The following is a 56009-nucleotide window of genomic DNA, read 5'->3' as shown; positions in this document are numbered from 1 at the left end:
TGGGTCCCCTTTCGTGTTTCCTGAGCAAGGTTCTGCGCGTCCTATTGTCTTCCGGTTGTCTTCCGGGTATGGCGTGCCGCTGCCGGCTTCCCGGGGATCACGACCTCGTAACGAACACGCTCTGTTCCAGGTCGTGCCTCCTTATGTCGGTAACGTCCGCTCATGCACGATCGCACGGTTCGTGCGGGTTCGGCGTGTGAGCGCCTGTCGGGGGCGTTCTCGTCGACGACGAGGAGGGGCGAGACGATGACGAATCGATCGACTACGGGTACCGCCGGCAGGTTCACGGCGGTGATCGCGGGACTGGGACTCGTCGGCGCGGCCGTCACAGGATGCACGAGCGTCGATACCGGCAGCGAGGGATCGACTCTCGACCGGCTCCGGGAGGAAGGCACCGTCACCGTCGGTTTCGCGGGCGAGGCACCCTACAGCTTCATGCTGGACGGCAAGCTCACCGGTGCCACCGTCGCACTCCACCGCGAAATCTTCGAGAATCTCGGTATCGACAATGTCGAAGGGGTGGCGACGGACTTCGGCGCGCTCATCCCGGGCCTGCAGGCAGGACGGTTCGACGTCGTCAGCGCCGGTATGTCGATCCTGCCGCAGCGGTGTGAACAGGCGCTGTTCAGCGAGCCGGAGTTCAACTACACGACCGCCCTCATGGTCCCGCAGGGCAATCCGGAACAGCTCGACGACATGCAGTCGATCGCCGAGAGCGGCGTCCGGATGGCGGTCATGACCGGCGCCATCGAAGCCGACTATGCCTCCTCGCTCGGAATCGACGCGATGCAGGTGGCGTCTCCCCAGGACGGGATGGACGCGGTCGTCAACGGACGTGCGGACGTCTTCGCGCTGACCGGCATCTCGCTCAATTGGATGAAGCAGAACAACGAGGACGCGCCCGTCGAGGTCACCGAGTCGTTCGTCGCGGAGATCGACGGCGTACCCCAGGTGGGTGCCGGCGGAACGGTGTTCCGTAAGGAGGACACCGAACTGCGCGATGCCTACAACGAGGAACTGGCCAAGATCACGTCCGACCCGCAGAAGTATCTGTCCATCGTCGGCGAGTTCGGTTTCACGGAAGCGGAGATGCCCGATCCGGAACTGACGACCGAGATGCTCTGCGAGGGCATTTCCTGACCTCGGCTGCGTAGTCATGGATTTCGGTTCCAAGATCGATCTGCTGTGGAACTCCCTGCCGCAACTGTTCGACGGTCTGCTCGTCACCGTCGAATTGACTGTGGGGAGCGCGATCTTCGCGTTCCTGCTCGCCGTCGCGCTCGGACTGGCGGCAGGCGCGAAGAACGTCGCCCTGCGTGGGAGCGCGCGGGTGTTCATCGAGTTCTTCCGCGGCACATCGCTTCTCGTGCAGCTGTTCTGGCTCTTCTACGTCCTGCCGTTGTTCGGATTCCGGCTCGAATCGATCGTGTGCGGGATCCTCGCGCTGTCGCTCAACTACGGTGCCTACGGTGCCGAGGTGGTGCGTGGTGCGATCGCGTCGGTGCCCACGCCGCAACTGGAGGCGGCGACCGCGCTGAATTTCGGTTACTGGCAACGCATGCGACGAGTGATCTTCCCCCAGGCATGGGCCGAGATGATTCCGCCGCTGACGAATCTGCTCATCCAGTTGCTCAAGGGAACGGCGTTGGCGAGCTATATCCTGCTGCAGGACCTCACGTTCCAGATCGAGCAGCTCCGTCGGGGAAGCGGCGACACCATCTTCGCGTTCGGTGTGGGGTTGGTGCTGTACTTCGTGCTCGGCTACGTGCTGACCCTGTTGATGAACGCGCTCGAGGTACGCGCCAAGAGTCGCCTGGGGAGCGGTCCGACACTACGTGAGATCTTCGGACTCGCCCCGGTCTTCGACCAGCCGGTGGGGGCACGATCATGAACGTCGACTGGAGTTGGGAACGGGCGGCCGAGGCGCTACCGGTACTGCTCGAAGGATTCCGGATCACCTTGCTCGCCACGGTCCTCGGGTTCGTGGTGGCAGCGGTGCTCGGGCTGATCGTTGCAGTCGCGCGCCGTTCGCTGCCGAAGGTTCTCGCCACCGCGTTGTCCGCCGTCGTCCAGTTCATCCGGCTCACGCCGCTCGTGGTGCAGTTGCTGTTCGTGTACTACCTGCTTCCACAATTCAGCGCGCTGCAGATCGGCATCGCGGTGCTGGGTATCCACTACGCGACCTATATGGCCGAGGTGTACCGGGCGGGTATCGAGGCGGTGCCGAAGGGGCAGTGGGAGGCGTGCCGGGCGTTGTCGCTGTCGCCGCTGCGCACCTGGCGAGCGGTGATCCTCCCGCAGGCCGTACGTCGTGTCGTGCCCGCATTGGGCAACTACGCGGTGTCGCTGTTCAAGGACACCCCGTTCCTGTTCACCATTTCCGTCGTGGAAATGGTGACGGCCGCCCAGCAGTTCGGTGCGCGCAACTTCCAGTATCTGGAGCCGCTCACCCTGGCCGGTCTCATCTTCCTCATCGCCAGCTATCCGACGTCGTTGCTCGTCCGCCGATTGGAGCGTCGCCTTGCCTATTGAGATGAACAAGGAAGCCGGCGCGGACGGCAACTTGCTGCCTGCCGCCACCTCCGACGGATCCATGATCCGATTCGATTCCGTCGTCAAGAGATTCGGCGATCACGTGGTCCTCGACCACCTCGACTTCACCGTCTCTCCGGGAGAGCGGGTGACGTTGATCGGTCCGAGCGGCTCGGGCAAGACGACCATACTGCGCCTGCTCATGACCCTCGAGAAGATCGACGACGGTGTGGTGTGGGTCAAGGGGGAGCCGCTCAGCCACGAACGCAAGGGGTCACGTCTCGTTCCGGCCTCCGAACGCTACCTCCGATCGATGCGTCGCAGCATCGGGATGGTGTTCCAGCAGTTCAACCTGTTCCCCAACATGAACGTCATGGAGAACCTCACCGAGGCTCCGGTCCACGTGCTCGGCCGCAGCAAGGCCGACGCGCGCGACCGTGCGCGGGAACTGCTCGCCATGGTCGGCATGTCCGACAAGGAGAACGCGCACCCGACGCAATTGTCGGGTGGTCAGCAGCAGCGGGTCGCCATCGCTCGTGCGCTCGCCATGGATCCGGAGATCCTGCTGCTCGACGAGGTCACCTCGGCCCTCGACCCCGAACTCGTCGCGGACGTGCTGGACGTGCTGCGGACGATTGCCGAGACGACCGACATCACGATGCTGATCGTGACGCACGAGATGCACTTCGCCCGCGACGTCTCCGATCGCGTGCTGATGTTCGATCGGGGCCGCATCGTGGAGGAGGGACCACCCGAGCGCATCTTCACCGGTCCGCGGGAGGAACGCACGCGCAAGTTCCTCGACGCGGTACTGGCGGGGGAGTGAGACCGGCCGTCAATCCGGGCGCGGAACGACCAGCCGGGTCGGCTCGGAACGGCCGCGCAGGGTGATCTCCTCGCCCTCCTCCCACCGGGAACGTTCGTCGTCGGGTGCGAGGAGCACGGTGCGTGCCGACGCCGCGACACAGCCGGGAACGGTTTTCGCGAGATCCGACAGTCGCGCTGCTTCGTTGACCGGATCGCCGATCACGGTGTACTCGAAGCGTTCCTGCGCGCCGATGTTCCCCGCGACCGCGCGACCTGCCGTGACCCCGATTCCCGCACGGCACTCGGGCACTTCGTCCGCGAGGCGTCGCGCCATCCGTCTCGCGGCGCCGAGAGCGGCTCCGGCCGCATTGCCGAGGGCGACCGGCGCACCGAAGATGGCCAGCGCCGCATCGCCCTCGAACTTGTTGACGAATCCTTCGGCGGCATGAACCTCTTCGACGACGACCGCGAAGAACCGGTTGAGGAGGGCCACCACCTCGGTCGGTGGGCGGCCGGCGGCCAGCGCGGTGGATCCGACGATGTCGACGAACAGCACTGCGACATCCCGTTCCTCCCCGCCGAGCACACTCGGATTGGTGAGCGCGGCGGCCGCGACCTCCCGTCCGACATGTCTGCCGAACACGTCGCGCAGTTTCTCGCGTTCGCGCAGGCCTTCGGCCATCCGGTTGAATCCGGTCTGCAGTTGCCCGAGTTCGGTTCCGTCGTAGACGACGACGGCGGTGTCGAAGTCGCCCGACGCGATGCGTTGCATCCCGGCCCGTACCGATTCGATCGGCGCGATGGTCGACCGGATGGTGAGGAACATCAGCAGCGAACCGGTGAACAGACCGAGCCCGCCGATGGCGAGGATGGTGATCGCCAGTCGGGTGGGGGTGACGGGACGGATGAAGCTGAACACCGCGATGAACAGCAGGCCCACGACGGGTACCGCGCTGCCCAGGGTCCATGCGAGCATCACCCGTCCGGTGGTGCCGGCCAGGCGCGGACGGCGCGGCGTTCCGGCCTCGAGTGCGCGCGCGGCGATAGGGCGTAGCGCGAAATCGGTGAACATGTACGCGAATCCGCACACCGTGATGCCGGCCAGGGTGATGGTCAGCGCGACCTTCGGGATGGTCTGCGGATCGATGATCCCGAAGCCGACGGTGAACAGGATCAGCCCGATGAACCACAGTGCTCCCTGCTGGAGGGTGGTGCGCCAGGGCATTCGCAGCGCGATCCGTTGCTCCTGCGATGTGGGAGGGCGGTTCTCGAGCGCCCAGCGCAGCCGGCGAAGCGTCGCCCGGGTGCCGAGGACCGAGCCGATCACGACGGCCGAGACCACGTAGACCGGGGCGAGGATCGCGGTGATCACGAGGAAGTCGGAGGTCAGCACGGACGGGCCCGGGATGACGACGTTGATCAGTGCGGCCACGATGAGAGCGCCGACGAGATGCGTGCCGATCAGGGAGAACGTCAGCAGGGTCTGGATTCTGATGCGTTGCCGTCGGATCGGTTCGGCAGGCTCTCCCAGGATCGCCGATCCGAGCGGGGCCGTGCGGTGACTGCGTGCGGGCATGGTCGTTCGAGACTAGTCGAGTCGATCCTCTAGGGTGGCTGTGTGCGTCTTGTGATTGCCCGTTGCCGTGTGGACTACATCGGACGCCTGACGGCTCATCTGCCGACGGCCCGACGTCTCCTTCTCGTCAAATCCGACGGTTCGGTGAGTGTCCACGCCGACGACCGTGCCTACAAGCCTCTGAACTGGATGAGCCCACCCTGCTGGCTCGAAGAGGAATCGGCCGAGGACGCCGAGGCCCTGTGGGTGGTCACGAACAAGGCAGGCGAACAGCTCCGGATCACTCTCGAAGAGATCGACCACGATTCGAGCCACGAACTCGGTGTCGATCCCGGTCTGATCAAGGACGGCGTCGAGGCACACCTACAGGAACTGCTCGCCGAGCACGTCGAGACCCTCGGGACGGGTTTCACTCTCATCCGGCGCGAATACCCCACGGCGATCGGGCCCGTGGATCTGCTGTGCCGCGACGCCGACGGTGCGACCGTCGCTGTGGAGGTGAAGCGTCGCGGCGAGATCGACGGTGTGGAGCAGCTCACCCGTTACCTCGAACTGCTCAACAGGGATCCGCTGCTCGCTCCGGTCAGCGGCGTGTTCGCGGCGCAGCAGATCAAGCCGCAGGCACGGACATTGGCCACCGACCGCGGCATCCGCTGCCTCGTGCTCGACTACGAGGCGATGCGGGGCACCGAGAGCACCGAGTTCAGATTGTTCTGATCGTGCCGCGCCGCAACAGATCCCGCACCGACCGCAAGCGCGGCGGGGCGTCCGGCGAGGCCCCGACCTATTTCGGGGCGACGGTGCGCACCGAGAACGGACCCGCGGGGGCCGAGGGGGAGCGCTTCACCGTGCGCACCGTGCCGGGCTCGCGCGCCACGAAGCCGTACCGGTGCCCGGGATGCGATCACGAGATCGCGCCGGGAACGCCCCACGTCGTCGCGTGGCCGACCGATGCGCTCGGCGGGACGGAGGACCGGCGGCACTGGCACAGCGGATGCTGGGCGGGACGCGGCACCCGCCGACCCACCCGACGCTGGTCCTAGCCACGACGGATCGCTGAGGTCCGGTCGTAGCGGATCCGTCAGCGGGCGGTACCGGGTGCGGACGCTCGCGGCGCGGTGTCGCGGTCGGTGATCGCCTGCCGCACCTCGTGCAGGGCTGTGCGGATGGTGTCGCCGTAGGGATCGTCGGGGAGCGCGGACATGTGGTCCTGCGCGCGGTCGAGATGTTCCGCGGCCGCCCGGAACGACCCGAGACGGCGGAAGTCGTCGGCCAGGTTCAGGTGCAGGCTCGGATGGAAGCCCGCGACGCGGAGGGTGTCGTGGTGTTTTCGGGCGCGCTCGTCGGTGAGGACATCGGCAGCGTCGAGGGGGAAGTGGACATGGCGGGGCTCCTGTCGAGGTCTTCGCCGGATCCGGGTGTCGCTGTTCCGGAGGGCACTGCTGAGGGGGAGTGCTTCAGGGGGCGCTGCGCGGCATGACGAGTGTGGTGAGATCCCCGTCGTCGGCCGACCGGACGGTGACGGGCAGATCGGTGCCGCGAATGTCGAGCAGCAGGTCGTCGCCGGCGAGTGTGCCGGCCCAGGACGGGCAGGTCGGATCGGTGGGCACGAGCGTCCGGGTGGCGAGCCGGTACCGGTCGGTGGCAGTCAGCCTCACGCAGCCGGATCCGGTTTCCATGTGCACGCCGTTCAGCACCGGGATGTCGGGGTCGTGACCGGTGGAGGCGGAGACCTGATCGACGGCGCCGGCGAGGACGGGTCCCGGCACCGTGCAGATCACGCGGCGGGATTCGGCACGCAAGGACGCCCCGAGTGTCTCGGCGGCCCGTCGGAGCCTCTCGGCCTCCGTGGTCATCCCGGCGACGTGGTCGTCGAGCAGCCGTGCGGCCTCGTCCGCGTCGGTGGCGAAGAACTCGCCGATGGCGAGCAGCGGCATCCCGATCTCCCGCAACTGCCGCAGCCGGCAGGCGCGCGGGACCTGGGAGCGACTGTAGAACCGGTATCCCGTCGACGGATCGACCTGCTCGGGACGCAGCAGGCCGGCGTCGTCGTAGAACCGCAATGCGCTCGCGGTCGATCCGACGGTCGCCGGCCGTCGGGCTTGACCTTCGAGTCGGTCGAAGCTTCATGATGGGCCTGTGACCGACCCGGAGATGATGTCGATCGGCGTGTTCGCCGAACTCGTCAGTTGCGGACCTTGCTGGCCACGGCAGGGGAGCGACCCTGCGCACCGGCACCGACCGAGGGCGAGCGATGCGGCGCCGAGGCGTTCGGCGTACGCGGAGTGGACTGGGATCCCTGTGCGCCGCTGTTCGGCTGCGCGGCCGAGTTCGGGCCGGAGGCGTCGCTCTTCGGGATCCGCACCGTCCGGTCGGCCTGCGGCATGGGCGTGGTTTTGTCGGTCTGCGGCAGCGGCGCGGTCTTGTCCGCCTTCGCGTCGGCCTCGGGGGATGCCGGCTCCTTCGGACTCTCGTCGTCCGAACCCTGCTTGTCGCCACCCTGCTTGTTGTCGCGCGCCGTGCCGAGGACGGTCGTGCGGGGCTCGTCGAGGGAGATCTCCCGGTCGAGCAGTTCGCCTTCGCGGGTGATCGCTGCGAGCAGGGTGGGGACGTCGTCGAGCTGTTCGCGAACGGCGTCGAGCTGGCCGAGGATGCGCCCGCGCAGCACACGGAGTTCCTCGGTGAGGTCGCGCGCGTTCGACACCTTCCGCTCGGACTGTTCGGTGGCCTGGGTGAGTCGCCGTTCGGCTTCCTGCGTGGCTTCCTCGAGACGGCGCTCGGCTTCGGCCTTGCTCGTCCGTTCGAGTTCGTCGAGGGAGCCGAGCACCTTGGTGCGGCGTTCGGCCATCGTGATCTCGAAATCCTGCTGCACCTGCTCGCGCTTGGCCTCGGCCTCGGCGGCAAGTCGCTCGGCTTCCGCGCGGGCCGCAGCGACGATCCGTTCGGCCTCCGCGCGGGCCGCGGTCATCGTCCGCTCGTGCTCGGCCGCGAAGGCGACGCGGGTGTCCTCGAGTTCGGCGAGCTTCTTCTCGTAGTCGCCCCGGAGGCGGATGCCCTCCTGCTCCGCGAGCGAGATCATCTCGGCGGCGTCGGCCTCGGCACGGGCACGCAGCTCGGAGGCCTCGTCGGAGGCGAGCCGCAGCATCCGTGAGATGCGGTCGCTCATGCCCTCTGCAGTGGTGGGAGGCACCGACAGCCGGTCGACGTCCTTGCGGAGTTCGTCGATTTCGTTGCGGGCGTTCTCGAGCTGACGGGCCAGATCGCGGGCCTGCGCGGCGGCGGCGTCGCGGTCGGTGGCGGTCACGCGCAGCTCGGCTTCGAACCGGGCGAAGTAGTTGGTCACCTCGTCGCGGTCGAAGCCCTTCCGCACGATGGAGAACGGCAGGTGGCTGGGTGCGCGATCACGATCGAAGACCATGGAGACAATCTACCCGTTGGATGCGGGTACGACCCGGATGCGCTCCCGCCCATCCGTGTTCGGGAGCGCATCCGGAAGAGCCGTCAGTGAGCGGAATGCGCTGCGGGCTCGACGAGCTCGACGAGGACGCCGCCCGCGTCCTTCGGGTGCAGGAAGTTGATACGCGAGTCGGCGGTGCCGCGACGGGGTGCGTCGTACAGCAGCCGGACGCCGCGCTCACGAAGCGCCGTGGAGACGGCGTCGATGTCGGAGACGCGGTAGGCGAGCTGCTGCAGACCCGGGCCGTTGCGGTCGATGAACTTCGCGATGGTGGAGTTCTCGTTCAGCGGGGCGAGCAGCTGGATCATGGTGGACCCTTCGGGGGTCCCCGGAACGGCCAGCATCGCCTCGCGCACCCCCTGCTCTTCGTTGACTTCCTCGTGGGTGGACACGAGGCCGAGGTTCTCGGCGTACCAGGTGAGAGCGGCATCGAGGTCGGGAACTGCGATGCCGACGTGGTCGATGGCGGTGACGAGCCCGGAAGCGAGAACGGACGCTGCCGGAGAGGATGTGGGAGAGGTCTCGGTCATGCTCTAGACGGTAGCGGTACCGTTGAGTGCACTCCTACCGGGATTCAGGTGAATACCGGTGGAGTTTTCCGATCACATGCCGATCTTTCGGAGGAATGTCCCGTGAGCAGTTCTGTCATCGTCGCCGGAGCCCGTACGCCCATGGGGCGTCTGCAGGGTTCGCTCAAGGATTTCTCCGGATCGGATCTCGGTGGCGTGGCGATCTCCGGTGCGCTCGAGCGCGCCGGTGTGGCCCCTGAGCAGGTCGAATATGTCATCATGGGCCAGGTGCTCACCGCCGGCGCCGGCCAGATCCCGGCCCGGCAGGCCGCCGTCGCCGCCGGCATCCCGATGAACGTGCCGGCGCTGACCATCAACAAGGTGTGCCTGTCCGGTATCACCGCGATCGCGATGGCCGACCAACTGATCCGCGCGGGCGAGTTCGACGTCGTCGTCGCCGGCGGCCAGGAGTCGATGAGCCGGGCCCCGCACATGCTCGAGGGGTCCCGCGCCGGCTTCAAGTACGGCGATGTGACCTTGCGCGACCACATGGCCTACGACGGCCTGCACGACATCTTCACCGACCAGGCGATGGGCAACCTCACCGAGTCGGCCAACTCCGGCGATCGCTTCGTCTCCCGCGACGAGCAGGACGCCTTCGCCGCCGCCTCGCACCAGAACGCCGCCCGAGCCTGGAAGGACGGCCTGTTCGACGACGAGGTCGTGCCGGTGTCGATCAAGCAGCGCAAGGGCGAGCCGATCGTCTTCGCCGCCGACGAGGGCATCCGCCCGGAGACCACCGCCGAATCGCTCGGGGCGCTGCGTCCCGCCTTCTCGAAGGACGGCACCGTCACCGCCGGTTCGGCCTCGCAGATCTCCGACGGTGCCGCGGCGGTCGTCGTGATGAGCAAGGCCAAGGCCGAACAGCTCGGCCTGAGCTGGATCGCCGAGATCGGCCGCCACGGTGTCGTCGCCGGACCGGACTCGACGCTGCAGTCGCAGCCGGCACGGGCGATCGCCACGGCCTGCGAGCGTGAGGGCATCGACCCGGCCGATCTCGACCTCGTCGAGATCAACGAGGCGTTCGCCGCCGTCGGCATCGTCTCGGCCCGCGAGCTGGGCATCGATCCGGCGAAGGTGAACGTCAACGGCGGTGCGATCGCGCTCGGCCATCCGCTCGGCATGTCGGGTGCGCGCATCGTGCTGCACCTCGCGCTCGAGCTGAAGCGCCGCGGTGGCGGCGTCGGTGCGGCTGCCCTGTGCGGTGGCGGCGGCCAGGGCGACGCCCTCATCGTGCGGGTGCCCAAGGCCTGACGTATTCCGAGAGCACGAATACGGCCCCGGCGCGTCGCGTCGGGGCCGTGATGTCTCTCACGGCACTACGGGCCGTCGTAGAAGCTCCTGCACAATGGGGCTCATGACGAACATCTTCGACCTGTCCACGCCCGCGAAGCGTTTCCGCCTCGTCGCGATCTGGGAGGCCGTGACCTGGCTCGCCCTGCTGATCGCGATGTTCTTCAAGTGGGTGCTCGGATACGAAGAGGCGATCGCCATCCCGGGCATGGTGCACGGAGTCGCCGGGTTCATCCCGTTCGTCGCCCTCGCCCTCCTCACCGCTCTGCAGCTGAAGTGGGACCTGAAGACCACCTTCCTCGCCCTCGTCTCGAGTGTTCCGCCCTTCGGCACCATCGTCTTCGAGCGCTGGGCCGTGCGCACCGGCCGCCTCGGGGAGCTGTCCGCTCCCGCGACCCGCGACCAAGCCACGGTCAACGCCTGACCTCGCGGTCGCACCCTCGGACCGCGCAGCACGATCCCGGTCGCTCGTGACAAACTGGTGGACGTGACTCGACCCGGTTCCCGTCCAGCACCTTCTGCCGCCGTCGCCGCGGCGATGTCCGGCGCGGTGGATCTCTCACCGCTCAAGGAGAGGGCCACCGCGCCGCCTCCGCCTCCTGCCGGTGGCGACGGCGCCGCGCCCGGTACCCTCGCCCCGATCGTGGAGGTCACCGAAGCGACGTTCGAGACCGAGGTGCTGCAGCGTTCGATGCAGGTGCCCGTGATCGTCGACCTGTGGGCCACCTGGTGTGAGCCGTGCAAGCAGCTCTCACCAGTCCTCGAGAAGCTCGCGAACGAAGCCGGCGGTGCGTGGGTCCTCGCGAAGGTCGACGTCGACGCGAGCCCACGCATCGCCCAGGCGTTCGGTGTGCAGTCGGTGCCCACGGTCGTCGCGATCGCCGCCGGGCAGCCGCTCGCCGACTTCCAGGGCGTCCAGCCCGAACCCGCGCTGCGTCAGTGGCTCGATGCCATTCGGAACGCGGTCGCCGGCAAGCTGTCGGGCCCGCCCGGCGCCGAGCCGGAGGAGCAACCCGTCGATCCGCGTCTCGAGGCTGCCGAGCAGGCGCTCGAGAACGGCGACTTCGAAGGCGCCGAGGCTGCCTACCAGCTCGTCCTCAATTCCGAGCCGGGTAACACCGAGGCTCAGGCCGCTCTGCGCCAGGTGCGTTTCCTGGCCCGCGCGAGCATCCTCCCCGAGGATGCGGTCGAGCGAGCCGATGCCGCGCCGACCGATCTGGAAGCACAGTTCGCGGCGGCCGACGCCGAACTGTTCGCGCAGCAACCCGAGGCGGCGTTCGGTCGTCTCATCGAGTTCGTGCGTCGCAGCGCCGGGGACGAACGAACCGCGGCACGCACCCGGCTCCTCGAACTGTTCGAGTTGTTCGACGCCGCCGACCCGGTTGTGGTGGCGTCGCGTCGCAAGCTCGCGATGGCGCTGTACTGATCCGTCATCGACCCGTCGTACCGGCCGCTCACCCTCCGGGTGAGCGGCCGGTGTCGTCTCAGCGGTAGCGCCCGCTGCAGGCCGCCTCACCGCCGAGGACCCCGGTGCGGAAGGCGTCCACCCGCGCGAACCCGCTCGGCACCGTGTTGCCGTTGACGTCGCTCGCCGCGAGACCGTCGGTGAGCAGACCCGAAACCGCTTCGTCGAGGTCGCCGGGGGACAGCCACACCAGTACCCGGCTCGGGTCGACGTTCGACGCGACGGTGCTGTCCGGGCTCAGCGCCGCGCTGATCACCCCGGACAGGCAGGCGGCCCGCAGTGCCGTGCGCGGCTCGGTGAGCGACTGCCCCGCCTCCTTCTGCACCGCGAGGGCGTAACGCGACGCGACGAGCACGTAGGCGTTGTAGTCGCCGCGGACACCGGAATCGAACCCGCTTCCCGACGGGGCGGCCGTCCCGCGCTCCGAGAGTGCTTCCATGTCGACGCCCACGGTGTTCGTCGCGGGGCAGTACGACACCGGTGAGGTGGCCTGCGCGTCCGCGCAGGCGAGGTCGGCACCCGCCAGATCGAGCCGCGGCAGAGCCCCGAGATCGAAAACCTGATGGAACGACTCGAAGATCGCCTCGACCGATTCGCCGGTGACCGGCAGCTCGCCGTCGTCCGCGCTGTCGTAGTACTGCGGCAGGTCGGCGCGACGCGACTCGATCTCGGCGGCGTCGATGCGCGCACACGCGGCGGTCCCGTCGGTGAAACCGATCTGCACGGCCGTCACGCGCTCGAAGGCGGAGCCGTGGATCGAGTCGGGATCGTTCGGGTCGACGTCGCGGAAGAGCACCATCGACGCGAGCACGTTGTTGAGTCCGTCCGAGGTGTCGAGCTGGAAGTGCGTCGCGCGTCCCTCCGCGACGTGCCGCATGAAGGCGCCGGCGAAACAATCGGCCTGCTGCTCGAACACGATGCCGGGATCGTCCTCGGCGACCAGACCCGCCGTGTGCTGGACGGCATGCCCGTACTCGTGGGCGAGGACCGTCACCGCAGCCATCGGACCGAAGCTGTCGATGAGCTGCGGCATGAGGAAGGTGCGGTCCCAGCCGATCTCGTCGCCGCCACTGCAGTAGGCCGCATTGATGAAGTCGTAGGTGGGTTTGCCGCAGAACCGCGGACCCCGTCGTTCGGACGGATCCCACGACACGATCGTCTCGACCGGGCGGAAGGTGCCGCGGGCGACGGACGCGAACTCCTGACGCCAGTACTCCTCGATGTCGGCGATCGCGTTGCCGGCGAGGACGTCGACGGGGCCGCCGTCGGTGTTCTCGATCTCCACGGCCGCATCGGGCACCCCGCTGCGCGGACCCGACGCCCCGGAGGTGACGGGCAGACCCGCCACGGTGAAGGGGTTGTCGTAGATCGACACCGCCGTTCCTTCGATCTGCTGGGCGCATCCCGCCAGCAGGACGACGGTCAGTGCGGGCACCACCAGTCGCGTGAACCGGTGCGTCCGTCGCATGTCGTTGTGCTCCTGTCGTCGGGCAGCGTCACCTCCGCAGCGACAACCAGATCGCGCCGTGCGCAGGCAAGGTCACCCGAGCCGATGCGGGGCGTCCGTGCCACGAGTGCTCGCCCGCCTCCACGGCACCGAAGTTACCTGCTCCGTTGCCCTGGTAGTCGGTGGCGTCCGTGTTGAGGACTTCCTCCCACGTGCCCGGTTCGGGCAATCCGACACGATAGTCGGCGTAGGTCGTGCCCGAGAAGTTGTGCAGGCACGCTACCACCGAGCCGTCGCTGCCGTAGCGCAGGAACGACAGGACGTTGTTGTGGGCGTCGTTCGCGTCGATCCACGAATACCCGCCGGGTGTGGTGTCGAGCGTGTAGAGCGCCGGATGCGAGCGGTAGATGCCGTTGAGGTCGCACACCAGACGGTGGATGCCGGCGTGGAGCGGCTCGTCGAGCTGCCACCAGTCGAGCCCACGTTCCTCCGACCACTCGGCGACCTGCCCGAACTCCTGGCCCATGAACAGCAACTGTTTGCCCGGATGCGCCCACATGTAGGCGAGCATCGACCGCAGACCGGCGGCACGCGTCGCGTCGTCGCCCGGCAGGCGCGTCCACAGCGTGCCCTTGCCGTGGACGACCTCGTCGTGGCTGATGGGCAGCACGAAGTTCTCGCTCCACGCGTACACGAGCGAGAACGTGATCTCGTGATGGTGATAGGTACGGTGCACCGGGTCGCGGCCGAGATAGCCGAGGGTGTCGTGCATCCAGCCCATGTTCCACTTCATGCTGAACCCGAGCCCGCCCACATTCGTCGGGCGGGTCACGCCCGGCCAGGACGTCGATTCCTCGGCGACGGTGACGATCCCCGGGTAGTGCTTGTGGACGGTGGCGTTGAGTTCCTGCAGGAAGGCCACGGCCTCGAGGTTCTCGCGTCCGCCGTAGATGTTCGGTGTCCATCCGCCCTCGGGACGCGAGTAGTCGAGATACAGCATCGAGGCGACCGCATCGACACGCAGACCGTCGATGTGGAACTCCTCGATCCAGTACAGGGCGTTGGCGACGAGGAAGTTGCGCACCTCCGGCCGGCCGTAGTCGAAGACGTAGGTACCCCAGTCCAGCTGCTCACCGCGGCGCGGATCGGGATGTTCGTACAGGGGGCTGCCGTCGAACCGCGCGAGGGCCCACTCGTCCTTGGGGAAGTGGGCGGGCACCCAGTCCATGATCACGCCGATCCCGGCGGCGTGGAGACGGTCGACGAACGCGCGGAACTCGTCGGGGCTGCCGAACCGTGAGGTCGGGGCGTAGTAGGAGGTGACCTGGTAGCCCCACGACCCGCCGAAAGGATGCTCGGCGACCGGCAGCAACTCGACGTGGGTGAAACCGGTCCCGAGGATGTACTCGGCCAGCTGGTCGGCGAGTTCGGCGTAGTTCAGGCCCGGGCGCCACGAACCGAGGTGCACCTCGTACACCGCCATCGGTTCCTGCCAGGGCTGCGACTTCTCGCGGGTCGCGATCCAGTCCTCGTCGTTCCAGGTGTAGCGACTCTCGGTGACCTTCGACGCCGTCGCCGGCGGTACCTCCGTGGCGAACGCCATCGGATCGGCCTTGTCGCGGATCGACCCGTCGCGGCCGTGCACCCGGTACTTGTAGAGCGCACCCGGTTCGATGCCGGGCAGGAAGACCTCCCAGACACCGCTCGATCCGAGCACCCGCATGGGGGCGGTGCGCCCACCCCAGCCGTCGAAGTCGCCGACGACGGTGACTCCGCGTGCTCCCGGCGCCCACACGGCGAACGAGGTGCCCGTCACCGGGCCGTCGGGGGTCTCGTAGGTCTGCGGATGTGCCCCGAGCACTTCCCACAGACGTTCGTGCCGGCCCTCGCTCAGCAGGTGCCGGTCGAGTTCGCCCAGCGTCGGCATGAAGCGGTAACCGTCCGCGACGACCTCGACGTGCTCGAACGGGTAGGTCACCACCAGGCGGTAGTCGGCGAGATCGAAGACGGGGATCAGGGCGCTGAAGACGTCCTCTCCCACGGGTTCGAGCGGATGATCGCGGCCGCTGATGCGGGCGGCGACCTTCTCGGCCCCGGGCCGCAGCGCTCGGATGACCGTCCCCTCCGGGTGCGGGTGGGCGCCGAGCACCGCGTGCGGATCGTGGTGCTCACCGGCGGCGAGCAGCGCCAGATCCTCCGGTCGCGGGCTGTGGCGCCGGCGCGGCACCTCGGCGCCCGGCGTCTGGGGCGGCACGGTCACGACTGCCTCCTGTAGGCGAGCGTTGTGCGGGTGGGGATGCCGATCGGGGGCAGTGTCAGGATGTGCGCCACCGCCCGCCACGGCTCGAGGCGCACATAGTTGGCCTGTCCCCACGAGTACTGTTCCCCACTCACCTCGTCGTAAACGGGGAAATGGTCCTGCCAGTCGTGTCCGATCGCCGGCATGTCGAGCCAGACGGTGCCCTGCTCGGCTCCGTAGGGGTTGAGATTGATCACCGTGAGCACGCAGTCGCCGGTGGACGGATCGAACTTCGAGTAGGCGATCAGGGCGTCGTTGTCGACGTGGTGGAAGGTGATGTTGCGTAGTTGCTGCAGAGCCGGATGAGCCCGCCGGATGCGGTTGAGGGTGGTCAGCCACGGTTCGAGCGACTCGCCGCGCCGGCGCGCCTCGTCGAACCGTCGCGGCCGCAACTGGTACTTCTCCGAGTCCAGATACTCCTCGCTGCCCGGCCGCACCGCGAGGTGCTCGAACAGTTCGTAACCCGAGTAGACACCCCAGGACGGCGCCAGGGTGGCGGCGAGCGCCGCCCGCAACGCGAACATGCCCGGCCCGCCGTGCTGCAGGGTTTCGTGCAGGATGTCGGGGGTGTTCACGAACAGGTTCGGCCTCGCCTCGTCCGCCTTCGCGGCGATCTCGGTACCGAACTCCGTGAGCTCCCACTTCGCGACCCGCCACGTGAAATACGTGTAGGACTGGGTGAATCCGCGCCGCGCGAGCCCGTACATGCGGGCCGGACGGGTGAACGCCTCCGACAGGAACAGCACGTCCGGATCGGTGTGCTTGACCTCGGCGATGAGCTGCTCCCAGAAGCTCGGGGGCTTGGTGTGCGGGTTGTCGACGCGGAAGATGTCGACGCCCAGCCGGATCCAGTGCCGGACCACGCGCAGGACCTCGGCGTAGATGCCGTCCGGGTCGTCGTCGAAGTTGATGGGATAGATGTCCTGGTATTTCTTCGGCGGGTTCTCCGCGTACGCGATCGTGCCGTCGGGCAGCACGGTGAACCACTCCGGATGCTCCCGCGCCCACGGGTGGTCGGGAGCGCACTGCAGAGCGAGATCGAGGGCGACCTCGAGATCGAGTTCCTTCGCGCGGGCGACGAAATCGCGGAAGTCCTGTTCGGTGCCGAGTTCGGGGTGGATCGCGTCGTGACCGCCCTCGTCGGAGCCGATCGCCCACGGCGACCCGACGTCGTGCGGACCGGCGACGAGCGTGTTGTTCGGTCCCTTGCGGTTGATCTTGCCGATCGGATGGATCGGGGGCAGATAGACGACGTCGAAGCCCATCGCCGCGATGCGCGGCAGATCGGCGGCGGCGGTGGAGAAGTTGCCGTGCCGCGGGGTTCCGTCCTCGTGCCACCCTCCGGTGGACCGCGGAAAGAACTCGTACCACGAACCGAACAGTGCGCGGCGACGATCGGCGAACGCTGTGAACGCCCTTCCACGCGTGACGAGTTCGCGGAGCGGATGAGCGCGGAGGATCTCGGTGACGTCGGGGGAGAAGGCGGGGGCGACGCGCTCGGGCAGCGGACGGTCGGACCGCAGCGACAGCGCGACCGCGAGCAGGGCGGGTCGGCTGCCGCGGGGAGCGCCCTTCGCGGCCTTCTCGAAGGTCCGTGCCCCGACCTCGAGATCGTTGGCGAGTTCGGTGGCATCCTGCCCGGCGTCCATCTTCGCGGTGACCGCGTGTCGCCAGGTCGCCACCGGGTCGCTCCACGCCTCGACCCGGTAGGTCCATGCACCGACGCTCGTGGGGGAGAAGGTGGCGTGGAAGGTGTCGGGTTCACTCCCGGGGACCATGGGGATCCGCACCAGTTTGCCCGCGGAGTCGGGGTCGTCGGCCGGTCCTCGGACCGCGAGTGTCGCGGCGATCGCGTCGTGGCCCTCGCGCCATACGACGGCGGAGACCGGCACCACCTCCCCGACGACCGCTTTCGTCGGATAACGCCCTCCGTCGATGGAGGGTTGTACGTCGTCGATGGCGAGCCGACCTGTCACACTAGCTCCGTTCCGTGCGGGTCCGGGTGGACGAGCAGGGCCGATGGGGGCAACGACCGTGTCTCGCACCACCGTAATGGAGGTCGCGGCGCACGGCTGTGCATGCGGCGGGACCCGCGAAGGATCCCCGGTGCCACACCGAAAATATCTGTAACTCTGCGTTCACTTCTGGTGACCGGGCCGTGGGAGTGAAGGCCACGCGGTGTGCACGTCGCGAGGCCTTCCCGTCTGCCGGGGGATCTCTGCGCGACCGGCGCGGATGCCGGTACGTGAGATCCGCCCGTCCGTCACGGAGCGTCCCCGGTGGGTAGTGTGCACCCCGTGAAAGCACTGCGCCGGTTCACTGTACGAGCCCATCTTCCCGAGCGGCTGGCCGCGCTGGGAGCCCTGACCGCGAACCTGAGATGGTCGTGGCACCCGCAGACCCAGGACCTGTTCGAATCGGTCGACCCGGAGCTGTGGCGCCGGTGCAGCAACGATCCCGTCCGGCTGCTCGGCGAGGTGCCGCCCGCCCGCCTCGATGCGCTCGCCGAGGACGGCGACTTCCTCGCCCGTCTCGACGCCGCGGCGGCCGACCTCGAGCACTACCTCGCCCGCCCCCGCTGGTTCCAGGAACAGCAGGAACGCGGCACGACTCTGCCCGCCGGCATCGCCTACTTCTCGATGGAGTTCGGTGTCACCGAGGTGTTGCCGAACTACTCCGGCGGCCTGGGCATCCTTGCCGGCGACCACCTCAAGGCCGCCTCCGATCTCGGCCTGCCGCTCATCGGCGTCGGCCTGCTCTACCGCTCCGGTTACTTCCGGCAGTCGCTCAGCGCCGACGGCTGGCAGATGGAGCACTATCCCTCCTACGACCCGCAAGGTCTGCCGCTGCGCCTGCTCACCGAGGCCGACGGCACCGCCGCGCTCGTGCAGGTCGCCGTACCCGGCGGACGGACACTCGACGCGCGGATCTGGATCGCCCAGGTGGGGCGGGTGCCGCTGCTGCTGCTCGACTCGGACATCCCCTCCAACGACGAGGAGTTGTGCGGGGTCACCGACCGCCTCTACGGCGGCGACCAGGATCACCGGATCAAGCAGGAGATCCTCGCCGGCGTCGGCGGTGTTCGCGCGGTGCGTGCCTACACGCGCATCCACGGCCTGCCCGACCCCGACGTCTTCCACATGAACGAAGGGCATGCGGGATTCCTCGGAGCCGAACGCATCCGCGAACTCGTCACCGGCTCCGGACTCGACTTCGACGAGGCGCTCGCCGCGGTGCGCGCAGGCACCGTCTTCACGACGCACACCCCCGTGCCCGCGGGCATCGACCGCTTCCCGATCGATCTGGTGCGCCACTACTTCTCGGGAACCAACGGTGAGAACGAGTCGGCGCTGCTGCCCGGCCTCACCGTCGATCGCATTCTCGCCCTCGGGCGCGAGAGCAACCCGAACGTGTTCAACATGGCCCATCTCGGCCTGCGTCTCGGCCAGCGCTGCAACGGCGTGTCGAAACTGCACGGCGAGGTCAGCCGCGGCATGTTCGAGGGACTGTGGCCCGGATTCGACGCCGCCGAGGTGCCGATCGGCTCGGTCACCAACGGCGTGCACGCCCCCACCTGGGCCGCACGCGAATGGATCGCGCTCGCCAACCGCCTCGCCGGACCCGATCGCGTCGAGGAGGCCCGCGGCTGGGAACTGCTCCAGGCCATCGATCGCAAGGAACTGTGGTCCACCCGGAACGCGCTGCGCGCCCAGCTCGTCGCCGAAGTGCGTCGCCGGTTGCGCGAGTCGTGGATCGAACGCGGTGCCACCGACGCCGAACTGGGCTGGATCGAGTCGGTCTTCGATCCGAACGTGCTCACCGTCGGGTTCGCGCGGCGCGTGCCGACCTACAAGCGCCTCACGCTGATGCTGCGCGACCCCGAACGGCTGCGCACCCTGTTGCTCGACGACGAACGACCCGTGCAGCTCGTCGTCGCCGGTAAGAGCCACCCTGCCGACGACGGCGGCAAGGCGCTCATCCAGCAGGTCGTGCGGTTCGCCGACGAGTACGACGTGCGGCACCGCATCGTCTTCCTGCCCAACTACGACATGTCGATGGCCCGCTATCTGTACTGGGGTTGCGACGTGTGGCTGAACAACCCGCTGCGCCCACTCGAGGCGTGTGGCACGTCGGGCATGAAGTCGGCCCTCAACGGCGGCCTCAACCTGTCCATCCGCGACGGATGGTGGGACGAGATGTTCGACGGCGAGAACGGCTGGGCCATCCCCACTGCAGACGGTGTCGACGACACCCGTCGCGACGACCTCGAGGCCGCCGCCCTGTACGAACTGCTCGAACGCTCCGTGCTGCCGCGTTTCTACGACCGCGACCCCGACGGTGTGCCGGCACGTTGGATCGAGATGGTGCGCCACACGCTCGAGAATCTCGGTCCGAAGGTGCTCGCCTCGCGGATGGTGCGCGACTACGCCGTCGACTACTACATCCCCGCTGCCGCCGCGGCCGCGGAGGTGACGGCCGATGACTACGCGGGGGCGCGGGCGGTGGCCGAGTACCGGCACCGCATCGACGCCTCCTGGCCGGGAGTGCGTGTCGCGCAGGTGGATTCGACTCCGATTCCGGAGGTTCCGCAGATCGGTCTGCCGCTGGGGCTGACCGCGCACGTGCAACTCGGCGACCTGGCCCCGGAGGACGTGGAGGTGCAGGCCGTGGTCGGACGTGTGGGCTCCGACGACGTGCTCAGCGACCCCGTCACCGTGCCGATGGAGCACATCGGTTCCGATCCGCTGGGGGAGGAGTTCACCGCGACGGTGCCGTTGCCGCTCGCCGGCGCCGTCGGGTACACGGTGCGGGTGCTGCCCCGGCACGGACTGCTCGCCTCGCCCGCCGAGCTCGGCATGGTCGCGCTCCCGTGAGAGTCGGGACCCGCCGGGTGCTCACTCCCGCAGACGCGTGAGTGCCCGGCGGACCACCGCAGGATCGGCGGTCTCCCAGAAGGGCGGCAGCGACGCGCGCAGATAGCCGCCGTACCGCGCGGTCGCCAGGCGCGAGTCGAGTACCGCCACCACACCCCGGTCGTCGGTGCTGCGCAGCAATCGCCCCACCCCCTGCGCGAGCAGAAGGGCGGCGTGGTTGGCGGCGACCGCCATGAACCCGTTGCCACCGCGGGCCTCGACGGCGCGCTGCCGGGCGACCAGCAGCGGATCGTCGGGCCGGGGGAACGGGATCCGGTCGATGATCACCAGCGACAACGACGGGCCCGGGACGTCGACGCCCTGCCACAACGACAGGGTGCCGAACAGGCTCGTCGCCTCGTCGGCCGCGAACTTCTCGACCAGCGCGCCGGTGGCGTCGTCGCCCTGGCACAGGATCGGTGTGTCGAGGCGCTCGCGTAGCGCCTCCGTGGCGGCCTTCGCGGCGCGCATCGAGGAGAACAATCCGAGTGTCCGGCCCTCGGCTGCGGTGACGAGTTCGGCGATCTCGTCCAGATGCGAAGGCGGCAGGCCGCCGCGGCCGGGTGGTGTCAGATGCTTGGCGATGTAGAGGATCCCGGCCTTCGCGTGGTCGAAGGGCGAGCCGACGTCGATGCCGTTCCACGCGAGATCGCCCTTGTCGGACGGTGGTTCGGCACCGGACGCGGCGGCGGTGTCGCTGCGCGCGGGCGACTGCGGCGGTAGACCCCAGTTGACCGCCAGGCCGTCGAACGATCCGCCGACCGTGAGGGTCGCGGAGGTGAGGACGACGGTCGACTCGCCGAACAACCGGCTGCGCAGGAGCCCACCGACCGACAGCGGCGCGACCCGCACGGTGCGGCGGACGTTGCCGCGGAACTCGTCGACGGCCAGCCACACGACGTCGGGTCGCTGCGAGGGATCGCGCTGCTCGAAGGTCGTGAGCACCCGGACCGCGCAGTCGTGTACCTCGTCGATCTCCGCCAGTGCCTGGCTGCGCGCGGCGGCGACCTCGGGATCGGTGCCGGGCTTGGCCGGTCCGATCGCCGTGTGCACGGCCCAGGCGGCGTCGCGGATCGAGGCCAGCGCGGCCGCGGCACCCTCGGGCAGGTCGTCCCAGCGACCCGCGGGAAGCTCGTCGAGGAACGACTCCCAGTTCTCGGCGGCGCCTTCGAGCCGGTCGATCTCCTCGTCCTCGACGAGCTTGACGCAGCGCCGCGCGGCCGCCGACACCGTGCCCGACGACAGTTCGGCCGTGGCGACGTTCGTGACGCGGTCGACGAGTTCGTGGGCCTCGTCGACGACCACGACATCGTGCTCGGGCAGGATCGAGATGCCGGTGATCGCGTCGATCGCGAGGAGCGCGTGGTTGGTGACGACCACGTCGACCTGTGCGGCCTCCGCGCGCGCGATCTCGGCGAAGCAGTCTTCTCCCACCGGGCACCGCGACTTGCCGAGGCACTCGCGCGCGGTGACGCTGAGCTGGCGCCAGGCCTGATCGGAGACGCCGGGGGAGAGGTCGTCGCGGTCGCCGGTCTCGGTGGTGGACGACCACTCGGTCACCCGGCGCACCTCGCGGCCGATGCGGGAGAGGGCGAACGCGTCGAACAGTTCGGCGTCGGGGGTCTCCTCGGCGAGGCCGGTGTGGATCTTGTTCAGGCACAGGTAGTTTCCGCGCCCCTTGAGGATCGCGAAACGCGGGCGCCGGCCGAGGGAGCCGGTGAGGGCATCGGCGAGCCGCGGCAGGTCGCGCTCGACGAGCTGCCGCTGCAACGCGATGGTCGCCGTGGAGACCACCACCGTGCGGCCCGTCTTCACCGCATACCGGATGCTCGGCACGAGATAGGCCAGCGACTTGCCGGTACCCGTGCCGGCCTGCACGGCGAGGTGTTCGCCGGTGTCGATGCTGTGCGCGACGGCCGAGGCCATCGTCAGCTGATTGCGCCGCTCCCTACCACCCAGCGCGTGTACCGCGGTTCGCAGCAATTCTGGGACTTCGGGGAGATCCGGCACCGGCACAGGGTATCGGTCTCCACCGTCACGTTCGGTCTGCGGCCCCGCGACCTGTGACTTCCGTGATATCCGGGACCTCGGTGAGCAGCTCGACGCCGGCCTGCCGCATCCGCTCGAGCGCGTCGCGGATCGTCGTCTCCGACACCCCTGCCGTGTAGGGCAGCAGCACCCGGACCCCGAAACCCTCCGCGATCGCGTCGAGCGCGGTGGCCCGCACGCAGTGGTCGGTGGCGATACCGACGATGTCGACATCGCTCACGTCGCGGTCGCGCAACCACGACACCAGCGCCGTGCCGTCGTCGTCGACTCCCTCGAATCCCGAATAGGCCGCGTCGGAAGCACCCTTCGAGAAGATCGCCTCGAACCGGTCGGTGGTCAGTTCCGGATGGAAGTCGGCGCCCGGCGTGCCCGCCCGGCAATGCGGCGGCCACGAGTCGACGAAATCGGGTTCGGGAGAGAAGTGCTCTCCCGGATCGACGTGGTGGTCGCGGGTGGCGACGATGTGCGCGTAGTCGTCACCGCGCACCTGCAGCAGACGGGTGATGTCGGACGCCACCTGCGACCCGCCGACCACGGCGAGCGAACCGCCCTCGCAGAAGTCGTTCTGGACGTCGACGACCAGTAGTGCGCGCATCGCACTCACCTCTCACGGACGAAACGGGTGGGGATTGCGGGATCCCCGGCCGAGAGCGTCAGACCCTCCCAGGGCAGACTCACCATGCTCCGGCGGAGGAACTCCCGGCTCTCCTCCAGGGTAGGCAGATCGTCGACCGGTTCGCCGCCGCGGATCAGCGGGATCATCAGCGGGTGGACCTGCGAACCCTCGCCCGGCGGAACCTGCTCGGCCCGCGCGGGATAGACGACCTCCTCGACGAGCGTGCCGGTTCGCCGCGCGTACCGCACGGCCTTCTTCGCGCCCCCTCGGGACTCCTTCGCCGCGCTGCGCTTCTCGACCGGGAGACCGTCGACCTCCACGAGCTTGAAGACCATCCCGGCGGTCGGGGCACCGGAACCGGTGACCACCGACGTGCCCACCCCGTACGCGTCGACCGGCTCCGCCCGCAGACCCGCGATGCCGTACTCGTCGAGATCACCGGACATCACGATCTTCGTGCCGGTCGCGCCGAGCTTGTCGAGCTGCTCGCGCACCTGGCGCGCGAGCACACCGAGATCACCCGAATCGATGCGCACCCCGCCGAGTTCGGGGCCGGCCACCGCGATCGCGGTGTTCACGCCCTCGGTGATGTCGTAGGTGTCCACCAGCAGGGTCGTCCCCACGCCGAGGCTCTCGACCTGGCTGCGGAAGGCGGACGCCTCGTCGCGGCCCTCCGTCGTGGTGTGCAGCAGGGTGAACGCGTGCGCGGCGGTACCCGCCGCGGGAATGCCGTACCGTTGCGCGGCCTGCAGATTGGACGTCGAGTCGAAACCGGCGAGATAGGCGGCGCGCGCCGCGGCGACCGCCGCTTCCTCGTGGGTGCGCCGTGAACCCATCTCGATGAGCGCGCGGCCGTCGGCCACACTCACCATGCGCGCGGCCGCCGAGGCGATCGCACTGTCGTGGTTGAAGATCGACAGGGTCAGCGTCTCGAGCAGCACGCACTCGGCGAAGGTGCCGCTCACCGACAGGATCGGCGAGCCGGGGAAGTAGAAGTCGCCCTCGCGGTAGCCGTCGATGTCGCCGGAGAACCGGAAGTCGCGCAGCCACTCGACGGTCCGCGGAGCGAGGAAACCGGCCGCGAGTCCGAGTTCGGCCTCGTCGAACCGGAAAGATTCGAGTGCCTCGATCAACCGTGCGGTGCCCGCGACGACGCCGTATCGCCGGCCCGGGGGAAGACGCCGGGCGAAGACCTCGAAGACGCACGGGCGGTCGCCCGTGCCGTCCGCCAGGGCAGCCTCGAGCATGGTCAACTCGTACATGTCCGTGAACAGTGCGGTGCCGGGACGACCGGCAGGGTGAATGGCTTCGGGCACCCGATCACTGTAGAGCCACGGCCTCCGAGCCGGGTTTTTCGCGGTGCTCCGAAGTCGTACCCTGGGAACATGGCGCCGTGTAGTACGACCACTCCGCTCGACGTCCGCTCGACGGCCGGCCAGGCCGTTCCGGTCATGGCAGGACAGGCCGTTCCGGCCGAAGCCGAAATCGTCGAGGAGATCGAAGCGGTCGACAAGCCATGGGTGACCGTGGTCTGGGACGACCCCGTCAACCTCATGCACTACGTGACGTTCATCTTCCAGAAGCTGTTCGGGTACAGCAAGGCCAAGGCCACCGAGCTCATGCTCAAGGTCCACAACGAGGGCAAGGCCGTCGTGTCGAGTGGTTCGCGTGACAAGATGGAACACGACGTGCAGCGTCTGCACGCCGCCGGACTGTGGGCGACGATGCAACGCGACGAATGATCCCCACAGGAGGGCCCGACCGACGTGCGGCAGTGGACCAGGAAGAACTCGCTCAGCGGGCCCAAGCTCCGGTCGGAGATGGACGCCCACGAAGCGTCGGTGCTGCGGTCGCTCGTGTCCTCCGTGCTGGGCATGCTCGAGGAACGCGCCGGACAGGCCCCGCAGGACGACCTCGCGGCGCTGACCGGTCTGCGCACCGGTAACGCCACCCCGCCCGAGATCCCGGCGCTGCGCCGCCTCCTGCCCGACTTCCACCGCCCCGACGCCGATGCCGTCGCCGATGTCGGAGACGACGCCGCCGACCTCAACGGTGCGATGCGGAGCCTGCACGAACCGAGCATCATAGATGCCAAGCTCGCCGCCGGCGCGGTCATCCTCCGCACCGTGCCCGAAGGCGGCGGCAAGGTGGTGCTCAATCCCGAACAGGCCGAGGCCTGGCTGTACGGACTCAACGATGTGCGGCTCGCGCTCGGCACCACCCTCGGCATCGACGCCGACACCCCCGACGTCCTCGACGACGACGATCCGCGTGCCCCGCATCTCGACGTCTACCACTGGCTGACGTGGATGCAGGACTCCCTCGTCCAGGCGCTGCAGCCGTGATCGTGCCGGGGCCGACCGATTCGCTGCTCGACGTGGCGGGTCTGAGTGTCGGTCACTGGCAGCGTCTCGACCCCGAGGTCACCCTCGAGGGTGCCGCCACCGGATGCACCGTCGTACTCGCCGACCCGTCGGCCGTCGCGTCGGTGGACGTGCGCGGCGGGGGACCGGGCACGCGGGAGACCGACCTGCTCGATCCGAGCCACTCGGTGCAGCGTGTCGACGCGGTCCTCCTCACCGGAGGCAGCGCGTACGGGCTGGCCGCCGCCGACGGCGTGATGCGCTATCTCGAGAAGAACGGCAGGGGGATCCCGATGGGCGCCCCCGGCGCGGTCGTCCCGATCGTCCCCGGCGCCGTCATCTTCGACCTGCCGGTGGGGCAGTGGTCCGCGCGCCCGACCGCCGATTCCGGCTGCACCGCCGCGGCCACCGCCAGCTCCACGCACTTCGACCGCGGCAGCGTCGGCGCCGGCACCGGTGCCCGCGCCGGGGCACTCAAGGGCGGCATCGGATCGGCGAGCGTACGGATCACGGACGGTCCCGCAGCCGGCGTGACCGTGGCGGCGCTGATGGTCGCCAATCCCGTCGGCTCGGCGTTCGACCCCGTGACCGGCCTGCCCTGGGGCGTCGACGCCGCACGAGCCGAGGAGCTGGGACTGTCGTCGCCCTCGGCGTCGGATCTGGCCGCGGCCCGCGCGCTCGGCGACAAGGGCACCGTCCTCAACACCACGATCGGTGTGGTCGCCACCGATGCGCCGCTGTCGAAGGCGGCGTGCCGCCGGGTCGCGGTCACCGGACACGACGGGCTGGGACGCGCGATACGTCCCGCGCATTCCCCGCTGGACGGCGACACGATCTTCGCCCTGTCGACCGGTACCGCCGACGTGTCCGACGCATTGCGCAACGCGCCGTCGATTCCGGCCTTCCCCGCGGAACTGCCGATCCTCGCCGCGGTGTGCGAGGCCGCGGCGGTGGTGGTCGAACGCGCGATCGTCGACGCGATCCTGTCCGCAACCTCGGTGGCCGACATCCCCGCCTATCGCGACGTGCTGCCCTCGGTCTTCGGCCGCTGACCGATATGTGACGGCAGAATGGTGCCATGACCATTCCCAGCGGTACCGGCGCCGACACCCGTATCCGGCCGATCTGGCAACGTGCCGGCCTGTGGATCGGGGGATTCGTCGCGATGCTCTACGGCATCGAGACCGTCGATGCGGTGCTCCCCGCCGATCTCGACGCGGCCGGTGTCGAACCCCGCACCGCCGACGGGCTGTGGGGCGTGCTGTTCGCGCCGATCCTGCACGCCGACTGGGCCCACCTCACCGCCAACACCGTGCCCGCGCTCGTCCTCGGCTTCCTGGTGCTGCTCTCCGGCATCGGGCGCGGCCTGGCCGCGACCGCGATCATCTGGGTCGTCGCAGGAGTGGGGACGTGGTTGATCGCGGGCTCGGGCGAGACCCACATCGGAGCGTCGAGCCTGATCTTCGGGTGGCTCACCTATCTGATCGTGCGCGGTGTGTTCACCCGCAAGGCCGGGCAGATCCTGCTGGGAGTCGTGGTGCTGTTCCTCTACGGCGGCATGCTGTGGGGTGTGCTGCCGAGCGAACCGTGGATCTCCTGGGAAGGGCACTTCTTCGGTGCGGTCGGTGGCGTTCTCGCGGCGTGGGCGCTGTCCGCGGACGCGCGTCGCGCCCGTCGCACCACTCCCTCGGTCGTGCCGCGCTGACCACCCGCGCCGACAACCCGCCGATCGGCCGCGCGAAGTGGCCGAACGATCCGCGCGTCACACTTTCCCGGCCACTGTGAGTCTGCGCCGCAATACGCGCGTTGGCTTCATCGAGGGACCTTCGGCATGGCAGCATGGCTGATATGCGCATGACCGTTCTGGGGTGCTCGGGCAGTGTGGCCGGGCCGGATTCCGCAGCCTCCGGCTACCTGCTGACGGCACCGGACACCCCGCCCCTGGTCATCGACTTCGGTCCCGGCGTCCTCGGCGCGCTCCAGCGCCACGCCGACCCCGGCGAAGTGTCGATCCTCCTGTCCCATCTGCACGCCGATCACTGCCTCGACCTGCCCGGTCTGTTGGTCTGGCGCCGCTACTCGCCGTCCCCGCCGCAGGGGCGGGTCCTCACCTACGGTCCCGCCGGCACCGCTCACCGCATCGGCGTGGCGTCCGCGGAGATCCCCGGCGAGGTCGACGACGTCAGCGACACCCTCGACGTCCGGATACTGGGCGACGGCGAGCCGATCCGGTTCGGGAGCCTGACCATCTGCCCGGGGCGCGTCCATCATCCGCCGGAAGCCTACGGTTTCCGTATCTCCAGCGATTCCGGTCGCACCCTCGTCTACACCGGCGACACCGGGATGTGCGACGAGGTGGTCGAGCTCGCGCGCGGAGCCGATGTGCTGCTGGCCGAGGCATCGTGGACCCACGCACCCGGGCAACGCCCGGAGGGGATACATCTGTCCGGAACCGAAGCCGGTCGCATCGCGGCTCTCGCCGGTGCCGGCGAACTCCTCCTCACCCACATTCCGCCGTGGACCTCCCGCGAGGACGTCATCGCCGAAGCCAAGGCCGAGTACTCCGGACCGGTCCACGCGGTCTCGGCCGGAGACGTGTACCGCATCTGAAACGCCCGTCCCGCGATCGCCTAGGCTCGGACGGGTGACGACACGAGAAGACGGCAGAGCGGACGACGAACTCCGGACCATTCGCATCACCCGCGGATTCACCAATCATCCGGCGGGCTCGGTGCTCGTCGAATTCGGGCAGACCCGCGTGATGTGCACCGCCAGCGCCGAGGAAGGCGTCCCGCGGTGGCGTAGGGGATCCGGGCTCGGCTGGTTGACCGCCGAGTACGCGATGCTCCCCGCCGCCACCCACACCCGCAGCGGACGCGAGTCGGTCAAGGGCAAGCTCGGCGGCCGCACCCAGGAGATCAGCCGCCTGGTCGGCCGGTCGCTGCGCGCGTGCATCGACCTCGCCGCGCTCGGCGAGAACACCATCGCGATCGACTGCGACGTGCTGCAGGCCGACGGAGGCACCCGCACCGCAGCGATCACCGGCGCCTACGTCGCCCTGGTCGATGCGGTCACCTACCTGCGTGCCGCAGGCCGCCTCGCCGACCCGCAGCCCATCTCGTGCCAGATCGCCGCCGTCAGCGTCGGCGTGGTCGACGGGCGTGTCCGCCTCGACCTGCCCTACGAGGAGGACGTGCGCGCCGAGGTCGACATGAACGTCGTCGCGACCGAGACGGGCACCCTCGTCGAGGTTCAGGGCACGGGCGAAGGTGCGACCTTCCCGCGCTCCACGCTCGACGCGATGCTCGATTCGTCGCTCGCCGGGATCGCGGAACTGTGCCGGATCCAGCGCGAGGTGCTCGCCGACCCGTACCCGGGTGCTCTTCCCGAGCCGGTCGAGTCCGAGACCGTCAAGAAGAAGTTCGGAGTCTGACGTGCGGGTGCTGGTCGCAAGCCGCAATGCGAAGAAGCTGCGCGAACTGCGGCGCGTGCTCGACCGCGCAGGGATCGAGGGCATCGAGCTCGTAGGCCTCGACACCGTCCCGCCCTACCCGGAGGCCCCCGAGACGGGGGAGACCTTCGAGGCGAACGCCGGGGCCAAGGCGCGCGACGGCGCCGCGGCCACGGGCATGGCGTGTGTGGCCGACGACTCCGGTCTCGAGGTCGACGCCCTCCGCGGCATGCCGGGAGTGCTGTCCGCGCGCTGGAGCGGACGTCACGGCGACGACGAGGCCAACACCGCACTGCTGCTCGGGCAGCTGCAGGACGTGCCGGACGAGCGGCGCGGGGCCGCCTTCGTGTCGGCCTGCGCGCTCGTCGTGCCGTCGGACGACGGATTCGTCACGACCGTCGTGCGCGGTGAGTGGCGCGGCAGTATCGTGCGCGAACCGCGCGGCGACAACGGTTTCGGATACGACCCTGTCTTCCGCCCCGAAGGCGAGGAACGCACCGCCGCCGAGCTGTCCGCGGACGAGAAGGACGCGCAGTCGCACCGAGGACGGGCACTCGCCCAGCTCGTACCCGCCCTCGCTGCGCTCGCCGCGACCGGTTAACGCACGCGGGCCTGCGTTCTGCGCTCCTCGTGGAGGGGTTCCGCAGCGCCGGTATGCGGCGTGGCAACGGCATCGGACGCCGGCACCGCGGTCGGGTCGGATGCGATCTGCCCATCCGGCTCGTCCCCGCGGGAGAGCTCACCTCCCACGACGGGCCAGCCCGCAGCGACCAGCAGTTCGCGGACCCGCTCGACGTCCTGCGGGTCGGGTTCCTCGTGGATCACCCCTGCCACGATCTTCCGGAGGGTGTCGTGATCCACCTTCCGCTCCGGGTGCTCGGACGCGGTCGCCGCTGCCGTCTCGATCGCCTCGAGGAGTTCCTCGTCCGTGAGTCGGCGTTTGAGAACGGCCAGCAACGCGAAATGATCCTTGGCCGGGATCCCTTCGGGATATCCCGCCCGTAACCAGTCCAGTACCACCCGTGGGTTCCACAGCGCCATCGTCGCCTCCTCACTCACCGCCCCGCGTCGGCCACTTCGCGTACGCAGTGCCGGGCGGGACCCCCTGTCGAAGTCACAGGGTTCCCGCCACGATAGCGAGGAACACCTGCTTCTTCCCGTCAGGGCAGTCACATCTCCGGTCAGGCACATCTCCGGTCAGGCACATCTCTCGTCAGGCGGTCGACAACCTCCGCGACGACGGCCTCCTTGCGAGGAAGCCCCGGCACAGCGAGCCCGGACCGATTTCCGCGTCCCGTGCGAGTCGCGGTTCCGCAGTTCGGCACCGCGAACCAGAGGCCGGCGCCGTGCAGGGGTGACGACAACGGCCGTGGGAGGAACATCGTGTTCCTCCCACGGCCGTGTGCTTTCGGGAACGTGCGACGCGTGCCTACCGCGCAGATCAGCCCGCGTCGTGTGACGAGAGTTCGTCGCCCTCTGCCTTCTCCGAGTCGTCGAGTGCCCACCGCATCTCGATGACCGTGCCCTCGGGGCCGGCCGAGACGTGGACGTCGCTGGCCAGATTACGGATCAGTGTCAGCCCGTGACCGCGTGAACGCCGGGCGTCGCTGTCGACGGCCTCGTGCCACGAACCGTGGTCGCTGACACGCACGAGCACCTCACCCTCGTGGGGCAGGAAGGTCGCCTCGTAGTCGAGGGTCCCGTGCGCATCGTCCGGCGCATAGGCGTGCTCGACGGCATTCGCGAGCGCTTCGTAGCTCGCGAGCAGAATGTCCTGTCGTCGGTCCTCATCGAGCGGCAGCTTCGCCAGCCACCGCCTCGTGACGACCCGCAGGCCTGCAATCTCGGTCGGGTCGGCTCGCACACCCGACGAACGGATCTCGTCGGGAAAGAGCAAGGCTGACTCCTCGGGGGCAGACGACATGACTCCTCGGTTCGTCGGGTGCGGCGGCCTACTCGGAGACTCCTTCCGGCGAGGCACCGAGGCCGGCGAGCGCGTCGTCGAGCTTCGGGTGGATCGCCAGGACCTCTCCGAGGCCGAGGAGCTCGAGCGGGCGTGCCGTGGCACTACCGTGTGCGACCACGGCGAAACCGACGGCGTCGGTAGCACGCTTGGACAACTCGACCAACAGAGCGATACCCATCGAAGCGAGAAAATCAACACCGCTGAGGTCGACGATCAGTCCGGTGATGTCGGTGTCGAGCAACCCCAAGGCTTCGTTCTCGAGCAGTGGAGCGCTCGTCATGTCGACTTCACCGTTGACGGACAGCACAGCAACGGAACCGTTGCGAGCTGTCGAAAGAGTCATATGTGGATGCGCGGTCAGTGGATCGTTCACCTTGTCATCATGCAAGATCGTGCCGACAGATGCACACATCGGTCCATTCGCCGTGGCTCCGGCGCTCAGTGGCCACCCTGTGAGCACGGTGTCGTGGAGTCTGTAATGTTCCCTTTCGACCAGGGAGGGAGGGGCGACCGAGTGGACATGCACCGAGCGCAAAGTGAGTCGGTCGAACCGCCGTCGTTGCTCCTCATCGAGGACGACCCCGGTGACGCACTCATCGTCGAGGAGCTGGTGGTCGACAGCGCCCCCGAGATGACGGTCGTGTGGGTTCAGACACTCGCGCAGGCCCGCGACGAACTCACCACATCCCATCCCGATTGCGTACTTCTCGACCTCCACCTGCCCGATGCGAGCGGCCTCGAAGCGGTCGCGCGCATCCAGGAGATCACCGATTCGGTACCCATCGTCGTCCTCACCGGCCTCGCCGAGGAACAGACCGGCCTCGCCGCACTCTCGGTCGGCGCCCAGGACTACCTCGTCAAGGGACGCGTCGAGCCCGATCTGTTCGGCCGTGCCGTCCGCTACGCCATACAGCGGAAGCAGACCGAGATCGCGGCGGCGGAACTCCAGGCGAGCCAATTGCACGCGCAGGAGAACGCCCGGCTCGAACGCGGTCTGCTCCCGTCTCCGCTCCTGCGCGACGCCCAGGACTTCGATGTCGTCACCCGCTACCGCCCCGGCCGGTCCTCCGCGTTGCTCGGCGGCGACTTCTACGACGTCGTGCAGACCGACGACGGCACCGTGCACGTCCTCATCGGCGACGTCTCCGGTCACGGTCCCGACGAAGCCGCTCTCGGGGTGGGGCTCCGTATCGCGTGGCGCACGCTCGTGCTCAGCGGCGTCGACGGTCCCCGGCGGCTGCAGCAACTCGAGGAACTCCTCGTCGCCGAACGCACCGAGAGCAGATTCTTCGCGTCCATGACCAACCTCACGATGTGTGCCGATCGACGCACCGTGGAAGTCACGAGAGCAGGGCACCCCGGCCTCCTGCTGCGCCACGCCGGAACCGTCGACTGGGTGGAAGCCCCCGGCGGCCCTGCTCTGGGCCTGCTGCCGGGAACGGCCACCTGGCCCGTCCACACGATGGATCTGCCCGAGGGCGGCGCGATCGTGCTGTTCACCGACGGACTCTTCGAGGGCCACCGCGGACCGGGACCGGAACGACTCGGCGAGGAAGGACTTCTCGAGCTCGCGCGCGAACGTGCCCATCTCTCGCCCGCCGAGTTCACCGACGCCCTCATCGACGGCGCCGAGAAGCTCGCGGACAGTAGAGGGGGACTGTCCGACGACGTGGCAGTCGTCCACGTGCAATGGAACAGGAAGTGATCATCACCGCATGACCGAGAGCGACGCAACGGCAGAGGCGGGGGACACGCGTCGCCCTCCGTCCCGGCGAATGACGGTCCAGGGCTGGTTCCTGCTCGTACTGAGCGTGATGGGGCTGTTGGTGATCGTCGGCACGGTGGTGGGCAGCTACTACCTTCGAGAGACGACCGAGGCCTCCAACTACGTGCGGGATCGCATCCAGCCCGCCCGAGCGGAGGCGTACCGCCTTCAAGGTGCACTTCTGAACCAGGAGACCGGCGCCCGCGGATACATCCTGGCTGCCGATCCCGACTTCCTCTCCCCCTACGAGCAAGGCAGGCAGGAGGAAGCTGCGGCCGCTGCCGAGTTGCGCACACTGGTGGGCGACGACGCGAAGTTGCTCGCCGACCTCCGGTCGATCGAGGTCCACGCCGCCGAATGGCGGCGTGTGTACGCCGAGCCTCTCGTCTCCGCGGTGATGCCGGGAGAGCCACGCTTCGTCGACCCCGCCGCCGTCGATGCAGGCCGTGTCGCATTCGATCGTCTCCGCGAGGCATTCGAGGTCCAGAACGCCGATCTCTTGCAGGCCAAGACGGAAGGTATCGAGTCACTCGAGGACATTCGGGCAACCCGTGATCGGATCCTTGCCGGCATGGTCGGGGTGTTCCTTCTCACCGGGGTGGGCCTCGCCGTCCTGCTCCAGATGATCGTGGTGCGGCCGATCCAGCGTCTGCGGCAGGCGTCGCGCGCCGTGATCGCAGGGGCGAACTTCGGGCGTGAGATCGAACCTCAGGGTCCTGCCGACATCTACGCCCTCGGCCGGGACGTCGAGGACATGCGCGAGCGGATCGTGCACGAACTGCAGGTCGCGCACGAGCGCGAGGAGCAGCTCGAGAGCCAGGCGACGGAACTCCGGCGTTCGAACTCCGAACTGGAGCAGTTCGCCTACGTCGCCTCCCACGACCTGCAGGAGCCGCTTCGCAAGGTGGCGTCCTTCTGCCAGCTTCTCGAGAAGAGGTACGGCGACAAACTCGACGAGCGCGGCACCCAGTACATCGCGTTCGCGGTGGACGGCGCCAAACGCATGCAGGTGCTCATCAACGATCTGCTGACCTTCTCTCGGGTCGGACGCGTCAGCGATGCGCACGTCCGCACCGAACTCGACGTCACGCTCGACGCGGCCCTGACGAATATCTCCCATGCCGTCGAGGAATCCGGCGCGAAGATCCTCCGGCCCGACTCTCTGCCGACGATCGTGGGCGATCCCACACTGATGATCATGTTGTGGCAGAACCTGATCGGGAACGCGATCAAGTTCCGCCACGAGGACCGGCCAGTGGAGATCCGCGTCGCCTGCGAGGAGATCGTCGAGGGAGACGACGAACTCTGGCGGTTCTCCGTGCAGGACAACGGCATCGGTATCGCCGAGGAGTTCGCCGACAAGGTTTTCGTGATCTTCCAGAGGCTGCACGGCCGGGATGTCTACACCGGAACCGGTATCGGTCTGGCGATCTGCCGCAAGATCGTCGAGTACCACGGTGGAGAGATCTGGCTCGACCCGCAGTATCGGGAGGGCAGTCGTTTCTGCTTTACGATTCCCAAGGCAGGCGACGACATGTCTGCAACCGAAGTCGCTCTGAAAGGGGCATCTGCATGAGCGTTTCCGGGCGGCCGATCGACGTCCTCCTCGTGGAGGACGACCCCGGCGACGAATTGATGACGCGAGAAGCGTTCGAGGACAACAAGATCGGCAACAATCTGCATGTGGTACGCGACGGCGAGGAAGCGCTCGACTTCCTCTACCGGCGCGGGGAGCATGCGGATGCTCCTCGGCCCGATCTGATCCTCCTCGACCTGAACCTGCCCAAGTACGACGGGCGGCAGGTCCTCGAACACGTCAAGTCCGACGACGACCTCACCGACATTCCCGTTGTGGTCCTCACCACCTCGGCCGCGGAAGAGGACATCCTGCGCAGCTACAAGCTGCACGCCAACGCGTACGTGACGAAGCCGGTCGACCTCGACCAGTTCATACGCGCGGTGCGCCAGATCGACGAATTCTTCGTCCAGGTGGTGCGCTTGCCGCGCCGCTGAGTTCGCGCTGCACAGACGAGATCGGGCGGATCCTGGAAGGGATCCGCCCGATTCGTGTTCGTGAAGGTCTCGTGGAGGTGGTGGTTCAGACGCCGAAGTCGGCCTTCACCTGCTGGGTGCGCTTGTGCTCGACGAAGAACGACAGGAACGGGATGGTGCCCGCCAGAAGCGTCCACACCGTGCGGGCGATCGGCCAGCGCACCTTGATCGACAGGTCGAAGGTGAGGACCAGGTACACCGCGTACACCCAGCCGTGCACGATCGCGATCCAGGCCGGCACGTTCTCGACACCGATGATGTACTTGGCGACCATCTCACCGGTGAGGATCAGCAGCCAGATACCGGTCGCGTAGGCGAGCACGCGGTAACGCAGCAGGGCGGACCGGATCTTCTTCCGGTCGGCGTCACTGACGACGCGCGGCGTGGTGGCCTGGCCGGACGCCTGCTCGGGGGTGGTGCTCACTGAGCGCTCCTATCGGACCTGCGCGCGAGCTGCGCGAGGTACTCGTTGTACTCGTTGATCTGTCGTGCGTCGGGATCCGCGGCCTCCTGCTCGCGGGCCTCGGCGAGCGTGCGCGGACGGGTGGGAAGAAGATCCTCGGGGATCTCGGTGGGCTCGTCCGGCTCGGACGGGCGTCGCCCGCCGGTGCTCTCGGCTTCCTGCTCCTCGGCCTCGAGGCGCACGAAGCGCCGGTAGGCGTAGACGCAGAAGAAGGCGAAGGCGGGCCACTGGAGTGCGTAGCCGAGATTCTGATAGGTACCGCCGACCGCCTCGAAGCGGACCCACTGCCAGTATCCGAGGCCGAGACATCCGGCCGCGGCCACCAGGACCAGAATGATCAGGGCCAACCGGCGGGGAGGGCGATGCTCGGACACGCCCTCGACGGTACCCGAACGGTGCACCGACCTGCCAAGACCGGTCGGTGCACCGTGGGTGAGGTCACGTGGTGCGCGAGGGGGGACTCGAACCCCCACGTCCGAAGACACGGATACCTAAAACCCGGGCGTCTGCCAATTCCGCCACTCGCGCCAGACCTCAGCAGGATACGGCATAGATGTCACTCCGGCGCGATACGGTGCTGCACATTTCGTCCGGCCCAGGTAGGCGTCTGACTGTGACAGTTGGGACAGAGGAAGCGAAGGTTCTCCGGGCGGGAGTCGCCGGGGTTCCCGTCGATGTGATCGACATGCAGGGTGAGCGGCCTTCCGTTCCATTCGGGTTCGATACCGCATCGGGTGCACCGGTAAGGGCGTCCGTACTCGACGAGTGCCCGTCGGAGCTGATCCGGTCTCGTGCGCCGAGAGCCGTACGGCTTCTCGATGAGCAGGTCGCGCCACTCGTGACGGACGTACGGTCTGCGCTCGGTTGTCCGGGGTCGCCCGGTGAAGTGGGAGGTGTCGATACCGAGTGCGCGGATCCTACGGCTCAGGTGGGTGTGGTGTCCGCCATTCGGTTTGAGGCCGAAGTGCCGCATGACCTCGGCGAAATTGACGCAGTTCCGAACCGCTTCTTCCAGCATCTCCTTCGTGTATTTGACCGGCCTCGCCATCACGCCACCTCGTCGGAATTCGATCCGATTCGGCCGGGAATCCGTTCGGATGATTCGTCGAGAACGCGACGTATGTTTCGGCCTGCCCACGTCGGCGTCTGGCTGTGGCAGTTGGGGCACAGGAAGCGGACGTTGTGCGGTCGGGAGTCGTTCGGATTGCCGTCGATGTGATCGATATGGAGCGCGAGTCGGGATTCGAGCCATTCCGGTCCGATACCGCACATCTCACACTCGTGGGCGCGACCGTATTCGAGGAGCGCCCGTCTGAGTGTCTTGGTCTCCTTCCGATTCGCACCGGCCGGTGCAACCGTGAGCACGTCCGACCAGTGCAGCCGGTTCCGGGCCGGTTGCCCCTTCTGGTGGGCCATTCCTCGGAAGTGGGATGTGTCGATCCCGTAGGCCTCGATCTTTCGGTTGACGACAACGTAGGAACCCCCGCCCGCCCGCAGTCCTAGATATCGGAGGACACCTGCCGTGCTGATGGACGCCGCCACCGCCTCCTCGAGTAGTTCCTTCGTGTATCCGATCCGCTTCCTCATCTCGCCCCCTGTCGAATGTGTGTTCGAATCGTCCGGAAGTTACCGCGTGGGCCCGACACGTTTTCGATCTTGCGATGCACGATCCACGCCGCCCGTCAATAGATAACAATTCGATAACGAAAAACGTGAGGGATTCCTCGGGTTCATGGACGTCCACACATCGGCGTAGCCAGGAATGACTCGGGTTACCGACCGGTTACTTTTGCCGAAGCTTGTGAGGGAAATCACTGGCAAGAGGGGTGTCGGGCAAACTGTGCGAAACAAAACATGAGGAACCCCTCATGATTCTGTGCGAACCTGGGCGTGCCCGAACAGCGGACCACTAGTCCAGCAGCACACCGGCGCGCAGCGCTGAAACACGAAGCCTCGACGCCGGGGTGTTCAGGAGAGGAACCACACGCGTGACGATCGACGAGACCACACCAGGCGACAACGGACGGAACTCGAAGGCATCACGACGCACCACCGATCGGTCCACAGCAGCCGCTCCGGCGCGTGCCCTGGTCGACAAGCTCCTCGCGGGTGAGCCCTACGCGCTCGCCTTCGGCGGACAGGGCGCTCCCTGGCTCACCTCGCTCGAGGAGCTCAGCCGCGACAACGGACTCGAACCGGTCCTCACCGACCTGGTCAACCGCGCCGCCGCGCACCTCGCCCCCGTCGCGAGCGATCTCGTCGTGGTCCGGCCGACGGGCTTCGACCCCGTCGCGTGGATCCTCGAGGCCGAACTCGCCGACGAGGACGATGCGCCCGCCGGCCCGTCCGAGTCCGCTCTCACCTCCGCCGCCGTGTCGCTTCCCGGCGTCTTCCTCACTCAGGTCGCGGCGCTGCGCGCGCTCGCGAACCAGGGCCTCGACGTCGACTCCGTCGCACCGAGCGCGGTCATCGGCCACTCGCAGGGCGTCCTCGCCGTCGAGTCCGTCGCCGCTGCCGGCCGCAAGGACACCGAAATCCTGGCGATCGCCCAGCTCATCGGTGCCGCCGCGACCCTCGTCGGCCGCCGCCGCGGCCTGATCTCCGGCGCCGGCAAGTACCCGATGCTCGCCGTCGCCAACGTCGACCCCGAGCGCCTGCGCGCGATCGTCGCCAACGTCTTCGAAGGCCAGGACGCCGAGCGCGGCGCCGTCGTCGCCATCCGCAACGCTCGTCGTCGCGTCGTGCTGTCGGGCCCGCCCGCCGCACTCGAGCGCGTGCAGCAGCGCTGCGAGCAGATCTCGGCCGCCGAGACCCGCGAGCGCGAGGCCAAGAAGCGCGGCGGTGCGGTCTTCGCCCCGACCTTCGAACCTGTCGCGGCCGAGGTCGGATTCCATCACCCCGCTTTCGCCGACGCCGTCGAGCAGGTCGCCGAGTGGGCCGCTCGCTGCGAGCTCGACGCCGAGCTCGCGCGTTCGCTCGCGGACGCGATCCTCGTCGCCCCGATCGACTGGGTCGAGCAGGTCGACTCCGCCGTCGCGTCCGGTGCCTCGTGGATCCTCGACCTCGGTCCGGGTGAGCTCCTCACCCGCATGACCAGCTCGGGCCTGCGGGGTCAGGGCGTCGGCATCATCGCCGCCGCGACCCGCGGTGGCCAGCGCAATCTCCTCACCCCGGGCGCCGAGCCCGAGGTTCCGCGTGCCTGGTCGGAGTTCGCTCCGAAGCCGGTCGCGCTGCCCGACGGCCGCATCGCCGTCGAGACGGCCTTCACCCGCCTGACGGGCCGCTCGCCGATCCTGCTCGCGGGTATGACGCCCACGACCGTCGATCCGAAGATCGTCGCCGCGGCCGCGAACGCCGGTCACTGGGCCGAGCTCGCCGGTGGCGGTCAGGTCACCGAGCAGATCTTCGCCGACCATGTCGCCGAGCTGACCGAGCTGCTCGAGCCGGGCCGCGCGGTCCAGTTCAACTCGATGTTCCTGGACCCGTACCTGTGGAAGCTGCACGTGGGCGGCAAGCGCCTCGTGCCCAAGGCCCGTGCGGCGGGTGCGCCCTTCGACGGTGTCGTCGTCACCGCCGGTATCCCGGAGCTCGACGAGGCAGTGCAGATCATCTCCGATCTGCGTGAGGCCGGCATCGAGCACGTCGCCTTCAAGCCGGGCACGGTCGCGCAGATCCGTTCGGTGATCCGCATCGCCAACGAGGTCCCGGACTACCCGGTCATCGCCCACATCGAGGGCGGCCGCGCCGGTGGTCACCATTCGTGGGAGGACCTCGACGACCTGCTCCTCGACACCTATGCGGAGCTGCGTACGCGCCCGAACCTGGTGCTGTGCGTCGGCGGTGGCATCGGTACGCCGGAGAAGGCCGCCGAGTACCTGACCGGTCGCTGGTCGACCGTCTACGGTTTCCCGGCGATGCCGCTCGACGGCATCCTCGTCGGTACCGCCGCGATGGCGACCCTCGAGGCCACCACGGCTCCCGAGGTCAAGCAGCTTCTCGTGGACACCCCCGGCACGCCCGACTGGGTCGCCGCCGGCACCGCGACCGGCGGTATGGCCTCCGGCCGCAGCCAGCTCGGCGCCGACATCCACGAGATCGACAACGCCGCCTCGCGCACGGGCCGCCTCCTCGACGAGGTCGCCGGTGATGCCGACGCCGTGGCCGTGCGCCGCGCCGAGATCGTCGAGGCGCTGAACGGAACGGCGAAGCCGTACTTCGGCGACCTCGACACCATGACCTACCTGCAGTGGCTCGAGCGCTACCTCGAGCTGGCGGTCGGTGCCGACAACGGCGCCGAGTTCGACTGCGGCAGCGATCTCGGTGATGTCCTCGCCGAGGCGCACACCAGCCCGTGGCTGGACGTGTCGTGGCGTGAGCGTTTCCGCGACATGCTGCAGCGCGCCGAGGCCCGCCTGCATCCCGTGTGCCGGGGCCCGATCCCCACCCTGTTCGACGACGACGCGGTGCTCGAGCGCCCGTACGCCGCGATCAAGTCGCTGCTCGCGCAGTATCCCGACGCGGGTGACGTCGTGCTGCATCCCGCCGACGTGCCGTTCTTCGTGTCGCTGTGCCGCACCCCCGGCAAGCCCGTCAACTTCGTTCCGGTCGTCGACCAGGACGTGCGTCGCTGGTGGCGTTCGGATTCGCTGTGGCAGGCCCACGATCCGCGTTACTCCGCCGACCAGGTGTGCGTGATCCCCGGCACCGTCGCCGTTGCCGGCATCACCCGTGTCGACGAGCCGGTCGGTGAACTCCTCGACCGTTTCGAGAAGGCCACGGCCGACGAGCTCGTCGCCGAGGGCGCGGAGCCGGTGGAGCTCGCCGCGCGTCGCCACCGCGACATCGCGCCGGGCCTGCTCGACGCCGTGCTGTCCTCGCCCGACGTCTCGTGGGCGGGTCGCCAGACCCGCAACCCGATCCACCGTCTCGGTGATCTGGGCGAGTGGACCGTCGAGTCGGAGACCGCTGCCTCGCACGCCCCGACGGGTGCGACCCTGACGATCCTCGACGACGAGCACGTCGGCCTGCGGGTGCCGCTGGTGCGCGACAAGGCCGTCGAGATCCGCCTCACCGTGCCCGCCTCGGTCGTCTCCGGTGGCGCGCCCGTCGTCACCGAAGCCGACGCCGATGCGTCGATGTCCGCTCTGCTCGGTGTCGCCGCCGGTCAGGAACTCCCCGAGGTCAGGAAGGGCGCTGCCCGTATCACCCTCGGCTGGCTGCCGGAGAAGACCGCCGACCACGCCGGTGTCACCGGTTCGGGTCTGCCCGCGAACCTGACGCCGAGCGGCAACGGTGTGCCCGACGTGCTCGTGGGTGCCTGCTGGCCGGCCGTCTTCGCCGCGCTCGGTGCCGCCCGCACCGAGACCGATCTCTCGGTCATCGAGGGCATGCTCGACCTGGTCCACCTGGACCACGCGATCGACGTCAAGAACGGTCTGCCCACCGATCCCGCCTTCCTGGGCGTCAAGGCCGAGGTCACCGGTGTCTCCGACACCGACCTGGGTCGCGTCGTCGAGGTCGACGTGGTCATCACCGCCGACAGCGGTGACGGCTCGGGCGACCGGGTGGTCGCGACCCTGGCCGAGCGGTTCGCGATCCGCGGCCGCACCGGCACCGCCGATCTCGCCGATCCGGTCCGCGCCGGTGGCGCTCTCACCGAGGCCGTCACCGACACCCCGCGTCGCCGCCGCCGCGATGCCGTGATCGTCGCGCCGACCGACATGAGCGCCTTCGCGAAGGTCTCCGGCGACCACAACCCGATCCACACCTCCGACAACGCCGCGCTGCTCGCCGGTCTCGGAAGCCCGATCGTCCACGGCATGTGGCTGTCGGCTGCGGCTCAGCAGGTCGTCACCGCGATCGAGCAGGACGCGAAGCTGCCGGTCCGTCGACTGACGGCGTGGACCGCCCGTTTCCTGGGCATGGTCCGTCCGGGCGCGAAGATCGACGTGCGTGTCGACCGCATCGCCACCGACGGGGGAGCCGAGGTCGTCGAGGTGGGCTGCCGTGTCGACGGCGACCTGGTGATGGTCGCGACCGGCCGTATCGCCGCGCCGAAGACCGTCTACGCCTTCCCGGGCCAGGGCATCCAGCGTCCCGGCATGGGCCTCGACGCCCGTGCCCGCTCGAAGGCCGCCCGCGAGATCTGGGAGCGCGCAGACAAGCACACCCGCGAGGCCCTCGGCTTCTCGATCCTCGCCGTGGTCCGCGACAATCCGACGGTCCTCAAGGCCCGCGGGGTCACTCACAAGCATCCCGACGGTGTGCTGCACCTGACCCAGTTCACGCAGGTCGCGATGGCGACACTGGGTGTCGCGCAGATCGCCGAGCTGAAGGAGGCCGGCGCGTTCGTCGAAGACGCCTTCCTGGCCGGTCACTCGGTGGGCGAGTACAACGCGCTCGCCGCCGTCGCCGGTGTGCTGCCGCTCGAGGCCGTCCTCGAGGTCGTCTTCCAGCGCGGCTCCGCCATGCACGCCCTCGTGCCGCGCGACGAGCAGGGCCGCTCGAACTACCGCATGGCCGCGATCCGGCCGTCGCAGTTCGGTCTGGACGATGCCGACCTGCAGGCCTTCGTCGCCGGTGTCGCCGAGGAGACCGGGGAGTTCCTCGAGATCGTCAACCTGAACCTGCGCGGTTCGCAGTACGCGATCGCCGGCACGGTCGCGGGTCTCGAAGCCCTCGAATCCGTGATCGAGCGCAAGGTCGCCGAGTTCGGTGGCAAGCGCGCGTTCATCCTGGTCCCGGGCATCGACGTGCCGTTCCACTCGACCGTGCTGCGGGGCGGTGTCGACGACTTCCGCGAGCGCCTGCTGGCGCTGCTGCCGCAGGAGATCGACCCGGACATCCTCATCGGCCGGTACATCCCCAACCTCGTGCCCAAGCCGTTCAACCTGGGCCGCGAGTTCATCCAGGAGATCGCCGACCTGGTGCCGTCGCAGCCGCTCGCCGAGGTCCTCGCGGACTTCGACCGCTGGTCGGTCACTCCGGTCGAGCTCACCCGCGTGGTGCTCGCCGAGTTGCTGGCCTGGCAGTTCGCGTCGCCGGTGCGCTGGATCGAGACCCAGGATCTGCTGTTCGCCGACGAGGCCGACGGTGGTCTCGGTGTCGAGCGGTTCGTCGAGGTCGGCCTCGGTGGCGCGCCCACCGTCGCGAACCTCGCGTCGCAGACGCTGAAGCTGCCCGGTCGTTTCGGTCAGCCCGTCGAGGTGCTCAACATCGAGCGCGAGGCGTCGATCGTGTACTCGACCGACACCGACCCGGCTCCGGTCGAGGACGACGAGCCGGCCGCACCGGCCGCCGAGGCCGCTCCCGCCGCCGCTGCGGCCCCGGCACCCGCCGCGGCTCCTGCTGCGCCGGCCGGTGGCCCCACCCCGGACGACATCGCGTTCAAGGCCGCCGACGCCACCAAGGTGCTCATCGCCCTGTGGACGAAGCTGCGCCCGGATCAGATCGGTCCCGCCGACACCATCGAGGCGCTGTGCGACGGCGTGTCCTCGCGCCGCAACCAGCTGCTCGTCGACCTCGGTTCCGAACTCTCGCTCGGTGCGATCGACGGTGCCGCCGACGCCGACATGGGTGCCCTCGCCGGCACGGTCGACCGTCTCGCCCGCACCTACCGTCCCTTCGGCCCGGTGCTGTCGGACTCGATCAACGACCACCTGCGCAAGGTGTTCGGCCCGTCGGGCAAGCGTCCCGCCTACATCGCCGACCGTGTCACCAAGGTGTGGGGTCTGGGCGAGGGCTGGGCGTCGCACGTCACCGCCGAAGCTGCACTCGGTAGCCGCGACGGTGCGTCCGTCCGCGGCGGTGACCTCGGTGGTCTGACCGACGGTGCCCTGGCGGATGCCGCTTCGGTCGACAAGCTGATCGACGCCGCCGTGCAGGCGGTGGCCTCGCGTCGCGGAATCGCCGTGTCCATGCCGTCCGCCGGTGGCGGCGGGGGAGCCACGGTCGACGCCGCTGCCCTCGGCGAGTTCGCCGAGCAGATCACCGGCCGCGACGGAGTTCTCGCGAACGCCGCACGCCTCGTGCTCGAGCAGCTCGGCCACACCGAGCAGGTCTCGGGTCCGGCCGACAAGGCCGACGACGAACTGGTCGACCTGGTGTCGGCGGAGCTCGGCTCCGACTGGCCGCGTCTGGTCGCACCTGCCTTCGACGAGCGCAAGGCCGTCCTGATCGACGACCGCTGGGCCACCGCCCGTGAGGACCTGGCCCGTGTCTGGCTCGGTGAGCAGCTCCGGAGCGAGCGGTTCACCGGTTCGGGCCGGACCGTCGCCGCGCACGCCGAGTTCTGGGGCCGCAAGGCCACGGAGGCCGGTCGCACGGAGCTGGCGCAGACCTACGCCGCGATCGCCGAGGCCGCCGTCGTCACCGAGGGCGCCGAGTACGCGGACGAGATCGCCGTGGTGACCGGCGCCAGCAAGGGCGGTATCGGCGCAGCGGTCGCCGCGAAGCTGCTCGCCGGTGGTGCGACGGTCGTCGTCACGACGTCCTCGCTGAACGACAGCCGCCTGGGCTTCTACAAGGAGCTGTACGCACGTAACGCGCGGGCCGGTGCCGCTCTGTGGGTGGTTCCCGCGAACATGGCGTCCTACAGCGACGTCGACGCCCTGATCGAGTGGATCGGCACCGAGACCGTCGAGGTCGCCGGTGGTGCGAAGAAGCTGATCAAGGACGCGCTCACCCCGACGCTGCTCTTCCCGTTCGCCGCGCCGCGCGTGGCGGGTTCGCTCGCCGACGCCGGTGCGCGCGCCGAGATGGAGATGCGGGTGCTGCTGTGGTCGGTCGAGCGACTGATCGCCGGACTGTCGAAGATCGGTTACGACCGCGACGTCGATACCCACCTGCACGTCGTGCTGCCCGGTTCGCCGAACCGCGGCAAGTTCGGTGGCGACGGTGCCTACGGTGAGGCCAAGGCCGCACTCGACGCGGTCATCAACCGCTGGAGCGCCGAGCGCACCTGGGCCGAGCGCGTCACCCTGGCCCACGCCCTCATCGGCTGGGTGCGCGGCACGGGCCTGATGGGCGGCAACGACCCGCTGGTCGACGCCGTCGAGGCTGCCGGTGTGCGCACCTGGTCGACGGACGAGATGGCCGACGAGCTGCTGAAGCTGGTCGGACCGGAGGCCACGCGTCTCGCTGCCGAGGCCCCGCTCGTCGCGGACCTGACCGGTGGACTGTCCGAGGTGGATGTCGACCTGCCGGCGCTCGCGAAGCAGGCGCAGGACGCGGCCGACGCCGTCGAGGAGACCGAGGACGGCACCGCGACCATCGCGGCGCTGCCCGAGCCTCCGCGCGCGGAGGCACTGCCGACCCCCGAGTGGGGCACGGTCACCGCCGACCTGTCCGACACGGTCGTCATCGTCGGTGCCGGTGAGCTCGGCCCCTACGGTTCGGCTCGCACCCGCTTCGAGATGGAGGTCGACGAGGAACTGTCGGCCGCCGGTGTGCTGGAACTGGCGTGGGTCACGGGCCTGATCGGCTGGGAGAACGATCCGAAGCCGGGCTTCTACGACACCGAGACCGGTGAGCTGGTGCCGGAGGCGGAGATCGCCGACCGCTACCACGACGCGGTGGTCGAGCGTTGCGGTATCCGCCGCTACGGCGACGAGGGCGGGATGATCGACAACACGGCGCCGCTGCTGACCTCGGTCTTCCTCGACAAGGATCTGTCCTTCGTCGTCGGTTCCGAGGCCGAGGCCCGCGCGTTCGTCGACTCCGATCCGGAGAACACGGTCGCGTCGGTCGACGCCGAGTCGGGCGACTGGACCGTCACCCGCAAGGCCGGCACCGAGATCCGCGTGCCGCGCAAGGCGAAGCTGACCCGCACGGTCGGCGGTCAGATCCCGACCGGCTTCGACGTCACGAAGTGGGGCATCCCCGCCGACATGGCGGACTCGGTGGACCGGGTGGGTCTGTGGAACATCGTCACCACGGTCGACGCCTTCCTCACCGGTGGCTTCACCCCGTCCGAGCTGCTGCGCTGGGTGCACCCGTCGATGGTCGCCAACACGCAGGGCACCGGCATGGGCGGAATGTCGTCGATGCGGTCGCTGTACATCGACACGCTGCTCGGCGAATCCCGCGCGAACGACATCCTGCAGGAGGCCCTGCCGAACGTCATCGCCGCGCACGTCGTCCAGTCGTACGTCGGTGGCTACGGCGCGATGGTGCACCCGGTCGCGGCGTGCGCCACGGCTGCGGTCTCCGTCGAGGAGGGCGTGGACAAGATCAAGCTCGGCAAGGCCGATCTGGTCGTCGCCGGTGGCTTCGACGATCTCGGTATCGAGGGCATCGTCGGCTTCGGTGACATGTCCGCGACCGCCAAGTCGGAGGACATGCAGGCCAAGGGCATCAGCGATCGTCGCTTCTCCCGCGCCAACGACCGTCGTCGCGGTGGATTCGTCGAGTCGGCCGGTGGCGGCACCATCCTGCTCGCCCGCGGCGACGTCGCGCTCGAGATGGGACTGCCGGTGCTCGGTGTGGTCGCGTGGGCGGGTTCGTTCGCCGACGGTGTGCACACCTCGATCCCGGCGCCCGGCATCGGTGCACTCGGTGCGGGTCGCGGTGGACGCGAGTCGGGTCTGGCGAAGGAACTGCGCAAGCTCGGCCTCACGGCCGACGACATCGCGGTGATCTCCAAGCACGACACCTCGACCGCGGCGAACGATCCGAACGAGGCCGAACTGCACGAGCGTCTGGCCGGTGCGCTGGGCCGCAGCGAGGGCAACCCGATGTTCGTGGTCTCGCAGAAGTCGCTGACCGGTCACGCCAAGGGTGGCGCCGCCGCCTTCCAGCTGATCGGCCTGTGCCAGGTTCTCGCGCAGGGTGTGGTTCCGCCGAACCGCAGCCTCGACTGTGTCGACGAGAAGATGGCGGAGTTCGAGCACCTGGTGTGGCCGCGCACACCGATCCGCTTCGGTGAGCAGCTCCCGCTCAAGGCGGGTCTGCTCACGAGCCTCGGGTTCGGGCACGTGTCGGGTCTGATCGCCGTGGTGCATCCGCAGGCGTTCGTCGAGGCGGTCCCGGCCGAGCGCCGGGAGGCCTACCTGGCCGAGGCTGCCGAGCGCACCGTCGCCGGCAAGCGACGCCTGGTGGACGCGATGACCGGTGGGGCGTCGCTCTACCAGCGTCCCGCGGATCGTCGCCTCGGTGGCGATCACGTGCCTGCAGCGGCCACGCGTCAGCTCGAGGCGGACATGCTGCTCTCGGCGGAGGCGCGTCTCGGTGACGACGACGTGTACCGCTCGGGTCTGCCCGGCTGCAAGTAAGTAGACGGGTCTCGGGATGGGAGTTGCGGGAGTCGGGTTCGACCTCGTGTCGGTGCCGGAGTTCGCGGAACAGCTGAGTCGTACGGGAACGACGATGCTGGCGAACTTCACACCGGGTGAGCGGCGCGACGCGAACACCCGCAGCTCCGATCCCGCCCGTCACTTCGCGGCCCGGTGGGCGGCGAAGGAAGCGGTGATCAAGGCTTGGTCGGCCTCGCTGTTCGGGAGTCCACCGGTGTTGCCGGAGACGATCCACCAGCAGATCGAGGTGGTGTCCGACGCGTGGGGACGCCCGAGCATCCGACTGCACCGGGAGGTCGCGGAGAGGCTGACCGGGATGCGGATCCACGTGTCGCTCACCCACGACGGTGACATGGCCGGCGCGTTCGTCGTCCTCGACGAGGTCGGCGACCGACCGACGACGATGTGAGGATCAGGCCGAGGGAGCGCGAGCTTCCTCGGCCTGATCCGTTTCGGTCTCCTGCCGGTCGGTCTGTTCGCGTGAGGATTCCGCGCGTTCCTCGCGGCGTCGGCGTCGCTTGGCCTGAGCGCGGGAATCCTGTTCGGCGATCTGCAGATAGGCGACCATGATCCGCTTGAGTTCGACGACGGCGTCGGCGTGGGTCTGGTCGTCCTGCACCGAGAAGTTGAGCATCGAGTACACGATGTGGACGAGCACCTCGGCCATGAGCTTGCGGCGCGGCCGCGGGGTGTCGGGGGTGAGCGGCGCGAGCATCCGTGCGACCTGCTCGGCGAACTCGCGTTCGTGGATGGCGCCGGTGGCGCGGGTGGACGGGGTGGACTGCATCGCGAGCCAGACCTCGCGCCGGGACGGATCGGTGGTCCACAGCCCGGCGAGGTGGTCGACGAAGCTGTTCAGGAAGCGCAACCAGTCGACCGACGGGATCTTGCCGTTGAACTGGGCGAGCTCGCTCTGGACCCCCACGAGGTCCTGCCGGTTGAGCTCGCACACGATCACGTACTTGTTGGCGAAGAACTGGTAGAGGGTGCCGATGGGGACGTCGGCGCGGGACGCGACCTCCTCGCAGGTGAACGACTCGAAGCCGACCTCGGTGAGCAGTTCACGCGAGGCCGCCAGCAGGGCATCGAACTTGCGGCGGCTCCGCTCCTGGGTGGGCCGCCGACGCGGCACGAGCTCCTGGGGCTCGGCCTGAACCTCGAGCGCCGGATCGATCCGGCGCGGGGCGCGGCGGCCGTTCGTTGCTGACTCCACGCGCCCAGGCTAGCCGTAGGGCATCTCTTTACCGAATACTTGCTGTGAGTCCGAGTGTCAGAAATGGAAGATGTGACGCCGGGAACGGGACTCGTCCGCGCCGGAGCGTCGCCGAGTCCCGGCGGGTCCCGCCCGGCCGGTCCTAGGATGGCGGCAGAACCTCGACGGACGGAGATCGATGAGCAGCGTGGACACCACCATCCCGGACCGAATTCGTGAGCGGATCCGTATCGCGATGCCGGCCGCGCGGGCAGACCTCGCAACCCTCGTCGCCTTCCGCTCCGTCGCGGATCCGCGTCAGTTCCCCGCCGAGGAGTGCACAGGGGCCGCGAACTGGGTGCGGGATGCCTTCGCCGCCGCAGGAATCGAGAACGTCGAGACGATCGAGACCTCCGACGGCTCGCTCGCCGTCCTCGGCCACACACCCGCACCGGAGGGCGCACCGACGGTTCTGCTCTACAGCCACTACGACGTTCAGCCGCCCGGCGACGAATCGCTCTGGCACAGCGAGCCCTTCACCCTCACCGAACGGGACGGTCGCTGGTACGGCCGCGGTGCCGCCGACTGCAAGGGCAATGTCGTCATGCACCTGCTCGCACTGCGGGCGCTGCGCGAGGACGGCTCTCTTCCTGTCGGTGTCCGCATCGTCATCGAGGGCTCGGAAGAGATGGGCGGGGCCGGACTCGACCACCTCGTCGCCGAGCGACCCGAGTTGTTCGACGCCGACCTCATCGTCATCGGCGACTGCGGCAACACCGCAGTCGGGCAACCCACGCTCACCACCACGCTGCGGGGCATCGCGAACGTCGACGTGCACATCGAGACGTTGAGAGGCGAGATCCACTCGGGGATGTACGGCGGAGCGGCCCCCGACGCGCTCGCCGCGCTCGTGCACCTGTTGGGCACCCTCCGCGACGAACACGGCAATACGGTCGTCGACGGACTCGACTGCTCCGCGACCTGGGACGGCGTCCCGTACCCCGAGGACCGTTTCCGCGCCGATGCGGGCGTGCTCGACGGTGTCACGCTGCCTACTTCCGGCACCGTCGCCGACGCGGTGTGGGCGCGACCGGCCCTGACCGTCCTCGGGATCGACGCCCCGCCCGTCGTCGGCTCGGCCGCGGCGGTCGTGCCGCGAGCGTCCGCACGCCTGAACCTGCGCGTGCCGCCGGGCATCGACGCCCGCACCGCCCAGGACGCGCTCGTCGCTCATCTCGAGGCCCACGTGCCCTGGGGAGCGCATCTGCGCATCGACCGCGACGTCCTCGGCGAACCCTTCCGTGCGCCGACGGACGGGCCCGGTTACGCCGCGCTGCGAACCGCGCTCGAGACCGCCTACGGCCGGGAGGTCGGGACTGCCGGGCAGGGCGGCTCGATCCCGCTGTGCACCGCGCTGCAACGCGCTGTGCCGCAGGCCGAGATCGCCCTGATCGGCGTCGAGGAACCGCGCTGCGTCATCCACGCGCCGAACGAGAGTGTCGACCCCACCGAGATCGAGAATCTCGCCGTCGCCGAAGCGCTGTTGCTGACCTCGCTGGCACCGCGGTAACGGCAGGACCGATCAGACCGACAGGTCGCGGCGCAGCTTCGCCACGTGCCCGGTCGCGCGGACGTTGTACTGCGCGACCTCGATCTTCCCGTCCTCGTCGACGAGGAAGGTCGACCGGATGACGCCGGTGACGGTCTTGCCGTACATCTTCTTCTCGCCGAAGGCACCCCACGCCCGGAGGGTGGTCTTCTCGGGATCCGACAGCAGCGGGAAGGTCAGCTGTTCGGCGTCGCGGAACTTCGCGAGCTTGGCCGGCTTGTCGGGTGAGATGCCGATCACGTCGAGGCCCGCCTCGTTCAGTTCGGCGAGGTTGTCGCGGAAGTCGCACGCCTGCTTCGTGCATCCCGGGGTGCTCGCGGCGGGATAGAAGTACACGACGACCTTGCGGCCGCGATGGTCCGACAGCGACACCTCGTTGCCGTCGGCGTCGGGGAGGGTGAAATCGGGGGCGGGATCGCCGGGCGTGAGTCTGCTGTTCTCCGTCATGAGGGCGACAGTAGTGGACCGTGCAGCCATTCCCGGCGCGCGTCCATTACCGTGGTCGCAGCACACTGCAGCGACCTTCTGGAGGACACGTGGCTAGGGACACCGAGGACATCGAGCGGGAGATCGAGAAGGCCCGCAATCAGCTCGCGAGCACACTCGACGAACTGAGCGTCCGCGCCAACCCGAAGAATCTGGTGGCGAGCACGAAGCAGACCCTCCTGGCAAAGGTGAACCAGCCGCAGGTGAAGAAGTACGCGGCGATCGCGGCCGGCACGGTCGTCGGATTGCTGGTGCTGCGCAGGATCCTGCGCTGACCTTCGCGCTCCACCGCTTCGGAGAACACCCACGTCGACTCGGCGTGGGTGTTCCTCGTTCCGGGGAACAGTGCCATCGAGTGCGGGGGACAGTACCGTGCGACGGCGTCACCGGTCGCGAACGACGAAGGCCGGATACCGTTTCCGGTATCCGGCCTTCGTGTCGTGCGCCATCAGGGACTCGAACCCCGAACCCGCTGATTAAGAGTCAGCTGCTCTGCCAATTGAGCTAATGGCGCGTGGCGGTGTGTATCCCGGTCGTCGTCTCGGCGAGAGGGTACGGCGTGACCGCCAGAACGAAGGCCGGACACTGGGTGCCCGGCCTTCGTGTTGTGCGCCATCAGGGACTCGAACCCCGAACCCGCTGATTAAGAGTCAGCTGCTCTGCCAATTGAGCTAATGGCGCTGGACGATCTGTTCCCAGGATGCCGTCCCAGCAACGAAGAGAACATTACACACCGTCTCGCGACGTACCAAATCGCCTGGTCAGAATGTTTTCGGTACGGTCGTCGCCGTAACGGCTCGGGTGGTCGGAGCGATTGTCATGCGAACGTTACCGACGTACGGGGGAGTCGCGTCGGGTCGGCCGCATCAGAGGCTGGCATCATCGTGTTCGGTGTTGTGACGTGCGTTTTTTGTGCCTTGGGGGAGGCGGGATCGGAGTATGACAATGGCGGAATCGAGTGCGCGGAACCCCCGGGGTCGTCGGGTGCGAGGGATCCTCGGAGTGGTCGTCGTCGGCGTTGTGGCATTTGTCACCGGATGTGCGGGCGGTACGGGTTCGGGCGCCGAGGAGGTGCCGATCGACTCCAATCCCGTGGCCGCGCTCATCAAGCCGACGGTGTCGTCGAGTGTGGCCGACGGCTCGGTCGGCTTCTCGCCGATCGATCCGGTGACCGTCTCGGTCGTCAACGGCAAGCTCGATTCGGTGACCCTGCTCGACCCGGCGGGGGAGCCGGTGCAGGGCGAACTCGCCGCCGACGGACTGACCTGGGTGAACACCGAACCCCTCGGTTACAACCGCTCCTACACCCTCGAGACGGTCGCGTACGGACTCGGCGGCGCGACCACCTCGACCGCGGCGTTCACCACGTCGTCGCCCGCGAATCTCACCCAGCCCTACGTGTTGCCCGGTGAGGGCTCGATCGTGGGCATCGGTCAGCCGATCGCCGTGCAGTTCGACGAGAACATCCCGGACCGGCTCGCGGCCGAATCGGCCGTCACCGTCACCACGAACCCTCCGGTCGAGGGCGCCTTCTACTGGGTCAACAACCGTGAGGTGCGGTGGCGCCCGGAGAACTACTGGACTCCCGGCACCACCGTCACCGTCGACGTGAACGTCTACGGCAAGGATCTCGGCGACGGTCTCTTCGGCCAGTCCGACGTCCATTCGTCCTTCACCATCGGCGATGCGGTGATCATCACCGCCGACGACGCGACCAAGCAGGTCACCGTCACCCGAAACGGCGTCGACGTCATCACGATGGCGACGTCCTTCGGCAAGGACTCCACGCCCACCCCGAACGGCGTCTACATCATCGGCGACCGGTTCGAGAACATGATCATGGACTCGTCCACCTACGGCGTTCCCTCCGACTCGGCGCAGGGCTACCGCACTCCGGTGGACTGGGCGACGCGGATGTCCTACAGCGGCATCTTCTTCCACTCTGCACCGTGGTCACTCGGCGACCAGGGCGTCCGCAACGTCAGCCACGGTTGCCTGAACCTGAGCCCCGCCAACGCGAAATGGATCTTCGACAACACCAAGCGCGGCGACATCGTCGTGGTCCGTAACACGGTCGGCGGTGTTCTCCCGGGGACGGACGGACTCGGTGACTGGAACATTCCGTGGTCCACATGGAAGGCCGGTAACGCTGCGGCGTGACGGATCAGAGGGGATCGATGGCCGTTCGGGGGCGAGCGTTGCGCGCCGCATTCTGCGGTGCCGTACTGCTCGCATCGCTGACGCCGACGGGGGCTGCGGCGGCTCCGGTCGCGTCGTCGACCGCGTCGACGCCCGGTGCCGTCGTCTCACAGCAGCCGCTGCCCGAGGAGGTGTCGCTGCCAGGCGCGGGCACCGCGACGAAGCTCGAATACCGCACCGAGTGGCGGTCGGGAGAGCCGACCGTCGCCACCGGGGCGTTGTTCCTGCCCGAAGGTGACGCCCCCGAAGGTGGCTGGCCCGTCATCGCGTGGGCACACGGCACGACCGGCGTGGGCGACGACTGCGCACTCACGACCCGCACGCCGCGATCCGCTCTGGAACGCACCTATCTGCGGCACTGGCTCGACTCCGGTTACGCGATCGTCTCTGCCGACTTCCCCGGTCTCGGCTCCGAAGGTCTCCATCGTTATCTCGACGGCCCCAGTGCCGCGAACAGTATCGTCGACATCGTCCGGGCGGCCCGCGCGGGCGGGGCACCGCTGTCCGAGCGGTGGCTCGTGATGGGCCAGTCGCAAGGAGGGCACGCGGCGCTGCACACCGCCACGATCGCGACCTTCCGGGCACCCGAACTCGACTTCCGCGGAACGGTCGCCACGGGCGCACCGGCGAATCTCGAGCGGGCCTTCACGATCGGCGTGCCGGGTTTCCCGGATCCCGGGCTGGGGGGTCTGGTCAGTTTCAGCGGCTACATCTTCGCGGGGCTGCGCGATGCCTACCCCGAGGTGGACGTCGACAGCTTCCTGACTCCTGTCGGCCGGGAGGTCGTCGACCGGGCCGAAGAGCTGTGTTACGACGATCTCGAGGAGTCGGTGCGCGGCATCCGGGTCGGTGAGTTGCTCGCGCGTCCGTTGGCCGAGGAGCCCATGGCGGCGCTGCTCGCCGATTATCTCGCCGCTCCGGCGAACGGATACGACCGGCCGGTGTTCCTCGCCCACGGCGTCCACGACGTGGTGGTCCCGCTGCCGCTTTCTGCGGCCCTCGCCGCCGACATGAAGGCCGCAGGAGCGGACGTCGACTATCGCGTCTACATGGCCGGGCACTACACGACGGTCGAGCGTTCGCTGCCCGAGGTCGGCGCGTTCGTGGCCCGCTCGTTCGAATAGACCCGCCTCGCGCCCCGAACCGGGCCGTGCGCGCGCTGTAACGTCGGCGAACCCCGGTTCGGCGCGTGAAGATTCGTCGTGGACGAGAAAACCCCCGATCGGGAATCCGATCGGGGGTTTCTTCGGGGTGAGTGACGGGACTCGAACCCGCGACAGCCAGGATCACAACCTGGTGCTCTACCAACTGAACTACACTCACCATCGCATTCGCCGGCAACCTCTCGGCCGCTTGCGCCTGCGGTACAGATACTAGCCTGACGATGACGGAAAAGACGAATCGGCTGGTCAGGCCGGTCCCAGGTCCTTCACGACGGCTGCGAGGTCGGCCGGGGTGGGGCCGGGGGGCGCCACGAACGCCGTGCGTCGGTAGTAGCGCAGTTCGCGGATCGACTCCTTGATGTCGGCGAGCGCCCGGTGCGACAGTCCCTTCTCCGGCTGGCCGAAGTAGATGCGCGGATACCAGCGCCGGCACAGCTCCTTGATCGAGCTGACGTCCACCATGCGGTAGTGCAGGTAGTTGTCGAGCTCGGGCATGTCGCGGGTGATGAATGCGTGGTCGGTCGCGATGGAGTTGCCCGCCAGCGGGGCCGTGCCGGCCTCGGTGACGTGCTCGCGGATGTACGCGAGGACCTGCTTCTCCGCCTCGGCGAGGCTGACCGTCGAGCGCCGCACCTCCTCGGTGAGCCCGGACCGCTCGTGCATCTGCTGCACGACCGCCGGCATGTCGGCGAGGGCGTCGTCATCGGCGTGGATGACGATGTCCACGCCCTCGCCGAGCACGTTGAGATCACTGTCGGTGACCAGAGCTGCGATCTCGATCAATTTGTCGCTGCCGAGACGCAGCCCTGTCATCTCACAGTCGATCCATACGAGTTTGTCCTGCACGACAGACAGACTAGCCATCGGATGCGCACTCCCGAGGGGCGGCATCGAGGGCCGGCGACGAAATGCCCGACATCACGCCTTGACGGGAACGGTGCGTGATGCGGTCGGCCGGACCGGGCGGCGCGCGGCCGGGGCACGGTGCCGGCCGATCGTCCGGCCTTCGCCGGTCCCGTTCTGCACTGCGGTCCCGTTCTGCGCTGCCGGCCCGAGCTGCCCCGAGCCGTTGCGGGTGAAATCCTGACTCAGGAAGGACTCGGGGGAGTCGTCGAGGATCTCCATCCACGGCGCCGGCAGCGGCGGAGCGAGGGTGCCGGTCAACGTCGAGGCGTAGCTCTTGTTCCGGTACCCCATGATGTCGTTCTTCTTGTCCTTCTTCCACTGCTTGAACACCTCGCCCTGGCGTTCGACGTGGAACTCGGGGTAGTCGGTGCGGTCGACGAGATCGCGGATGTAGGCGGCCTGGAAGTCGATGTCCTCCACCGGTGACGACAGCTTCTCCTCGCGTGCCCGCCACACGTCGATGTCCTTCTCGCGGGTGGCGAGATCGGGCAGGTCGACGCGGCCGAGCATGACGTCGCGTGCGTACCAGGCCTGCGCGTCGAACATGTTGAACGTGAAGTACTGGTCCTGTGCGCCGAGGTACATCAACCTCGGATTGCGCTGGAAGAAGATGCCCTTGTAGATGTCGCGCGGGTACAACCGGTTGTTGGTGCGCAGCGACAGTTCGTCGGGCAGGAACGGATAGTGGTGCTTGTATCCCGTGCACAGCACGATGGCGTCGACCTCGCGCGTGCTGCCGTCCTGGAAGTGGGCGACCTTGCCGTCGACGTGGGTGAGCAGCGGTACCTCGGAGAATTGTTCGGGCCAGTCGTGACCCATGGGTGCAGTGCGGTAGCTGAAGGTCACTTGTTCGGCGCCGTACTTGACGCACTGGGTGCCGATGTCCTCGGCGGAGTAGCTGCTGCCGACGAGGAGCAGGCGCTTTCCGGTGAACTCGCGGGCGTCGCGGAAGTCGTGGGCGTGCAGTACGCGTCCCGGGAACCGGTCGAGGCCCTCGAAGTGGGGAACGTTCGGAGTGGAGAAGTGGCCGGTCGCGACGACGACGTAGTCGAACTCGTCGGATTCGAGGACGCCGCGGTTGTGGTCCATCACCGTCACGGTGAACTTCTGCGTCTCGTCCGACCAGTCGACCCACCGCACTGCAGTGTTGAAGCGGATGTACTTGCGCACGTCGCTCTCGGCGACGCGGCCCATGATGTAGTCGAGCAGGACGGCCCGTGGCGGGTACGACGGGATCGGGCGGCCGAAGTGCTCTTCGAAGGAGTAGTCGGCGAACTCGAGGCATTCCTTGGGGCCGTTGGACCACAGGTAGCGGTACATGCTCGCGTGGACGGGTTCACCGTTCTCGTCGAGTCCCGTGCGCCAGGTGTAGTTCCACATTCCGCCCCAATCGGGCTGCTTCTCGTAGCAGACGATGTCGGGGATCTGCTCCAGACCGGCCTTTCGGGCTGCTTCGAATGCGCGCAGCTGCGCGAGTCCACTGGGACCTGCTCCGAGAATGGCGATCTTGGGCGTCAATGTGCTTCTCCTGTGCTCGTGAAATGTTTCGCGTAGTTCGTTGCTAGCACAAGTCATTGTTTTTGCGAATGATCTTCGTTTCCTCGCCGCTTCGAGTTCTCCCGAAGAACATGCAGGTCATGAGGGGTGTCGAGCTAAACGCTCGCGCGACATCGGTTGTGATCGGAATCACTGTAATGCGACAATTCTGGCGCTCGATAGAAATGGTCTTTCCGTAGCGTGAGGGGCCGGTACCGTCACGGTGGGCAGGTCGACGCCGGAGGGGGCGAGCATGACCGAGAACCCGGAAATTTCCACTGCTGCCATCGCGTCCGGATACGACGTGATCGGCGAGGCGCTCGAACTGGGAAGTGTCGTTCTCGACGGCGTCGCCGACCCGGACGCGCAGGTGCGCATCCCGCTCGCCACGATCAACCGTCACGCTCTCGTCGCCGGTGTTACCGGCACGGGCAAGACCGAGACGCTGCAGATGATGGCAGAACAGCTGTCGTCGGCGGGGGTTCCGGTGGTGATGGCGGACGTCGAGTCCGATCTGTCCGGCCTGTCGGCCGCAGGCGAGCCG

At 68.5% G+C, this 56009-nt stretch carries 49 protein-coding genes, 4 tRNA genes and 2 pseudogenes; 28 read left to right on the top strand and 27 right to left on the bottom strand.

The genetic code is table 11. From position 1 onward, the window contains the following. The first annotated feature begins 246 nt into the window (after positions 1-246). The 4 genes from ehuB to ehuA all read left to right on the top strand — a co-directional run bounded on the left by ehuB (position 247) and on the right by ehuA (position 3358). Positions 247-1140 carry an ectoine/hydroxyectoine ABC transporter substrate-binding protein EhuB gene (ehuB, locus tag A8G18_RS06905; RefSeq protein WP_064063280.1) on the top strand — a complete coding sequence of 298 codons (894 nt, stop codon included), beginning with the start codon at positions 247-249 and terminating at the stop codon, positions 1138-1140. Positions 1141-1156: 16 nt separating this feature from the next. Then, positions 1157-1891, top strand: a complete 735-nt coding sequence (gene ehuC, locus A8G18_RS06900; protein WP_064063279.1) for an ectoine/hydroxyectoine ABC transporter permease subunit EhuC — start codon at positions 1157-1159, stop codon at positions 1889-1891. Then, the gene (ehuD, locus tag A8G18_RS06895; protein WP_064063278.1) at positions 1888-2532 is read left to right on the top strand and encodes an ectoine/hydroxyectoine ABC transporter permease subunit EhuD; all 645 of its coding nucleotides are present in this window, start codon (positions 1888-1890) and stop codon (positions 2530-2532) included. The genes ehuC and ehuD overlap by 4 nt, the downstream gene beginning before the upstream one ends. Positions 2533-2593: 61 nt before the next feature. Beyond that, on the top strand, positions 2594-3358 hold the full coding sequence (ehuA, locus tag A8G18_RS06890; protein ID WP_172506093.1) for an ectoine/hydroxyectoine ABC transporter ATP-binding protein EhuA: 765 nt from the start codon (positions 2594-2596) through the stop codon (positions 3356-3358). Between the two features lie 9 nt (positions 3359-3367). Here ehuA and A8G18_RS06885 read toward each other — a convergent pair whose 3' ends face one another. Then, entirely contained in the window at positions 3368-4915 is a 1548-nt protein-coding gene (locus A8G18_RS06885; RefSeq protein ID WP_064063276.1) for an adenylate/guanylate cyclase domain-containing protein, read from the bottom strand. A 42-nt stretch (positions 4916-4957) separates the two neighbouring features. On the opposite strand from A8G18_RS06885, the gene nucS reads away from it, so the two are divergent. After that, positions 4958-5632, top strand: a complete 675-nt coding sequence (gene nucS / locus A8G18_RS06880) for an endonuclease NucS (RefSeq protein WP_064063275.1) — start codon at positions 4958-4960, stop codon at positions 5630-5632. 2 nt (positions 5633-5634) lie between these two features. Further along, the gene (locus A8G18_RS06875; RefSeq protein WP_064063274.1) at positions 5635-5958 is read left to right on the top strand and encodes a hypothetical protein; all 324 of its coding nucleotides are present in this window, start codon (positions 5635-5637) and stop codon (positions 5956-5958) included. Between the two features lie 38 nt (positions 5959-5996). On the opposite strand, the gene A8G18_RS23575 is transcribed toward A8G18_RS06875, so the two are convergent. After that, the gene (locus tag A8G18_RS23575; protein ID WP_255162605.1) at positions 5997-6119 is read right to left on the bottom strand and encodes a hypothetical protein; all 123 of its coding nucleotides are present in this window, start codon (positions 6117-6119) and stop codon (positions 5997-5999) included. On the opposite strand from A8G18_RS23575, the gene A8G18_RS23325 reads away from it, so the two are divergent. Continuing rightward, positions 6120-6395 carry a hypothetical protein gene (locus A8G18_RS23325; protein WP_174906174.1) on the top strand — a complete coding sequence of 92 codons (276 nt, stop codon included), beginning with the start codon at positions 6120-6122 and terminating at the stop codon, positions 6393-6395. Here A8G18_RS23325 and A8G18_RS06865 read toward each other — a convergent pair. The 4 genes and pseudogenes from A8G18_RS06865 to mce form a co-directional block, all read right to left on the bottom strand. Next, positions 6373-6771: a DNA polymerase III subunit beta family protein gene (locus A8G18_RS06865; protein WP_280746506.1), complete on the bottom strand. Its 399-nt coding sequence runs from the start codon at positions 6769-6771 to the stop codon at positions 6373-6375. The genes A8G18_RS23325 and A8G18_RS06865 overlap by 23 nt on opposite strands. Positions 6772-6837: 66 nt before the next feature. Further along, positions 6838-6987: pseudogene (locus A8G18_RS23570) on the bottom strand (MerR family transcriptional regulator); the annotation flags it as partial. 113 nt (positions 6988-7100) lie between these two features. Next, positions 7101-8333: a coiled-coil domain-containing protein gene (locus A8G18_RS06860; protein ID WP_064063272.1), complete on the bottom strand. Its 1233-nt coding sequence runs from the start codon at positions 8331-8333 to the stop codon at positions 7101-7103. A gap of 83 nt (positions 8334-8416) precedes the next feature. Then, positions 8417-8902, bottom strand: coding sequence for a methylmalonyl-CoA epimerase (gene mce, locus A8G18_RS06855; protein WP_064063271.1), 486 nt, complete (start codon positions 8900-8902; stop codon positions 8417-8419). 102 nt (positions 8903-9004) lie between these two features. Here mce and A8G18_RS06850 point away from each other — a divergent pair, with 102 nt between their 5' ends. The 3 genes from A8G18_RS06850 to A8G18_RS06840 all read left to right on the top strand — a co-directional run bounded on the left by A8G18_RS06850 (position 9005) and on the right by A8G18_RS06840 (position 11660). Beyond that, the gene (locus A8G18_RS06850; protein WP_064063270.1) at positions 9005-10195 is read left to right on the top strand and encodes an acetyl-CoA C-acetyltransferase; all 1191 of its coding nucleotides are present in this window, start codon (positions 9005-9007) and stop codon (positions 10193-10195) included. A gap of 103 nt (positions 10196-10298) precedes the next feature. After that, positions 10299-10658, top strand: a complete 360-nt coding sequence (locus A8G18_RS06845; protein WP_064063285.1) for a DUF3817 domain-containing protein — start codon at positions 10299-10301, stop codon at positions 10656-10658. Positions 10659-10772: 114 nt separating this feature from the next. Further along, positions 10773-11660: a tetratricopeptide repeat protein gene (locus A8G18_RS06840; protein WP_064063269.1), complete on the top strand. Its 888-nt coding sequence runs from the start codon at positions 10773-10775 to the stop codon at positions 11658-11660. 58 nt (positions 11661-11718) lie between these two features. On the opposite strand, the gene A8G18_RS06835 is transcribed toward A8G18_RS06840, so the two are convergent. The 3 genes from A8G18_RS06835 to A8G18_RS06825 are packed head-to-tail and all read right to left on the bottom strand — an operon-like array spanning position 11719 to position 17421. Further along, a complete protein-coding gene (locus A8G18_RS06835) occupies positions 11719-13167 on the bottom strand; it encodes a neutral zinc metallopeptidase (RefSeq protein WP_064063268.1) in 1449 nt (482 codons plus the stop codon). Between the two features lie 28 nt (positions 13168-13195). Beyond that, positions 13196-15406, bottom strand: a complete 2211-nt coding sequence (gene glgB / locus A8G18_RS06830) for a 1,4-alpha-glucan branching protein GlgB (protein WP_064063267.1) — start codon at positions 15404-15406, stop codon at positions 13196-13198. Then, entirely contained in the window at positions 15403-17421 is a 2019-nt protein-coding gene (locus A8G18_RS06825) for a maltotransferase domain-containing protein (protein ID WP_064063266.1), read from the bottom strand. Before A8G18_RS06825 ends, glgB begins: the two co-directional genes overlap by 4 nt. A 321-nt stretch (positions 17422-17742) precedes the next feature. Between A8G18_RS06825 and glgP the strand changes: the two genes are divergently transcribed. Continuing rightward, a complete protein-coding gene (glgP, locus tag A8G18_RS06820; RefSeq protein ID WP_064063265.1) occupies positions 17743-20319 on the top strand; it encodes an alpha-glucan family phosphorylase in 2577 nt (858 codons plus the stop codon). Between the two features lie 21 nt (positions 20320-20340). Here glgP and A8G18_RS06815 read toward each other — a convergent pair whose 3' ends face one another. Genes A8G18_RS06815 through A8G18_RS06805 form a run of 3 tightly spaced genes read right to left on the bottom strand, consistent with a single transcriptional unit; the run spans position 20341 to position 24339 of the window. Then, positions 20341-22368, bottom strand: coding sequence for an ATP-dependent DNA helicase (locus A8G18_RS06815; RefSeq protein ID WP_172506031.1), 2028 nt, complete (start codon positions 22366-22368; stop codon positions 20341-20343). Positions 22369-22393: 25 nt separating this feature from the next. Further along, complete coding sequence (locus tag A8G18_RS06810) at positions 22394-23002, bottom strand: isochorismatase family protein (RefSeq protein ID WP_064063263.1); 609 nt, start codon at positions 23000-23002, stop codon at positions 22394-22396. Positions 23003-23007: 5 nt separating this feature from the next. Then, positions 23008-24339 (bottom strand): nicotinate phosphoribosyltransferase, encoded by a 1332-nt coding sequence (locus A8G18_RS06805; protein ID WP_064063262.1) that lies wholly within the window; start codon positions 24337-24339, stop codon positions 23008-23010. Between the two features lie 69 nt (positions 24340-24408). Here A8G18_RS06805 and clpS point away from each other — a divergent pair, with 69 nt between their 5' ends. From clpS to rdgB, 7 genes are all read left to right on the top strand, one after another. Continuing rightward, positions 24409-24765 carry an ATP-dependent Clp protease adapter ClpS gene (gene clpS / locus A8G18_RS06800; protein ID WP_060651197.1) on the top strand — a complete coding sequence of 119 codons (357 nt, stop codon included), beginning with the start codon at positions 24409-24411 and terminating at the stop codon, positions 24763-24765. 24 nt (positions 24766-24789) lie between these two features. Beyond that, positions 24790-25368: an oxidative stress transcriptional regulator AosR gene (gene aosR / locus A8G18_RS06795; RefSeq protein WP_024100511.1), complete on the top strand. Its 579-nt coding sequence runs from the start codon at positions 24790-24792 to the stop codon at positions 25366-25368. Then, complete coding sequence (locus A8G18_RS06790) at positions 25365-26438, top strand: P1 family peptidase (RefSeq protein WP_064063261.1); 1074 nt, start codon at positions 25365-25367, stop codon at positions 26436-26438. The genes aosR and A8G18_RS06790 overlap by 4 nt, the downstream gene beginning before the upstream one ends. 26 nt (positions 26439-26464) lie before the next feature. Continuing rightward, positions 26465-27091 (top strand): rhomboid family intramembrane serine protease, encoded by a 627-nt coding sequence (locus A8G18_RS06785; protein ID WP_006554742.1) that lies wholly within the window; start codon positions 26465-26467, stop codon positions 27089-27091. Between the two features lie 143 nt (positions 27092-27234). Continuing rightward, positions 27235-27996, top strand: a complete 762-nt coding sequence (locus A8G18_RS06780) for a cyclic nucleotide-degrading phosphodiesterase (protein WP_064063260.1) — start codon at positions 27235-27237, stop codon at positions 27994-27996. Between the two features lie 34 nt (positions 27997-28030). Continuing rightward, on the top strand, positions 28031-28819 hold the full coding sequence (rph, locus tag A8G18_RS06775; RefSeq protein ID WP_064063259.1) for a ribonuclease PH: 789 nt from the start codon (positions 28031-28033) through the stop codon (positions 28817-28819). Between the two features lie 7 nt (positions 28820-28826). Continuing rightward, positions 28827-29438 carry an RdgB/HAM1 family non-canonical purine NTP pyrophosphatase gene (gene rdgB, locus A8G18_RS06770; RefSeq protein ID WP_064063284.1) on the top strand — a complete coding sequence of 204 codons (612 nt, stop codon included), beginning with the start codon at positions 28827-28829 and terminating at the stop codon, positions 29436-29438. Between the two features lie 146 nt (positions 29439-29584). Here rdgB and A8G18_RS06765 read toward each other — a convergent pair. From A8G18_RS06765 to A8G18_RS06755, 3 genes and pseudogenes are all read right to left on the bottom strand, one after another. Beyond that, positions 29585-29878 (bottom strand): annotated as a pseudogene (locus tag A8G18_RS06765) (DUF3349 domain-containing protein); the annotation flags it as partial. A gap of 400 nt (positions 29879-30278) precedes the next feature. Further along, a complete protein-coding gene (locus A8G18_RS06760) occupies positions 30279-30734 on the bottom strand; it encodes an ATP-binding protein (protein WP_026003324.1) in 456 nt (151 codons plus the stop codon). 55 nt (positions 30735-30789) lie between these two features. Next, entirely contained in the window at positions 30790-31146 is a 357-nt protein-coding gene (locus tag A8G18_RS06755) for an STAS domain-containing protein (protein ID WP_115311430.1), read from the bottom strand. Positions 31147-31323: 177 nt separating this feature from the next. Here A8G18_RS06755 and A8G18_RS06750 point away from each other — a divergent pair, with 177 nt between their 5' ends. The 3 genes from A8G18_RS06750 (at position 31324) to A8G18_RS06740 (ending at position 34581) form a co-directional block, all read left to right on the top strand. Further along, positions 31324-32508 carry a PP2C family protein-serine/threonine phosphatase gene (locus A8G18_RS06750; RefSeq protein ID WP_209447006.1) on the top strand — a complete coding sequence of 395 codons (1185 nt, stop codon included), beginning with the start codon at positions 31324-31326 and terminating at the stop codon, positions 32506-32508. A gap of 70 nt (positions 32509-32578) precedes the next feature. Further along, the gene (locus A8G18_RS06745; RefSeq protein WP_064063257.1) at positions 32579-34144 is read left to right on the top strand and encodes a sensor histidine kinase; all 1566 of its coding nucleotides are present in this window, start codon (positions 32579-32581) and stop codon (positions 34142-34144) included. Then, positions 34141-34581: a response regulator gene (locus A8G18_RS06740; protein WP_016934293.1), complete on the top strand. Its 441-nt coding sequence runs from the start codon at positions 34141-34143 to the stop codon at positions 34579-34581. The genes A8G18_RS06745 and A8G18_RS06740 overlap by 4 nt, the downstream gene beginning before the upstream one ends. Before the next feature lie 85 nt (positions 34582-34666). On the opposite strand, the gene A8G18_RS06735 is transcribed toward A8G18_RS06740, so the two are convergent. From A8G18_RS06735 to A8G18_RS06715, 5 genes are all read right to left on the bottom strand, one after another. Continuing rightward, positions 34667-35044 carry a DUF3817 domain-containing protein gene (locus tag A8G18_RS06735; protein WP_016934294.1) on the bottom strand — a complete coding sequence of 126 codons (378 nt, stop codon included), beginning with the start codon at positions 35042-35044 and terminating at the stop codon, positions 34667-34669. Further along, positions 35041-35457 (bottom strand): hypothetical protein, encoded by a 417-nt coding sequence (locus A8G18_RS06730; protein WP_026003323.1) that lies wholly within the window; start codon positions 35455-35457, stop codon positions 35041-35043. The genes A8G18_RS06735 and A8G18_RS06730 overlap by 4 nt, the downstream gene beginning before the upstream one ends. Before the next feature lie 69 nt (positions 35458-35526). Further along, a tRNA-Leu gene (locus A8G18_RS06725) sits at positions 35527-35611 on the bottom strand. Between the two features lie 28 nt (positions 35612-35639). Further along, positions 35640-36056, bottom strand: coding sequence for an HNH endonuclease signature motif containing protein (locus A8G18_RS06720; protein WP_342435194.1), 417 nt, complete (start codon positions 36054-36056; stop codon positions 35640-35642). 74 nt (positions 36057-36130) lie between these two features. Further along, on the bottom strand, positions 36131-36670 hold the full coding sequence (locus A8G18_RS06715; RefSeq protein ID WP_016934296.1) for an HNH endonuclease signature motif containing protein: 540 nt from the start codon (positions 36668-36670) through the stop codon (positions 36131-36133). A 401-nt stretch (positions 36671-37071) separates the two neighbouring features. Between A8G18_RS06715 and A8G18_RS06710 the strand changes: the two genes are divergently transcribed. Both A8G18_RS06710 and acpS read left to right on the top strand, forming a co-directional pair. Beyond that, positions 37072-46353 (top strand): type I polyketide synthase, encoded by a 9282-nt coding sequence (locus A8G18_RS06710; protein WP_064063256.1) that lies wholly within the window; start codon positions 37072-37074, stop codon positions 46351-46353. Between the two features lie 16 nt (positions 46354-46369). Then, the gene (gene acpS, locus A8G18_RS06705; protein WP_064063255.1) at positions 46370-46783 is read left to right on the top strand and encodes a holo-ACP synthase AcpS; all 414 of its coding nucleotides are present in this window, start codon (positions 46370-46372) and stop codon (positions 46781-46783) included. 3 nt (positions 46784-46786) lie between these two features. Here the strand turns inward: acpS and A8G18_RS06700 are convergent, their stop codons facing one another. Further along, on the bottom strand, positions 46787-47587 hold the full coding sequence (locus A8G18_RS06700) for a TetR family transcriptional regulator (protein WP_016933368.1): 801 nt from the start codon (positions 47585-47587) through the stop codon (positions 46787-46789). Between the two features lie 178 nt (positions 47588-47765). Here A8G18_RS06700 and A8G18_RS06695 point away from each other — a divergent pair, with 178 nt between their 5' ends. Continuing rightward, positions 47766-49136 carry a dipeptidase gene (locus A8G18_RS06695; protein ID WP_064063254.1) on the top strand — a complete coding sequence of 457 codons (1371 nt, stop codon included), beginning with the start codon at positions 47766-47768 and terminating at the stop codon, positions 49134-49136. A gap of 12 nt (positions 49137-49148) precedes the next feature. On the opposite strand, the gene bcp is transcribed toward A8G18_RS06695, so the two are convergent. Continuing rightward, positions 49149-49622 carry a thioredoxin-dependent thiol peroxidase gene (bcp, locus tag A8G18_RS06690; protein WP_016933370.1) on the bottom strand — a complete coding sequence of 158 codons (474 nt, stop codon included), beginning with the start codon at positions 49620-49622 and terminating at the stop codon, positions 49149-49151. A gap of 89 nt (positions 49623-49711) precedes the next feature. Between bcp and A8G18_RS06685 the strand changes: the two genes are divergently transcribed. Next, on the top strand, positions 49712-49936 hold the full coding sequence (locus tag A8G18_RS06685; RefSeq protein ID WP_016933371.1) for a DUF3618 domain-containing protein: 225 nt from the start codon (positions 49712-49714) through the stop codon (positions 49934-49936). A 166-nt stretch (positions 49937-50102) separates the two neighbouring features. Here the strand turns inward: A8G18_RS06685 and A8G18_RS06680 are convergent. Together A8G18_RS06680 and A8G18_RS06675 are read right to left on the bottom strand one after the other, a co-directional pair. Beyond that, positions 50103-50175 (bottom strand) — tRNA-Lys (locus A8G18_RS06680). Positions 50176-50269: 94 nt separating this feature from the next. Continuing rightward, a tRNA-Lys gene (locus A8G18_RS06675) sits at positions 50270-50342 on the bottom strand. Positions 50343-50600: 258 nt separating this feature from the next. Between A8G18_RS06675 and A8G18_RS06670 the strand changes: the two genes are divergently transcribed. Both A8G18_RS06670 and A8G18_RS06665 read left to right on the top strand, forming a co-directional pair. After that, positions 50601-51821, top strand: a complete 1221-nt coding sequence (locus A8G18_RS06670; protein WP_177519033.1) for a L,D-transpeptidase — start codon at positions 50601-50603, stop codon at positions 51819-51821. Positions 51822-51838: 17 nt separating this feature from the next. Further along, complete coding sequence (locus tag A8G18_RS06665; RefSeq protein ID WP_064063253.1) at positions 51839-52984, top strand: lipase family protein; 1146 nt, start codon at positions 51839-51841, stop codon at positions 52982-52984. A 126-nt stretch (positions 52985-53110) separates the two neighbouring features. On the opposite strand, the gene A8G18_RS06660 is transcribed toward A8G18_RS06665, so the two are convergent. The 3 genes from A8G18_RS06660 to A8G18_RS06650 all read right to left on the bottom strand — a co-directional run bounded on the left by A8G18_RS06660 (position 53111) and on the right by A8G18_RS06650 (position 55447). Beyond that, positions 53111-53183, bottom strand: a tRNA-His gene (locus A8G18_RS06660). A gap of 86 nt (positions 53184-53269) precedes the next feature. After that, positions 53270-53869, bottom strand: coding sequence for an oligoribonuclease (orn, locus tag A8G18_RS06655; RefSeq protein ID WP_064063252.1), 600 nt, complete (start codon positions 53867-53869; stop codon positions 53270-53272). A gap of 72 nt (positions 53870-53941) precedes the next feature. After that, complete coding sequence (locus A8G18_RS06650; protein WP_064063251.1) at positions 53942-55447, bottom strand: flavin-containing monooxygenase; 1506 nt, start codon at positions 55445-55447, stop codon at positions 53942-53944. 271 nt (positions 55448-55718) lie between these two features. Here A8G18_RS06650 and A8G18_RS06645 point away from each other — a divergent pair. Beyond that, the coding region (locus A8G18_RS06645; RefSeq protein WP_157100844.1) for a helicase HerA-like domain-containing protein at positions 55719-56009 on the top strand (291 nt) is incomplete at its 3' end.

Origin of the sequence: Rhodococcus gordoniae, assembly GCF_001646655.1 — a bacterium.
Classification (GTDB): Bacteria; Actinomycetota; Actinomycetes; order Mycobacteriales; family Mycobacteriaceae; genus Rhodococcus; species Rhodococcus gordoniae.
This window is presented reverse-complemented; position numbering and strand designations above follow the sequence as displayed.

Excerpts from the sequence above, each read along its gene's own strand:
- A8G18_RS06665 (WP_064063253.1), top strand. The coding sequence starts at position 51,839 with ATGGCCGTTCGGGGGCGAGCGTTGCGCGCCGCATTCTGCGGTGCCGTA.
- ehuA (WP_172506093.1), top strand. The coding sequence starts at position 2,594 with ATGATCCGATTCGATTCCGTCGTCAAGAGATTCGGCGATCACGTGGTC.
- A8G18_RS06750 (WP_209447006.1), top strand. The coding sequence starts at position 31,324 with ATGCACCGAGCGCAAAGTGAGTCGGTCGAACCGCCGTCGTTGCTCCTC.
- A8G18_RS06835 (WP_064063268.1), bottom strand. The coding sequence starts at position 13,167 with ATGCGACGGACGCACCGGTTCACGCGACTGGTGGTGCCCGCACTGACC.
- A8G18_RS06810 (WP_064063263.1), bottom strand. The coding sequence starts at position 23,002 with ATGCGCGCACTACTGGTCGTCGACGTCCAGAACGACTTCTGCGAGGGC.
- A8G18_RS23575 (WP_255162605.1), bottom strand. The coding sequence starts at position 6,119 with ATGTCCGCGCTCCCCGACGATCCCTACGGCGACACCATCCGCACAGCC.
- A8G18_RS06715 (WP_016934296.1), bottom strand. The coding sequence starts at position 36,670 with ATGAGGAAGCGGATCGGATACACGAAGGAACTACTCGAGGAGGCGGTG.
- A8G18_RS06780 (WP_064063260.1), top strand. The coding sequence starts at position 27,235 with ATGCGCATGACCGTTCTGGGGTGCTCGGGCAGTGTGGCCGGGCCGGAT.
- A8G18_RS06840 (WP_064063269.1), top strand. The coding sequence starts at position 10,773 with ATGTCCGGCGCGGTGGATCTCTCACCGCTCAAGGAGAGGGCCACCGCG.
- A8G18_RS06755 (WP_115311430.1), bottom strand. The coding sequence starts at position 31,146 with ATGACTCTTTCGACAGCTCGCAACGGTTCCGTTGCTGTGCTGTCCGTC.
- A8G18_RS06740 (WP_016934293.1), top strand. The coding sequence starts at position 34,141 with ATGAGCGTTTCCGGGCGGCCGATCGACGTCCTCCTCGTGGAGGACGAC.
- A8G18_RS06865 (WP_280746506.1), bottom strand. The coding sequence starts at position 6,771 with ATGACCACGGAGGCCGAGAGGCTCCGACGGGCCGCCGAGACACTCGGG.
- ehuC (WP_064063279.1), top strand. The coding sequence starts at position 1,157 with ATGGATTTCGGTTCCAAGATCGATCTGCTGTGGAACTCCCTGCCGCAA.
- mce (WP_064063271.1), bottom strand. The coding sequence starts at position 8,902 with ATGACCGAGACCTCTCCCACATCCTCTCCGGCAGCGTCCGTTCTCGCT.
- ehuD (WP_064063278.1), top strand. The coding sequence starts at position 1,888 with ATGAACGTCGACTGGAGTTGGGAACGGGCGGCCGAGGCGCTACCGGTA.
- A8G18_RS06860 (WP_064063272.1), bottom strand. The coding sequence starts at position 8,333 with ATGGTCTTCGATCGTGATCGCGCACCCAGCCACCTGCCGTTCTCCATC.
- A8G18_RS06720 (WP_342435194.1), bottom strand. The coding sequence starts at position 36,056 with ATGCGGCACTTCGGCCTCAAACCGAATGGCGGACACCACACCCACCTG.
- clpS (WP_060651197.1), top strand. The coding sequence starts at position 24,409 with ATGGCGCCGTGTAGTACGACCACTCCGCTCGACGTCCGCTCGACGGCC.
- A8G18_RS06670 (WP_177519033.1), top strand. The coding sequence starts at position 50,601 with ATGACAATGGCGGAATCGAGTGCGCGGAACCCCCGGGGTCGTCGGGTG.
- A8G18_RS06785 (WP_006554742.1), top strand. The coding sequence starts at position 26,465 with ATGACCATTCCCAGCGGTACCGGCGCCGACACCCGTATCCGGCCGATC.
- A8G18_RS06845 (WP_064063285.1), top strand. The coding sequence starts at position 10,299 with ATGACGAACATCTTCGACCTGTCCACGCCCGCGAAGCGTTTCCGCCTC.
- bcp (WP_016933370.1), bottom strand. The coding sequence starts at position 49,622 with ATGACGGAGAACAGCAGACTCACGCCCGGCGATCCCGCCCCCGATTTC.
- A8G18_RS06885 (WP_064063276.1), bottom strand. The coding sequence starts at position 4,915 with ATGCCCGCACGCAGTCACCGCACGGCCCCGCTCGGATCGGCGATCCTG.
- A8G18_RS06745 (WP_064063257.1), top strand. The coding sequence starts at position 32,579 with ATGACGGTCCAGGGCTGGTTCCTGCTCGTACTGAGCGTGATGGGGCTG.
- ehuB (WP_064063280.1), top strand. The coding sequence starts at position 247 with ATGACGAATCGATCGACTACGGGTACCGCCGGCAGGTTCACGGCGGTG.
- acpS (WP_064063255.1), top strand. The coding sequence starts at position 46,370 with ATGGGAGTTGCGGGAGTCGGGTTCGACCTCGTGTCGGTGCCGGAGTTC.
- A8G18_RS06695 (WP_064063254.1), top strand. The coding sequence starts at position 47,766 with ATGAGCAGCGTGGACACCACCATCCCGGACCGAATTCGTGAGCGGATC.